Genomic DNA, 57671 nt, shown 5'->3' on the forward strand with positions numbered 1-57671 from the left:
GACCCACCTGTTACTAATGCACATTTCATTGAATTACGAATTACGAATTACGAATAATGGACCTGTACTAAAACGCTATTGGCATATTATTTTTAAGGTACGTCTGAATCTTTTGCAGGTCTTTATAGCGTGGGCTGTCTTCAATAAATTTAGGAAATATCGCCCTTACTTCCTCGTATACTTTATGAGAGAAACCTGCCAAACGATCCTGACAATTCAGGTAGTCTACTGCCTGTAACATCGTCATTACCTGTATAGCCAATACCTGGAAAGTATTTTCTATTACTTTGCTGGTCATGATAGCAGCATTACATCCCATGCTCACAATATCCTGGTTATCGTTGTTATTCGGAATACTATGCACGTACATCGGGAACGATAATGTCTGGTTCTCCGCCACTGTTGATGTAGCCGTAAACTGAACGCCCTGCATTCCAAAATTGAAGCCAAGTTTTCCCAGGTTCATAAACGGAGGGAATTTGTGATTCAATTTATCATTTAACAGGTAGTTTAATTGTCTTTCCGCAAGCATTGATAATTTGGTAATGGCAATTTTTATTTTGTCCATTTCCAGTGAGACATAATCGCCGTGGAAGTTTCCGCCGTGGAAAACATTTTCCAGGTGATGATCTACTACCGGGTTGTCGCTTACAGAATTCAATTCCTGCACCACCAGTTTTTCTGCATGTGCCAGCGTATCGTATACGGGGCCCAGGATCTGTGGTACGCAGCGCAGGGAATAATATTCCTGTACTTTATCTTTAAAAATTTCTTCTTCCAGTTCTTTATAAAGATGGTCCGGACGATGGCGCACCATTTTGCTGCCTGTCAGGATTTCGCGCATCTTTGCCGCAATCTGCTGTTGTCCTTCATGCTTTTTCACGGCATTGAGTTCTGCAGAAAGATGATCATCGAAAGCTTCTACTATTTCATTGATCATAGCAGACAATACTACTGACCATCCCAGGAGCTTCTTCGCTTCAATAAGATTCACCAGTCCAACACCAGTCATCGCGGATGTACCATTGATAATGGCCAGCCCTTCTCTCACGTGAATACCAATCGGCTTCAGATTCAGTCTGGCAAATACTTCTGCCGTAGGCTGATATTTATCTTCATACCATACTTCTCCTTCTCCAATCAACACCAGCGCCAGGTGAGCCAGCTGCACCAGGTCGCCACTGGCGCCTACCCCACCGTGTTCAAACACACATGGATATACGTTTTTATTAATCAGGTCTTTCAGCAGGTGCACTACTTCCGGATGAATACCGGAATGGGCCTGCATAAAACTGCTCAAACGGGCAATCATTAACGCCTTGGTATGCAAAGGCGACATACATTTACCGGTGCCAGAGCTATGGCTGCGGATCAGGTTAAACTGTAACTGGAAGGTATCTTCATCACTGATACGATACTGCGCCATCGGGCCAAAGCCGGTGTTGATGCCATAGATCAGTTTCTTTGCTGAAAATTTCTCGAGGAATAGAAAACTAGCTTCCACTTGCTGCAGCGCCGCTGTTTCCAATGTCAGCTCCTCGCCGCCCAAAAGAACCCTGTTCACTTCATCCAGCGACAGTGCCTTACTTCCTATTGCAACCATTTTATCTTAAATTAAATTATTTGTATATGTAAAAAAGTGCTCAAAATTAGCATAAAGCTAGATTTATCCAAATAAATAACAACGTTGCGGCACGAATTACGGGTAATTACGCATGCGGTCATTACGGTTTTTCTTTGGGGGCAKGTAGCTTTACTCGTCGTCCTGTGTTGTTGGCGGTGTAACCAGTACTTTATCTATACGATGCGCGTCCATGTCTACTATTTCAAATGTAAAGTCTCGCCAGATGAACTTTTCGCCTGTTTTGGGAATATGTTCCAGGTGATGAAGAATGAAACCGGCCAGGGTATCAAAATCCTGTTCAAACTCGGTCATCCAGTCTTCTTTATCAAATTCTTCCAGGAAATCATAAAACGGGATCTGGGCATCTACCAGCCAGGTACCATCTTCTCTCAACACCATTTCATAATCATCGCTTTCGGCAGTTTCAGGCATATCACCCACAATTGCTTCCAGGATATCATTCAGGGTAATCATCCCCAGGAACGTACCATACTCATCCACTATAAATGCTGCATGGAAATGGGTTTCCTTAAACTTTTCAAGTACCTGATAGGCGGTATTATTCTCTGGCACAAAGAGCGGCTTCCGGATAATATCTGTCAGGGGCACAGTTTTACCAGCCACTGAATACAGATCCTTGATGGTGATAACCCCCTTGATACTGTCTATTTGTCCATCGCAAACCGGGTACACCGAATGCAGGCTATCATGCACCTTCTGGTGATAGTCGCCCGTCACTTCGTTGATATCCAGCCAGGTAATATCATTGCGGTAAGTCATCAGCGACGTAATATTACGATCGCCCAGATGGAATACCCTTTCGATGATCTCCTGCTCTGTTTCTTCAATGGCGCCTGAGTTGGTGCCTTCGTTGATAATCGCCTTAATTTCTTCTTCCGTTACGTACGATTCTCCTGACTTAAGGTTGAACAGCTTTACCAGCACTGTTGTGGAGGCTGATAATAACCAGATAAAAGGAAAGGTAAGCCAGGAAAGCACCTGCATAGGCTTCGCCATGATTTTGGCGATTGCTTCCGGCTTGGCCAGCCCAATACGTTTAGGTACCAGTTCGCCCAGTACCATGGAGAAATAAGTAATGGTTACTACAATGATAGCAGTAGCTACTATGCTGCTATAAGGCTGTATAGCAGGAAAGGTATTGAGCCAGGCCATCACATCAGTTTTGATGTTTTCGCCTGAATAAATACCCGTTAAAATACCGATCAGGGTAATACCGATTTGCACGGTAGAAAGAAAGGTGTCCGGATTATTAGCCAGCTTCAGAGCGGCTTTTGCTTTTTCATCCCCCTTATTGGCCTGGTTTTCCAAACGGATCTTCCGGGCTGAGACCATTGCAATCTCGGACATCGAGAACAGGCCATTCAATAAAATAAGGATGAGGATAATGACGACTTCCATATATAAAGCCTAAAAATAAAAAATTATTCAAATATCAGGGTAAGAAATGCCAAAAGCAGTCCTAGTGCGATTGCCATCACCTTTTTCCTGCTGAGTTCATGATGTTTGGTACCACTTTCATAAAAAATAGTGGTGGAAATATGCAAAAATGCGCCTACTACCAGCGCCACCACATACAACAGGTAATGCTGTACAATTTCAAAACGACTTCCCAGCMATCCTGCCAGGATAGCCGCCAATGGCGTTACCAGGGCAAAAGCCACCAGTATCTGCCAGAGCTGCGACCGTTTTTTATTTGCGTGCATCATCACCGTAATCAGTGTTAACGCTTCTGGTATTTTATGTGCCGCCACACCCGCCATCAGTGAAGGCAGTGCAGACTGATCCTCATATTTGAAGCCCAGGGGAATTCCCTCCATGAACGCATGGATGGACAGCCCCAGCAGCAACGGAGTTACCGCAATATGATGATGATGTTGCTCTGTGGCTACATGTGTATGGCCGTGTTCCATGCCATGCGACAATTGCTGCAGAAATACCTGCAGGAAAAATCCGGCTACAATATACACACCCGCCTGATGCCCCAGCTCATGATATACTTCCGGCAGGAGGTGCATGATAATCACCCCAAACAGGAAGGCTCCCGTGAAAGCCAGCAGGTAAATAGAGAAATTGGCATGAATACGCTTTACTGTCATGGGTATAATGCCACCCACAATAGTTGCTGCCAGTATTAATATCAGATAATTCCAGTTCATGATGCGAGTTCAGGCTCCAGCCTAATGCGGCGTTGAAAGAAACTGCCGCTGAGCAGGCCGATTAACATACCGATCAACGCACCACCCAGTACGTCTAACGGATAGTGTACACCTACGTATATCTGTGCATAACCGATAATAGCGGCCCATGCAAAGAATAACCAGGCATACCGGCCAAATGCTGATTTTAAAGTTATGAAACAAAAGGTACCCAACGCAAAATGATTGGCAGCGTGGTTGGAAGTAAAGCTACCGCTCATCGGGCAGTAAACAACCAACACGCGGGCATAATGCGATACAATCGGATCACGACAGGGCCGCACTCGTCCGATCGCTTCCTTCAGAAAAAGGCTGCTTTGATCTGCTACCCCAAAACACAACAGGAAAAAAAGTATCCAGAACAATCCTTTCCAGCCATAGTTAATGGTGACAAACAAACCMAGGAACAAGTATAAAGGCGCCCACACGAAAGGCTCCCGCATAAAAGGCAGGACCACATCCAGGACGGCATTATGCCATTGGGCATTTATATGAAGAAATAACCTGAGGTCTTCTTTCAGTATTGATTCAAGCATGGCTATGATTTTGTAGCAATGAGGATCAGTCGTGGCGACCGCTGCTCATCATAACTGTTAAAGTGATAGTCGCCGAATATTTCTATTATTTCAAGCCCTTGCTTGGCAAACATCTTCTCAAAGTCTGTTCTGGTAAAGGCATTTACGCTTTCTGTATAAGTAGCGCGGCGCATTTTTTCTTTATCGAGAATACTGATTTGCTTTCTGAATTTGTAGTCGTTCAGTTCCCGGCGAATGTCAAATACCACCTGTTCCTTTTCTTTCACTTCATCATGTACCAGGTGTGCAGCTACATAATTGCTATTGAGATAATCGAGTACCAGCTTACCTCCGGGCTTCAGGGCATTAGTGAGGGTACGTAATGCGTTATCGTTATCGCGTTGAGATTCGAAGTAACCAAAGCTGGTGAAGAAATTAAACACCACATCGAAATAATTTACCCAAAACGGTAAACGCATATCGTGTTGAAAAAAGCTCAGGTGATCGTTTTCCAGCTTTTTGGCGGCATTAATACTTTCAATGGAAAGATCTATTCCGGTAGCATAATACCCCTTATCTGCCAGGTATTTGGCATGTCGTCCTCTCCCACAGGCTACGTCCAGCATTTCAGCGTCGGGAGCCGGTTGCAGGTAAGCCAGCAATTTATCGATAAAAGCAGCAGCTTCCCGATCATCGCGGTTATTGTACAACAAATGATAGTAAGGAGAATTAAACCAATCCTTAAACCAAAGCTTATCTATTTCCATAAAGCTGTTAGCAGCTAGCTTTTAGCTATTTTTTATTATTAAACATCAAATATCGGGTGCTTTCATAAAAGCCCCGTGTTAAATTATCGAGGCTTTTTGCGGTATCCGCCTGTTGAGCCTGTATATTTTTCATCGGATCTGTTTTCAGATCGTACAGTCCGGTGGCGTTAGTCGCCATGTTGATTTCATACAGGTAACGATCGCCCAGCAATGCATAATAAGGCATCTGATTGCGCAGATACGATACAAATACATATTTATCATTTACGCGGGTGCTATCGAACAGATCTCCGCCTAATGTATAGTTTTTATAAGGCATGCCCACCATTTTGGCCATAGTAGGATACACATCCAGTAAACTACCAGGCGTGATGATTTGCTGTGGCGCCAGGTGTTTAGGACTGTACATAAATGCCGTTACGTGTACGCTGCCTGTACCCAGTTCATATTCCGGCAACGGCATGAAACTGTATGGATTCAGTACGCAGTTATGATCGCCAAAGAACATAAAAACGGTGTTATCGAGATAACCGTCTTTGCGGGCCATCTCTATGAGATGTCCTACGTTATAATCTTCATACCGCAGCGCATTGAACTGATCTATTGACACAAAGCCTGATTTCCTGAACTTGTTCATATCAATCTCTTTCTGTGTCAGCGCTTTAAAGTCACCAGCTCCGCTGGTAGTGGTGTAAGGCGGGTGATTATCTGCCAGTTGCAGGAAAGCTACAAAGGGCTGTTTCTTATCGTTATCTTCTTTAAAGATGGCACTGGCCTCTGTGATCAGATCGTAGTCAGAAACGCCCCATACATCTGCTTTGGCGGCTTTATACATGCCCTCTTCATAAATACGGATACCTTCCACATTATTGGTAAATACTGCCCGGATATTGGCCCAGTTGGTGTTTCCACCCAACAGGTATAATCTATCATATCCTTTGAACTGGTCCATCACAATACGCTGATCCAGCATTTTAGGGTGACGGCTGGCGGTTTTCACCGTCGTAATATCTGGTAAACCGGTATGCACGCCAAATACGGTTTTGGCAGTACTGACGGCGGGTACATAAAAGTTCTTAAACAGAATACCGCTGTCGGCCAGTCGCTTCATATTCGGGGTGGCCTGCATCGGATTACCGTACATACTGGTCACGGCAGCGCCTGTAGATTCCAGCATCACGAGAACCACGTTGAGCTTAGGTTTGACAGCATCGCCGGCTATGGTACGCACATAGTTCAGGCTATCGGTATTGGCATTGTCTACTTTCAGGTAGTTCGCAATGGCCGGATAATATTTTTTGGTGGCTTCCAGGCTATAAGTATCGCCTTTCACAGATAAGTTGGAAGCAAAATACAGGATGGGATTGAGTCCCAGACTGGTTACGCCGTTATCGCGGGTGAACATGGCCTGACTCCAACGCAGCGGGAAATACGCAATATTGGCGTAGATACCGGCAGCGAAAAGCAGTACCAACCCAATGGTATAGCCGATAAAAGGCCAGTTGCGGAGATAAATAACCGGTTGTGCAGCAAATCTTTTCCAGGTGGCCTTCTGCAGGCGATATACGAGGAACATGAAGATGAAAATACCCAGCGCCCCTCTTACCACCGGATAACTTTGCCATACCATGCGGGCGTTATCGGCTCTTTCTCCTTTGGCGAGGAACCTTAGCACAGAAGGGTCCAGGCGCTGACCGAGGTAATCGTAATGTCCGAGGTCGAGGATATACAGCAGGGTAAGCAGCAGGTAAACCAGGAAGAAATATATAAAGTTGGTTTTGCGTATGGGCTTAGACGTAAAGAATTTGTTACGGGTAATCAGTGCCAATAGCAATATGGGGACCATCAGGTAAAGGGTAAGCCTCATATCGAAGCGTAATCCCAGGTTCCAGGCTTTCAGGATGGCAGCGTGGTCTGTGATGGTAGTTTTAAAGAAGAACAGGTAAAAAATCGCCCTGAACATTACCATCAGGAGGAAGAGGTAAAGCGTTTGAACAAACACATAACGAATATACCGGGGTATATTCTTCCACGAGTATTGCATGTAACGTATAGCTGTTTTTTTAAAAGCGTAGCTGCAAATATATCGAAAAAGCGGAAAGCAGAAAGGAGAAAGCAAAAAGCTATTGTAGCGGAGATATAAGCGATTAATAAGTAATATATTCGCTATCATCACTTATATCTCCGCTACAATAGCTTTTTGCTTTCTCCTTTCTGCTTTCTGCTCTTTCGTCATCTATTCATAATTAGGATTTCTGGAATGGATTTTTTTATATTTGCCTTCCTTAAAAACAGAATCTTGTGGCACTGATCAAATCGATATCCGGCATACGCGGAACCATAGGCGGTAAGCCCGGCGAGGGACTTTCTCCATTAGATGTGGTAAAATTCACGGCAGCTTATGGCACCTGGCTGAGCCGTGCAACAGAAAACCGTAAGGTGGTGATCGGCCGTGATGGTCGTATTTMCGGCGAAATGGTGAAAAACCTGGTGGTATCCACCCTGAACGGACTAGGATTTGATGTAGTAGACCTGGGTCTTTCTACCACTCCTACCGTAGAACTGGCGGTCACTATGGAAAATGCCGCCGGCGGTATTATTCTCACCGCCAGTCATAATCCGAAAGAATGGAATGCGCTGAAATTACTGAACAGTAAAGGCGAATTTATTTCAGGAGAGGATGGCGCAACACTGTTGGACATTGCAGAACGTGAAGACTTCAACTTCGCGGATGTAAATAAGCTGGGTACCTACACATTAGATGACTCTTATTTACAGAAACACGTAGACCTGGTGGTAAACTATCCACTGGTAGATGTTCCAGCCATTAAGGCCCGTAATTTCAAGATCGTAGTAGACGCGGTAAATTCTACCGGCGCTTTATTTGTTCCTCCTTTGTTAAAAGCATTGGGTGTGGAAGAAGTAGAGGTATTGTTTGGAGAAGTGAATGGTAAATTCAGTCACAATCCTGAACCGCTGGCAGAAAACCTGACCGCCCTCTCCAACGAAGTGAATAAATCCAACGCGGACCTGGGTATCGCGGTAGATCCGGATGTGGATCGTCTTTGCTTTGTTTGCGAAGATGGTAGCATGTTTGGAGAAGAATATACCCTGGTAGCCGTAGCAGATTACGTATTAAGTAAAAGAAAAGGAAACACCGTTTCCAATATGTCTTCCACACAGGCATTGAAGGACATTACCCTGAAACATGGCGGTCAATACACGCCTTCAGCAGTAGGTGAAGTAAATGTGGTGAAGAAGATGAAAGATACCCACGCGGTAATCGGCGGAGAAGGCAATGGAGGTATCATTGTTCCGGACCTGCACTATGGCCGCGATGCGCTGATTGGCATTGGTCTTTTCCTGAGCCATCTTGCCCACAGCAAAAAAAGCATCAAAGCATTGCGTAACAGCTATCCTGACTATTTCATCTCTAAAAATAAAATTGAGCTGGATAAAGGGGTAGATGTCAAAACTATCTTCGAAAAAATTAAGGTGAAGTACAAAAACCAACCTTTAAATACAGAAGACGGGCTGAAAATTGAGTTCGACAAAGACTGGGTACATCTCCGTACCTCCAACACAGAACCAATTATCCGCATTTACGCAGAAAGCCAGAATGAAACCACCGCGGATAATATCGCGAAAAGAATCATGCAGGATATTAAAGAATTCATGCACTAAGCTGAAAGCAAAAAGCAGAAAGCAAAAAGCTATAAAAGCGAATGACCGAAGCGTAGATTATTTTATTAATCGCTTCGGTCATTCGCTTTTATAGCTTTTTGCTTTCTGCTTTTAGCTTTCAGCCTATATCAGTTCCTTCAATTTCGCTACTACTGTATCTACTTCTTCTTTCGTATTATTCTTGCAGAAGGAGAAGCGCACTGCAATCAGGTTAGGGTTACTGTTGATGGCGCGAATAACGTGAGATCCCGCATTGGCACCGGAAGTACACGCACTGCCGCCGGAAGCGCAGATGCCGTTAATATCCAGGTTAAACAGGATCATTTCACTTTTCTCAGACTTCGGGAAACCTACGTTCAATACGGTATATAAGCTGCGACCATGCAGATCACCGTTAATAACGATACCAGGAACATGTTTTTCCAACTGTTCTGCCATGTACATACGAAGGCCATTGATATGGGCGCTGTGTGCGTCATGTTCAGCGGTAGCTATTTCCAGTGCTTTTGCAAACCCGATGATGCCATACAGGTTTTCGGTACCAGCGCGCATATTGCGTTCCTGGCTACCACCCTGGATGAACGGTGTAATTTTTACATTCTCGTTGATATAGAGGATACCCACTCCTTTAGGTCCATGAAACTTATGACCAGCGCCGGTAATAAAATGTACAGGCGTGTTACGGAGGTCAAACGGATAGTGACCTACTGTTTGCACGGTATCAGAGTGAAAAATGGCGTCAAACTCCTTGCAGAGGTTACCCACGGCATGAATATCCAGCAGGTTTCCAATTTCGTTATTGGCATGCATGAGTGTTACCAGGCATCTTTCGGTGGAGTTCTGCAACAGTTGGCGCAGATGGTCCATATCGATATGGCCGCTAGGTAATACATTCACAAAAGAAAGTGCTATACCATCATGATGGTGCAGGTATTCTACGGTGTGCAGGGTAGCATGGTGCTCAATAGGCGAAGAAATGATATGCTTACAGCCCAGATCTCTCACAGCGGCATTAATAGCCGTATTACTGGCTTCTGTACCACCGGAAGTAAAGAAGATCTCTCCGGGATGAGCATTCAATGTTTTGGCGACTGATTTACGTGCATTTTCGATACCCAGTCTTGATTCTCTACCGTAAGAATAAATAGAGGAAGGATTACCGAATTTTTCCGTCATAAACGGCAGCATTGCTTCTAGCACTGCCGGGTCCAGCGATGTGGTTGCTGCGTTGTCAAAATATATTCTTTCCAATGTTGGTGGTTTTTGATAAAAGAATAATAATTAATGGTGGTATGGTTGTATTAAAAAGAGAGCGAAGATCGGAAAAAAAGCAGAAAGCAAAAAGCTATTACGGAGAGCCGAAAGCATAAAGCGGAAAGCAAAAAGCTATTTTAGCGAATAACATAAGCGATTAATAATTAATATATCCGCTTAAATATTCGCAAAAATAGCTTTTTGCTTTCCGCTTTATGCTTTCGGCTCTTACGAATTCCGGTTAATGACATCATAAAACCGATCGCGGTAGCCGTCAGAGATCGGAATCGACTGATTCGCGATCATCACGGTATTTTTCTCTACGCAATTGATTTTATTCAGAGAAACCAGGTAAGACCGGTGTACCCGGATAAATTTATCGGCTGGTAAACGGGTTTCGAATGATTTAAGGCTCCGCAGGGTCAATACCGGCAGGTTGTGTGTATAGATTTTCGTATAATCTTTCAGTGCTTCGATGAAAAGAATATCTTCCAGGTTGATTTTAATAATCTTGTACTCTGTTTTAATGAAGATGTAGTCATTTACCCAGGTGGCATCCATGGCCACGGCATTATTTCCGGCGCTTAAACTTTTCTGCTGGCTTACCGACCAGGTTTCGCTGGCTTTAGCGGCTGCCTTCAGAAAGCGTTCAAATGGTACGGGCTTCAGGAGATAATCTACTACATCGAGATTAAAGCCATCCAGCGCGTACTCGCCGTAAGCGGTAGTAAATACCACCATAGGAGGATACTTAAGCGACTTCAGGAACTGAATGCCTGTGATATCAGGCATTTTGATATCCAGAAACACCAGGTCTACCGGCTCATCCTGGATGAATCGCAAGGCTGTCGCAGCATTTTCGAATTTGCCTGCCAGTGTCAGGAATGGAACTTTACGAATGTAATCCTCCATGATTTCCAGCGCCAGCGGCTCGTCATCCACTGCAATACACTTCATCATTTTTTCAACACGATTTTAAGATCTACAATAAATTGGTTTTCCGTTTCCCTGATATTAATCTCATGCTCGTTTTCATAGAGCAATTCCAATCGTTTCAATACATTATCCAGGCCTATTCCCCCTCTTTCCGCCACTCTTTCTTTAAAATGGCTGTTGCGGACAATTAGCCTGATCATATTTTCTGTTGTAGTAATGGCTATATCGATAAAAGAATCTTCTGTGTAACTGATACCGTGTTTGAAGGCGTTTTCCACAAAAGGCACCAGCAACATGGGTTCTATCTGCAAACGATCTGCATCGCCATCTAACTGGTAATTGATGTCAATATCTTTTGGCAACCGTAACCGTTGTATCTCTATGTAGTCGTGCAGGTATCTTAACTCCTGTGACAGTAGTACCCTCGCTTCGTTGGACTCATAAATCATGTACCGCATAATGGTTGACAACTTCAAAATCGCGTGCTCTGTTTGTGTTGACTGTTTATGTGCCAGCGAGTAAATGGTGTTTAGACAGTTAAAAAGGAAGTGAGGATTAATCTGCGACTTTAAAAATTTTAATTCCGCATTCAATTTCTCTACTTTCAACTCCTCGCGCTGCTTTTCACTCTTAAACCATTCCAGTGCGATCTTTATAAACCCGCTCATGAATAACATCAGGAGCGCAAAAAATCCGGATCTGCGTAGTACCTCCGGGAAGAAAAGGTATTCCAGGATAGTAGGTCCATCTGGTTCCATCAATGGAAGCCCCGGAAAGGCTGCAGTGGTGGTTCGCGAACTGTCGATATGTAGTTCGTTGCCACCATTGGCTGATACCGGGATAGCCATTGACCGGGCGCCTCCTTCATCAGCCATATCCAGGCGCCGGTGGTGAAACGGTGGAAAGCGGCCAGAAGTTACTTCTCCGTTGTTAAATTTTTTATCCATCCGTAACGCCATCATAGGTGGCGGGCGATGTCCATACTTTTTGAAGAAGTAATAGTTGAGAGAAGCTTGCTGCGCCGTAATAAAAACGATGAGTAAAGCGATACTGCAAAGGTATATCACGATCTTCTTCCCATTAAAAAAACGGGGAATCAGCACATAAATATTCAGATAAAAAATACCTATCAAAAAGAGGTTATCTATCAATTCCTTGATAAAAAAACCGGTATGTAAAATCTGAATCCGATAAATGAAAAACGGAAAAAATAAAAAACATGCCCATCCGAGAACGTGCAGCGAAATGAGGAAGGGACGACTTCTGATGATCCGTTTAAAATTTAGCATCCTGTAATTTGATGCGATAAACTTACACCAGATAGGGTTAGGCTTATGTTAAAAAATGTTAATCCTGTATAAGGGATTGTTAAATTTAATAATGATATTAAAATCCACTTAAAATACCGGGCACAGCAAAGCTTTACTGCAGGATTATCGTATTCTTTTCAAAATAGATCCTCCCGCAGTAAAGCTGCTGAATTAGCTGAATAAATTATTCTGCCTCGGTAATGTGCATATTGATCAATTCCTGCTGTGTCATGGCTGGAATTTTATGATGCGTTAGCTTATCTGCCACCACATTTCCCACCCGTAATGCATTTTCTTTGCTGCGAAAAACGCGGTGCCCTTCAACACCCGGCAGTACGTTCTGATAGATGTAGGTATGTCCGTCTACATTTACTTTGTAGCCCCATCCTCCATTTACTTCGAACGGCTCCACCACCACCGCCAGCATATCAGACCCATGGTCCGTTGCTTTCTTATCGCGGGTAGTTATCCAGGCAATAAACGTTAACGCCAGCACGGCAATACCGGCTATAATAAGATTACGCTTAGTCATTTTTGTTATACTCTGCTGTAGGGTCCAATTCGCGCATATCATCCAGCTGAAGGGTACCGCTCACGCCCAGTACCACAAAGCCACGATCCTTTACGGAAAAACCGGTAGAATACTGACGTGCAGCGCCTTCGAAATCTGTTTTCTGTACCCAGCGATCCGTTTCAGGAGTATATTCCCAGGTAGCAGCAGACAAACCGCCTTTGATACCTGATACCACATAGCCCTTACCTTTCATTGCAAAGGAAGCCGCGCCGCTACCTGCAAAGTTGTAGGCATCATCGAAGCTATCATCGCTGACATTGGCAATAGCATTGAGCGTTGCCCAGTTGGTACCGTCAAATGCGTAGAAGTCAGTGATGGCGGTGCTGTTGGCTGTACCCATACAAACATATGCCTTGTTGTTGATCACGAAAACAGAGGCATCCTGTCTTTTACCGCTGGGAAGGCTTAATGCCTGTGCCCAGGTATCAGTAGCCGGATCATATGCCCAGTTATCTTTTAACCAGTTACCATCATAGCCAGTGGCGATATAGCCTTTAGCTCCCAATCCGAAAGCAACCGCGCCATAACGACCGCTGCCAGGGAAAGGTTTCTTTACGGTCCATTGATTGGCAGCCGGATCGTATTGATAGAAGTCACTCATTTTGGTTAGTCCATCTGTACCTGTACCCACATAGCCTTTTCCATTGATGCTCATGCCTACTGCATTACTGCGGCCCGGACCGGTGAAAGCACTTACCTGTGTCCATTGATCCTGATCCACGTTGTAACTCCAAAAGTCTGTTAACCTGTTAAGTCCATCATAACCGGTTCCTACATAGGCTTTATTATCAATTACGAAAGAAGCAGCTGCATTTCTGGCAACACCTTCAAACTCGGACCTTTTGATCCAGTTTCCTACCAGTGTAGTGGTGTTTGAACTTTTCGAACAGGCTGCCAGGGAAGCCATCAATAATAAACTATAACCTTTTAAATATCGCATTAGCATGTTCTTTTTACTGCTGCCAAAATTATCCGCCGAAGCATTCCGGCAAACAGGAAATAGCTGTTCCCCTGATTTTAGCTGACGGATACCGTTATTTCATCTACCAGTTGGATTCTTTGGCAGGAAATGCCTGTTCCCGCGCTACTGGCGGCATAAAGGATATATTACGTTATTCATCGATAAATTTTGGCCGTTGGCATATTAAAGGAACTGAAAGTATTGATCCTGTCTAAAATTGCGCACCATGAACAATACCATGTATCATTTATTTTTTAGGCGCGTAAAAGGAAGTATATGGAGATATCTTCCGGCATTTTTATTGGTAGCGACCATCTCTTCCTGCCAGAAAACTGGGTTTACCTATAACAATATTGTAGACAATAATCAGCTAACAGACTATGTACTTTCTGATACGTTGTCTATGCAAATGAAAACCATTCTGCAGGACTCAATGCCTACCTCCGGATCGGAAGTAATGCTGGCCGGTAAAAGAACAGATCCCATATTTGGCACTTCTTCCGCCCAATCTTTTTTCCAGATTGCACAACCTGCGGCGGTTACCATCCCGCTGAATGGTTCCGGGTACGATTCTATGGTGCTCATCATGCACCCGAACAGTTACGTATCCGGCGACTCCACCCAGGTACAACACCTGCAAGTCTACCGGGTTACTTCTACCATACAAACGGCTACTAACTTCTACTACCTGTACAACTCCAGCAACTTCTCCACAGAAAGCACGCCTATCGGCAGCTTCCAGGGAGTAATACGGCCTAACCTGGATAAGGAAATCAGGGCATATATGTCCAACCAACTGGGTACCCAGTTATTCAATATGTTGCGTGATCAAAGTGGCGATATCACTACTACTCCTACCTGGCTTGACTTCTTCAAGGGCCTGAATGTAAGGGGTGCGGCGGATAGCAAAACCATCAACGGATTCCGTGCCAACGATACCAGCCTCGTCATGCGGTTGTACTATCATATCAATGAACAGATTGTTACTGCCAGATATGTGGACTTTAAAATGCAGGCCTCTAATCTGCAGTTCAATCAGGTAAAAACAGTACGCACCGGCACACCGCTGGCGCCATTCGATGGTATAGTAAAATCATTGCCAACTGCCAGCACCGGCAACCAGGGCTTTTGTCAGCCTATAGCAGGTACGGCTACACGTATTGATATTCCGTACATCAAGAATCTCGTTTACCTGGGGCAATTCTTCAAAATCATGAAAGTATATATGACCCTGAAACCGGTCAACGGCACGTATATAAACGACCGGCTGCCACCCAGAGTGGCACTTTGTGAAGTGGACAAGAACAACAATGTAACGGATACGCTTACCTATGGTCAGCTTACCGTGGATAAACAGTTTAACGTCAATACCAACTATACCTTTGACATCACCAATTATGTTATTAAAGAGCAAACCGTCGCGGACTTTTATTCCCGTGGTCTTCTGCTCACACCCAGTGCTACAGATGGCAGAACAACTATGGACAGGTTGGTGATCGGCGATCAGCAGAACACCTCCAACAAGGCTAAAATTCAGTTATACTATCTGTTGTACAAATAAAGGATACTCATGCGCATTAAAATATATAGTGGTTTTATTATACTCCTGTTGTGCAGTACAGCAGTGAAAGCACAACATGGCCTTAATTCCATCTACTCCGCCTATGGAATAGGCGACCTGGAAGCAAGGGACTACAGCCGCAATTTCGGGCTGGGAAGTACTGGTATTGGCCGTCGCCATACCGGTTACCTCAATGAGCTCAACCCCGCCTCTTACAGTGCTTTACCTACTCAGAACTTTATGTTCGATGTGTCTCTGAAAGCACAACAAATTAATTACAGTGGCGCCAACATTTCGCAAAGCGCCGGTGATATCAACTTTAAGCGACTGGCCATTGGCTTCAAAGCGGCTAAATTCTGGGGCATTAGCGCCGGTATCACGCCCTTCAGCACAGTAGACTATAAACTGGTAAACCAACAGTTCATGACAGGCACCGGTGCTCCTGTTACCGCTACCACCACTGGTACCGGCGGTTTCAACCGGGCATATATCTCCAATGGTTTCCAGTTGAGCAAAAACTTCTCTGTGGGGGTATCTACAGCGTTTCTCTTTGGTCCGCTCAACACCACACAATACATTGGTTCCGACTCCTTACAAACACAACACAACCGGTACGGATTCAAGCCTAACTTTACTGCGGGCGCACAATATACCGGCAAACTTAGCAAAGACTGGCAACTGGGACTGGGCGCCATTTATCGCTTCCAGACCAAAATGAAACTACAGGACAAGCTGAATATTGTTGATCAGAACGGCACCTCCATGTATAGTAAAGATGAAGATCCGTCCTTCTTTACTTTACCCGCTGAATATGGCGCCGGTATCTCCTTAACCAATGGCACTTTCACCTGGGTGGCAGATTATCGTCATCAGTTGTGGAATAGTTTGAATGAAAAAGGCGCTACCTTTAGCTACCAGGACGGCGACCGCTTCTCTACCGGTTTAGAATATACGCTAAAACGCCAGTACTACAACCAAACCTATGAGGGCACTGTGTTACAGGCAGGTTTCGCTTATAACAGATCTCCATTGGTAGTGAGCAGTACTCAAATCAAAGATATCTCCGGATCACTGGGCTTTTCCTTACCCAGCAAAAATGGAGCACTACGGTATTACATCGGCCTTGAAGCCGGACAACGCGGACAAAATGGGCCGGCGCTGGTGAAAGAAACGTATGTAAATGCGGTGTTTAACTTCAGCTTAAGAGATATCTGGTTCTTTAAACGGTTGGCGCAATAGCAGAAAGCTAAAAGCCGAAAGCATAAAGCTATTATAGCGAATGATCAGAGCGGATAGATAACTTAAATACCCGCTCTGATCATTCGCTATAATAGCTTTATGCTTTCGGCTTTTAGCTTTCTGCTTCTAGCAATTGCCGGAACCAATAGCCTGAATCTTTAATGGTACGTTGTTGTGTATCGAAATTGATATGTACCAGGCCAAAGCGGGCGCGATAGCCTTCGGCCCATTCAAAGTTATCGGTAAGGGTCCAGGCGAAGTAGCCATCTACGGGTATTCCTTCCCGACGGGCTTTCAATACGCCTGCCAGGTATTCCTGGAAGTAGGCAATGCGTGCGTGGTCCTCGATGCGGCCATCCGGGGAAAGCACGTCAGGAAAGGCGGCTCCGCCTTCTGTTACGATGAGTTTCTTAATATTTTTGTAGGAGGCAAATTGTTTCAATACTTCGTATAGGCCGTTGCCGTTAATCTCCCAACCTAATCCCGTTAGTGGTACATTCCGGGATTTTGCTTTTACCTCTGAAATTTTAACGATCGGCATAAAAGAATTGTATTTCACTACCAGCGGAAAATAGTTCTGTACACCTATGAAATCAAAATCAAATGCCAGCCGGTCCCAATCGCGCCAGAGGGCATAACGGCGCTCAATACGACGCAGCAGCGGAAAATCGGCCACCGGGTAACCCATACCCAGCGAAGGCTCCAGAAACAGGCGATTAAAGAGCGCATCGGCACGGCGTGCTGCCTGTTGATCCGCAGCACTGTCGGAATACGGAATAATCTGTGAACAGGATAAGGCGGTACCAATATTGGCGCCAGCCACTTCTTCGCGAATCACGCGCCCAGCCTCCGCCTGCGCCAATACCGCATGATGCACTGCCGGCAAAAACCAGGAAAGCCCGAATTTACCCGGTGCATGCACGCCCAGCATATATCCCAGGGCAGTAAACCCAAAGGGTTCATTCAACACAATCCAGTTTTTCACTTTGCTACCGTATTCCCGGGCACATATCCTCACAAATTCTTCAAAGGCAAATACTACTCCCCGATGCGCCCAGCCCCCCTTATGTTCCAGCGCCTGGGGCAAATCCCAGTGGTACAGGGTAACATAAGGCTCCAGTCCCAATTCCAGGCAGGCATCTATTACACGATGGTAATAGTCGATGCCGGCAGGATTGACGGCGCCAGTACCTTTGGGCATAATGCGCGACCAGGAAAGCGAAAAACGGAATACAGAAAATCCCAGCAACTTGGCGAGCAGGATATCCTGTGTATAGCGATTATAGAAGTCGGTTGCGGTTTGCGCGTGGCTTTTATCTTTAATTTTTCCTTTACGGCCGGAGAAAGTATCCCAAATAGAAGGTCCTTTGCCATCCATATCGAAGGCTCCTTCATTTTGAAAAGCTGAAATTGTGACGCCCCAAAGAAAGTCTTCCCCAAAATCCTTGCGTGTAAAGGGTACTGCAGTTTTTTGCATACGCGATACCAATAAAACAGGGCATAGCAGCCCGTAACTGCCTGCAGTTTACAACAGTTTTCGTGGAAAAGTAATTATATAATTGTTAAGGCTACCCTTATTCCACCACTACTTCTGATTTTCAGCAAATTCCGGCGAAAGCAATTTTTTAAATATTATTTTTGAAAAACGATTAAAAAAACGGCCTGACTACAATATGTTGAAGATAAATCTGGTGCTTGGACTGGCACTATTAAGCGCCTGTGCGGGCAACACCGGCAAACAGGGTACTGCCAGCAAAGAGAAAGATACGTTGAACAAAATGGTGCTGATACCTGCAGGCTCGTTCCTGATGGGCGCAGACGACAGCACCGGGATGGCAGATGAATACCCCAAGCACCGCGTAGACATCGCCAGTTTCTGGATGGATGAACATGAAGTGACCAAAGCGGAATTCGCCCGTTTTGTGGAAGCTACCGGCTATGTTACCACTGCGGAGCAGCCTATCAGCAAAGCAGAGCTCATGGCCAGTTTACCTCCGGGCACGCCGGAGCCCGACAGTGCCACACTGGCTACCATGACGGCACCGGGTGCACTGGTATTTACCCCACCGGATCATGCAGTGCCATTTAATGATATTTCCCAGTGGTGGTCATTTGTACAAGGCACCAGCTGGAAACATCCGGAAGGACCTGCCAGCAATATCGCTAACAGGGGCCAGGAGCCGGTTACACAGGTCTCCTGGCTGGATGCACAGGCTTATGCCAAATGGGCCGGCAAACGGCTACCTACGGAAGCAGAATGGGAATATGCCGCCCGTGGCGCCCTCTCCGGCAGTTTATATCCCTGGGGCAATGAACCGCTGACCACCGGTAAAGCCAAAGCCAATACCTGGAATGGCAATTTTCCCTATAAGAACACTAAAACAGATGGTTACTATGGTACCGCACCTGTAAAATCGTATAGCCCTAACGGTTATCAGCTGTATGATATGGCGGGGAATGTATGGGAATGGTGTGAAGACTGGTACGATGCCAACTACTATATACAGGGAGAAAAAGGGGTAAAGAATCCGGCAGGCCCGGCGGAAGGATTAGATCCTGATGACCCGGGACAGGCCAAGAGAGTGATCCGTGGCGGGTCCTATATGTGCAGTGATGAATATTGCCGGGGATACCGGGTATCTGCCCGGATGAAAAGCACGCCGGAATCCGGTTTATCTAACCTAGGCTTCCGTTGTGCACGTTCCGTTAGTCAGCCATAATTATTCTTCCAAAAAGGAGGATAACACGCGATAATCGCCGTTATATCGTTTGCCATTAAGATAAAACGTAGGCGTGCCATTTACACCGCTACGTACACCGCTTTCGAAATCGGCTTCTACCCTGCTTAATAGCTTAGGGGAGTCCATATCATCGGCAAATTGCTGCAAGTCTATTTCCATATCGGCTGCCAGTCTTAGCAATAGTGCTTCATTGAGTTCAGGCTGACGGTTGTAAATAGCGTCGTGCATATCCCAGAAGCGATTTTGCCTGGCGGCTGCTTCTGCCGCCAATGCCGCATCCATGGCGTATTCATGCGACTCCGACAAGGGGAAATTGCGAAAAACGAAGCGTAGCCGGTCGGCAAAACGCTCCTGTAATTGTTTTACCACAAAGAAAGCTTCCCGGCAGTAGGGACATTGAAAGTCGCCGTATTCAACCAGTTCTATGGTAGCATTTTGCACACCGAGGATATGATCCAATGCATTCACGGGGGGAATGAGGGTAGGCATCTACGTTAGTTTTTAATATTTTCCAATGCAGCCAGGATACCATCTGCGCCTGGATTCTGGCCAATAGGTGATAAATAACTCCATTGAATAATACCTTGTGTATCTATTACAAAAAGAGCCCGTTGACTCACCCCATTTTCATACACGCCAAACAAACCGGATACGGCGCCTTTGGGTTCAAAATCGGCCAACAAATCGAAGTGTAGTTGCCGCGCTTTGGCAAAAGCGGCGTGGCACCAGGCGCCATCTACGGAGATCCCCAGCAGTACAGCATTATACTTTTCAAAGTATTTCAACATTTCATTGTACAAGACCATCTGATCGCTGCATACCGGGCTCCAGTCGGCCGGATAAAATGCCAGGATTACATTTTTCCCTTTCAGTGCTGATAGGGTAACTGTTTTTTCAGGTGTAGAGCTCAGTGTGAAGTCTGGAGCAGTGTCGCCTTTTTGCAGCATAAGCAGGTGTATTAATCACCTATATAAACAGCTGTGAATGGATAATGTTGTATATAAACAAAAATGCCACGGTGGCGGACCGTGGCTTTTGCTATTGAAATGGTATAATTACTTTACAATAACAGTGTCAATTTTGATAGTTACCTCTCCTGTTCCCCCACTGATAACCATTGGCTTGGTGGTGATGGTGATGGTTTGTGGCTGACTAGTGGTGAAGGTTGAATTGCCTGATATCGTTTTAGTTTTTATGTCATAAGTCTGCGCAGGCTTCATTTCTTGTGTGTTAACTTTAACACCATTTACTATTACCTGAACATCAGCCGTTCCGCCTGTAATAGTGGACGTTTGCTGCGACAGCTGATCACCGGAGATGGTAACGAAAACAACGGCAGTACTATCATTTGATTTAGCGGTAGCGCATCCGCCGCAATTTTCCGGCGCCTTGTCAGTAGCCTTTCCGTTTACAATGTAGAAAGCCTTGCCTGTAGAGTCTTTCCCGGAAATAACAACACTTGAAGAAATAATGGTGGCGTTGGGCGAGGTGGAGATCACTACTGGCACCGAATCAGCTGTAACTGATGATCGTACAGGTAATACAGGAGCTGCTGCCTGTTTAAGGCCATGTGATATGGGCGACTTCCCTTTATTCCCATGCATGACTTCTGCAGCCCGGGTATAATTCAACGACAGCACAGTTCCCCCTACCAGCAAACCCAATACCATATAGCGTATTACCTGATAGCGGGATGATTTTTTGCTGTTCATCATCATAATTCTTTTTTTTAGGTGTGATAAATTGAAATTGTTTGCGATGGCCGTCGCATAAGGGATCCCACTAACTTTCACCAGGTTGTACTGGTAACTGATTTTATCTACGCCCTGCTGCAGCAGGTGACGATCTGTAATGAATTCCAGGTTTTCCCGGATGGCGGTTTTCATGAGCCAGGCGCCGGGATTAAACCAATAAAAAATATTATTCAATTCTCCCAGCAGCGTGTCGGCTGTATGCCATTGCTGCACATGTACTTTTTCATGGTGCAGTATAGCCGGCAATTCTTCCGGCTGATGCAGGGAAGGATTAATGTAGATGTGACGGAAAAAAGAAAAAGGATTCACCGGTTGTTGTAACAATTGTACAGTGATATCATAGAGCGTTCCCGGTTGCGATTTCCGGTGAATACGCCACAGGGAAAAAAGTTGCACCAAAAAGCGTATAGCCATTACCGATACCCCTATCCAGAAGATGTATACCAATACATTCCATACCGTAAATACGGGTGCAGGCGCCTGCCAGGCTTGCCAATTGGGAACATAAACCATTACGCTGCCTGCAATTGTTTTATGTCTGTTCACAAAGGTGTCCACTGATATAAGGGGGAACAAGGATGAAAAAGCAATGCCTGCCAATAGGAATATTCTGTTCAGCGTATAGAACGTGAGCTTACGCAAACCGAAGCGATAAGCAAGAAAAAACAGTGTCAACGCAATATTCGCTTTCAGAAGATATATCAGCATAGCAGGCACCATAGCAGCTTTCTGGATTTTATCAGTGATTTAAATAATTATTTTACCGTGGTGGAATCGTTCACACGTATCTGTATATTCTGGATTCCTGTAGCGGCAGCTCCTTCTTTAGTTTTAATCAGAATTACACCGTTAACAGCCGCAGCGCCGTAAAGAGCTTTAGCCGCGCCATCTTTGAGAATTTCTACGGAAGAGATTTTGTCGGTTGGAATATCGTCGATGGACTTGCCTTTAGGCAATGCCTCATTGTCTACAAGTATCAGCGGATCTCCTCCTGTTGCCTGGCCTGTTGCACTCCCCCCGCGAATGGAAATACCAATTGCTTTTGGCTTTTTTAACGTAACAAAAATGACCCCATTACCAGCGCCTTCTCCATATTTTCCTACCAGGTCTTCTTGTTGTGCTCCTGTGGGTGCTTTCACTACATTGACTGACTCAATAGTATTGGGATTTATAGCCTCCATGGCCGATTTACTTAAAATTTCGCCATCTACCACGTACACCGGATCTTGGCCATTTGTCTTTCTCAATGTGATCACATTGGGACTTTTAGCGGCTTTTGAAGCAGGGGCACCTTTGATCGTTTGGGCGCCGGGCTGAGTCACTTTAGGAGCTACTGTTACTTTTTTAGCCGCAGGTACGGAATCCACTGTAATGTGGATGAAATTTAGTGCAGCAGAAGCTTTTGTATAATTCAATGATAAAACCAACCCTCCTACTAATACCCCTAATACCATATAGCGTATCAATTGGTAGCGGGACGACTTTTTACTGTTCATCATAATAATTCGTTTTTTTAGATGTGAGAAATTGAAATTGTTTGCGATGGCCGTCGCATAAGGGATCCCACTAACTTTAATAAGATTATACTGATAACTGGTTTTATCTACGCCCTGCTGTAGCAGGTATCTGTCTGTAATGAATTCCAGGTTTTCGCGGATGGCTGTTTTCATGAGCCAGGCGCCGGGATTGAACCAGTAGAATACCTGATTGATTTCTCCCAGCAATGCATCGGCGGTGTGCCATTGCTGTACATGCACTTTTTCATGGTGCAGAATAGCCGGTAGTTCTTCCGGCTGATGCAGGGAGGGGTTGATATAGATATGCTTGAAGAACGAAAAAGGATTAACCGGTTGCTGCAATAGCTGCACGGTGATATCATCGATTTGGCCCTGTTGTGATTGACGGTGAATTTTCCACAGCGATATCAGCTGTATAAAAAGGCGTATAGTCATGACTGATACACCTGTCCAGAAGATGTATACCAAAATCGTCCATACGGTAAATACGGGCTCCGGCGACTGCCACGCGGAAAGATCAGGTACATACGTCATGACGCTGCCAGCGATGGCCTCATGCTTATTGACAAATGCATTGATGGGGATGAAGGGAAACAAGGAAGAAAATGCGATGCCCGTCAGTAGAAATAGCCTGTTTAAGGTGTAAAAGGTGAGTCTGCGCAAACCGAAGCGGTAAGCGAGAAAGAACATGGTCAGTGCAATGTTCGCCTTTAGCAGATATATTAATATAGCAGGTACCATCGTCAGCAGTTTAGTGTTTGCCTTTTTCTATCATGTTGATAATTTCTTTCAACTCGTCCGGACTGATTTTCTTTTCTTTCGCAAAGAAGGATACCAGTTCTTTATAGGAGTTTTCGAAATAGTCTTTTACGAAGCCGTTCATGAATTTTTGCTTATAGGCTGCTTCTTCTATAGCAGGCGTATATTCGTATACGTTACCAATTTTCCGGCTTTCCAGAAACCCTTTTTTCTCCAGGTTCTTAATAGTGGAGGCGAGGGTTGTATACGGAGGCGCGGGCGCAGGATGCGCTTCCAGGAAGTCTTTTACCAAACCTTTCCCTACTTTCCAGATAGCCAGCATGGCTGTTTCTTCTTGCTGGGTCAGTTTTTCCATGATATTATTTTATATTCAATTACGATTCTTTCGTAAATCTACGAAACTATCGTAGATAATACAAAATTTATTTTCCGACTAGAAAAGAAAAGGGGTGATATCGTTGGATATCACCCCTTTATCATTTATTATCAGGTAGTTTATTACTTCAGTATTTCTCCCAGTTTGGAAGCCAGTTCTTCACCACGCAGGTTTTTAGCGACGATTTTTCCATTAGGATCAATCAGTACGTTCTGCGGGATAGCGCGTACACCGTAGAGATCTGCTGCCGCATTTTTCCAGCCTTTGAGGTCGGAAACATGTGACCAGGTTAGTTTATCAGCATCAATAGCTGCCAACCATTTGTCCTTTTTATCATCCAGGGAAACGCCGAGGATTTCGAAGCCTTTGGATTTGAATTGATCGTAAGCTTTTACTACGTTCGGGTTTTCTGCACGGCAGGGACCGCACCAGCTAGCCCAGAAGTCAACCAGTACGTATTTTCCACGGAAAGAAGATAAGCTGATACTTTTACCATTGGCATCTGCCTGTGCGAAATCGATAGCGGGTTGGCCGATAGCAGTTTTGCGGGCTGATTCCAGGCGTTTGGAAAACTCTTTACCAGAAGGGGAGTTTCTTGCTTCTTTGCTTAATTTCTTAAACAGCGGTGTTACTTCAGCGGGTTTAATATCATATCCTGCTACCTGGTTCAATAAGAACATAGAGATAGGAGAATTGGTATTTTTAGACAGAAAATCGTTCTCTATTTTCTTTTCTTCTGCATCTAATGCGTCGTAGTCTGCTTCCAGCTTTTTAATGCCTTCCTCGTCTTTCTGCTGTGCCAGTTCACGGTACTTTTTCTGTAATGCAGCGCCTCTTTCGTTCACGTCTTTTAATAAGTCGTTCAGCTTCTTATAATCGTCGTTCGCTTTGGAGCCTGTTACTGCTGCTTTGCTGATAGAGTCGGTAGTGGTAACATTCACAACACCTTTATCCAGGAATACTGCGAGCATATCGCGACCCATAGATACTGGCTTTTCGGCGCCTTTCTGTACCAGCATCAGGCTGGCCATAGCTGGTTCTTCCAGGGTGCCGTTAAATGTGAATTTACCMTCTTTGATCTGAGCGCTATCCATAAAGCTTTCTCCGCCTTTCCGCATTCTCAGGTAAACAGTAGCGGGGTTCTGCTGTTGAGAAACAGTTCCCTGTATAGTATAAGGTTTACCTGCTGCGCCTTTTTTATCCTGGGCAAACATTACTGCCGGTACGAAAAGGGCGATCCCTACAATCGTTTTTTTCATTGGTTTTTGTTTTACGAACAACAAATTTGTAAAATCGGCTGATTAATCACAACCTGATTTTGATAAACGGCTATTTCAGTACTTCCTGTAATTTGGCTTCCAGTTCCTCTCCACGCAGATTACGGGCGATGATCTTCCCATCGGGGCTTACCAGGAAATTGGAAGGAATAGACTGAATACCGTATTGTACAGCCACTTCGTTACCCCATCCACGTAAGTCGGATACCTGCGTCCAGTGGAGATCGTCCTGGCTGATAGCCCGTAACCACCGATCACGGTTATCATCCAGCGAAACGCCCAGGATGGTAAAGTTTTTATCCTTGTACTTGTTATAGGCTTTTACTACGTTCGGATTTTCCTGGCGGCAAGGACCGCACCAGCTGGCCCAAAAGTCCACCAGCACATATTTTCCTCTGAAAGAAGATAGCTTTACCGGCTGTCCCTTAGCATCTGTCTGAGAAAAGTCATCCGCTTCAATGTTCACTGCGCTGACTTTCAAACTTTTTATATAGGCGGTTACGCTTTGTCCGTATTGTCCATTTTTAACGGAGGGATCAAGCGAATTGAACAGTCGTTGAAACTCTTCTCCGTCGAGCCGTGTCCGTAATTCATTCATCAGCAACCATATACTGGCAATGCTGGTTGGATGTCCTTTGATAAATTCGGTACCGGTTTTTATAACGTCCTGGCTGAACTCATCTGCTTTTTTACGGAAAGAATTCTTAGCCGGCTCGTCTTCCGGGTTAACATTTTTCGCAATCAGGTTTAAGTCCTGCGCCCGCTTAATCAATGGCTCAAATGCTTTCTGGTACTGCTGCATAGCCTGCGTATTCTCATTTCCCTTCACCGCAGCTGCAATGGGAAAAGTAGCGATTGACGTAGTAAAATGCACGGGTTCATTACCGCCTGTTACGAACAACATCGGGTAACTCACATCTCTCAAAATCAATGCATATACAGATGGCTCTTTACCACTTTTTACCTTGAAACTAAACTGGTCATTCTTGATGACTACAGAGTCATCGGGATTATTATCCTGGTCGTCAAAAAGGTATATGGTTTTGCCGCTCCCGTTCTTCACAATGCCTGACACCTGCTGGGCGTACACTCCTGTGGAAATCAGCCCTACAGCGGCTAACAGGAAAAATTGTTTCATTACAAATTATTTTAATTAGTTAGTGGGGTGTAATATACGAAGAGATTTTTAAGGGGGGACGGCGGTCATTTACCGCTGATCATATTTTGGGAAAGCGTGACAAATGTTTCAGATAATGATGATGAATTAATTGCTATCTGTTACGGGATGAATAATAATTATTAAGCCCGATGATAACCGCATCATCATTATCTGAAAACGTTATTAACCAGGAAGATCCGGTTATTTGTTGTGGCGTTGTTTTAACACCGATATAACATCTGATAACTGGAATCCTTTTGCCTGCAAAAGGATCAGGTAATGAAACAGGAGATCGGCAGACTCGTTCAGAAACAGGTCGTCGTTATTATCTTTTGCTTCGATCACTACTTCAACAGCTTCCTCTCCTACTTTCTGTGCAATCTTATTAATGCCGCGTGCAAAAAGACTGGCGGTATAAGACTTATCGGTAGGATTATTTTTTCTGTCGGCGATAATACCTTCCAATGTGGCGAGGAAGTCGTTGCTGATATTTTGCTCATCCCAGCACGTATCCGCGCCGGTATGGCATACCGGGCCTACCGGACTGGCTTTGATCAGAATGGTGTCCTGGTCGCAATCTACTTTCAGGTCTTTTACAATCAGGAAGTTACCGCTTTCTTCTCCTTTCGTCCACAGCCGTTTTTTGGAGCGACTGAAAAAAGTCACCTTACTATCTGCCATGGTTTTTTCCAATGCTTCGCGGTTCATGTATCCCAGCATCAGTACTTTGCAAGTCACGGCATCCTGTATAATAGCTGGCACCAGGCCATCGGACGACTTTTGAAAATCTATCTGCATGTTAACTTATTTCAGGTATCTCTAAAATCTTACGTTCACCCCTTTGTTGTAAAGAAAGGTTTTGAGCGCAGGTATTTCTATTTCTTTATAATGGAAGATGCTGGCGGCAAGCGCAGCATCGGCCTGCGCGTTTTGGAATACATCTACAAAATGCTCCATATTACCAGCGCCTCCGGAGGCAATTACCGGCACGTTGAGGTGCTGCGACATTTGTCCGGTGATATCCAGGGCAAATCCCTTTTTAGTACCGTCGTTGTTCATGGAAGTGAGGAGTATTTCACCTGCGCCACGGTTCACCGCTTCTTTGGCCCAGTCAAATGCTTTCACGTCTGTTTTCACGCGGCCACCATTCAGGTATACGTACCAGTCGCCGTCCTCAAAACGGGTATCAATGGCCAGTACAATACACTGGTTACCGAATTCACGTGCCAGGCGGTCTACCAGCTCCGGATCTTTGAATGCAGAAGTATTTACGGAAATTTTATCGGCCCCGGATTGCAGCAATACGTTCACGTCTTCCACAGAGGAAATACCACCACCTACGGTAAATGGAATATTCACATGGCGCGCAATACGTGTCACGAGCTCAGACAGTGTTTTTCTTCGTTCATTCGTAGCTGTTATATCCAGGAATACCAGTTCATCAGCGCCCTGTGCAGCGTATAAAGCGCCCAGTTCTATTGGATCACCGGCATCGCGGATATTCTCGAAGTTGATACCTTTAACAGTACGCCCGTCTTTGATATCCAGGCATGGTATGATACGTTTGGTCAACATGTGCTAATAGTTTACAGGAATGTTTTTAATTCATCCATGGAGATGTTACCCTCGTAGATCGCTTTACCAATAATAGCGCCGCTACAGCCAATTTCCTGCAAGGCTGCTACATCGCCGATATTACTCACGCCGCCACTGGCCACAAAGTTAATAGCCGCAAAACGTGCAATGATTTTTTTGTACAACTCCGTAGACGGGCCCTGTAACAAGCCATCTTTAGCGATATCCGTACAAAAGATATTAGTAACGCCCTGCGCGATATTGCTCTCCAGGAAATCGAATACAGACAGCTCGGTTGTTTCCAGCCAGCCACCTACCGCGATTTTCTCTTCTTTCACATCTGCCCCCAAAAATATTTTATCTGCGCCGTACTGTTTTACCCAGCTGAAAAATAATTCCGGTTGCTTCACTGCCACACTACCGATGGTAGCCAGGGCAGCACCGCATTCAAATACAATATCAATGTCTTTAGCCGTTTTGATACCGCCGCCAAAATCCGTTACCAGACTGGTTTTGCCCACAATACTTTCCAGCACTTTCCAATTCACCACCTGTCCTTTTTTAGCGCCATCAAGGTCTACCAGGTGCAGCCGTTTTACGCCGATGGCTTCAAATTCTTTTGCCACCTCCAACGGATGTTCGTTGTATACTTTCTGCTGGCTATAATCGCCCTGAGTGAGCCTTACACATTTGCCATCAATGATATCGATGGCGGGAATAATTTCGAAACGTTTAGCTGTCATGTTATGCAGGTCCAGCGGCAATTCCATTCTTACAAAGGAAATTCCGCCCTTTATGAAATAATCGCCTTTTTTAGTATAGCCCAGCTTATCATAAAAGCTAACAGCTGTATCGCGGGCGTTGCACCAGAGTAATTTGATTCCCTCTTTTTTGCAGATACTCACCAGATGTGCGAGGATCGCTTTTCCATAGCCCTTTCCCTGTGCGGCCGGCAAGGTAGCCAGCTTCCGGAACTGTGCGCTGTCGCGCTCCAGGAATAAGGAAACCACGGTCACCATTTGTCCGTGATCAAACACACCAAAGTGTAAGCCATCAGCATCATGATCTACTTTTACGGCAGACAATGATTCATTGGGATACAATACATCCCTGCGGAGTTGCAAGGTATCATCAGCGCTTATCGGGCGAATGTTCATCTTAGAGGTTCAAAAAGTTTTCGATAATACGGCCACCGGCTTCAGCGGATTTCTCCGGGTGAAACTGTACTGCGTAGAAATTATCTTTCTGCAGGGCAGCGCTGTAGTTAATCACATAGTTGGCAATAGCTACGGTGTCTGTACCTAATGCCGCATAATAGCTGTGCACAAAGTACATGTAGGCATTTTCAGGAACATGTTCAAACATCACGCTGTGTAAGCCAGTAATATTGTTCCAGCCAATCTGTGGTATTTTAAGCAGGTTTTCTACCGGCGATTGAAAACGTTTCACGGCCGTATCAAAAATGCCAATGCAGTCGGTGTCATTTTCTTCCGAATGTTTACACAGCAGTTGCATCCCCAGGCAGATGCCTAATACCGGCTGTTGCAGGTTAGCGATCACCTGATCGAGCTTTCTTTCTTTCAGGTACCGCATGGCCGTACTGGCTTCTCCCACACCGGGGAAAATCACCTTGTCAGCCGACATGATCTCTTCGTGATCATCTGTAACAGTACCGTTAACGCCTAAACGCTCCAATGCAAATTGCACAGAGCGAATATTACCGGCGTTGTATTTTATGATAACCGTTTTCATGTTATTACTGAATTATTCCCGAGATAAACGTTTTCACCGTTTCGTCAATATTCTGGCTATGTTCAATGGCTTTGATAAAAGCAGTTCCGATAATAGCGCCATTAGCATGAGCCGAAGCCGCCTCAAAAGTAGCTTTATCTTTTATACCAAACCCAATTAATACGGGATTGCTGAGCTGCAAATTTTTCAATCGCTCGAAATAGGCCTGCTGATCTTTCATGTCCTTATCTTTTCCAGTGGTGGAAGAAGAAGACACCGCATAAATAAATCCTTTGCTCAGACTATCTATTTTGCGGATTCTGGCTTCACTGGTTTCCGGTGTAACCAGGAAGATGAGGTGCAGGTTATGCTTTTCAAACAGCGGGCGATATTCATTTTCATATTCCGCCATTGGCAGGTCTGGTACAATGATACCATCTACGCCTACTTCTGCACATTTAGCGCAAAAAGCCTCTACGCCGTAAGTGAGTACGGGGTTGAAATATCCCATGAGAATAACAGGTACCTGTATCGTTTTCCGGAAGCCGGACAGCTGCTCAAATAATACATGCAGGCTCATACCGTTTTGCAGGGCTTTGGTGCTGCTATCCTGGATGACCGGGCCGTCGGCCAGTGGATCGGAGAAAGGCATGCCCAGTTCAATGAGGTCTGCACCATGTTGTTGTAATGCGGTCATTACCGGCAGGGTATCATTTAACTCAGGAAAACCTGCGGTGCAATATATATTTAAAACGCCGTGTTGCTTTTTAGCGAACAGTTGGTCAATACGATTTTGCATAATCCATTTTATTTTTTCATGTGACGGATATAGGTATCCAGGTCTTTATCACCACGGCCGGAAAGGCATACCACCACTACATCTTCTTCCTTCAGCGGCAGGTCTTTTAATTTCGCCAGCGCATGAGAGGATTCCATAGCAGGTATAATTCCTTCCAGCAGGCTCAGTTCATAAGCTGCCGCCAATGCTTCTTCATCGGTAGCAGACAGGAACTGCGCACGGCCGGACTCATACAGATGTGCGTGCATGGGTCCAATGCCTGGATAATCCAGTCCGGCAGAAATTGAGTACGGCTCTGTGATTTGTCCGTCGCTGGTTTGCATCAGCAGGGTTTTGCTGGCGTGAATAATACCAATGGTACCCAGCTGGGTGGTGGCAGCGGAATGACCGCTATGTACGCCGTGCCCTGCGGCTTCTACGGCTACCAGTTTCACATTTTCCCGGTCCAGGTAATGGAAGTAAGCGCCGGCAGCATTGCTACCGCCACCAATACATGCTAATACATAATTAGGATCTTCGCTACCGGTTTTAGCTTTCAGCTGTTTTTTAATTTCCTCGCTGATCACGGATTGAAAACGGGCCACCATATCAGGATATGGATGTGGACCTGCTGCGGTACCGAGGATGTAATGCGTATCTACCGGGTTGTTGATCCAATCGCGGATCGCTTCGTTGGTAGCGTCTTTGAGCGTTTTGCTGCCGCTGGTAGCTGGTACCACGGTGGCGCCGAGCATTTTCATACGGGCAACATTGGGCGCCTGTCTTTCGATATCGATGCTACCCATGTACACCACGCATTCCAGGCCCATGAGCGCACATACGGTAGCCGTGGCTACACCGTGTTGTCCGGCACCGGTTTCCGCGATGATACGGGTTTTGCCCAAACGCTTTGCCAGCAGGATTTGCCCGATAGTATTATTTACTTTATGTGCGCCGGTATGATTGAGGTCTTCCCGTTTGAGATAAATTTTTGCTTTATATTTTTCTGACAAACGTTTCGCGAAATATAGCGGAGAAGGCCGGCCTACGTAGTCTGTTAACAGTGCTTCAAATTCCTGTTGGAAAGTAGGATCACTCAGTATAGCCAGATATTGGGATTGCAACGCTTCCACATTGGGGAATAACATTTCGGGAATGTATGCCCCACCAAACCTGCCATAATAGCCGTTCTTATCTACCTGATACCTGGAGTTGCCGGTGTTAATTGCAATATCCATGACCGATTAGTTTATGATTGATGAATGAATTTGTTTTACAAAATGTTCCACCAGTGCGATGTTTTTCACACCGGGGCTGTCTTCGAATTTGCTGTTCACATCTACTGCAAACAGTGCAGGCAACTGCATTTCACTGATTTCTGCGGCCTGATCCGGCGTGATGCCTCCACTTAAAAAGAAGGGATGCTCAAAAGGACAGGTGGCCAGCAGTTCCCAGTTGAACCGTTCGCCGGTGCCGCCGTAGCCTTTTACAGAGGCGGTATCGAAAAGGAAATAATCCGTTACGGGAACAAAGGGCGCCACATCTGTTTCCCAGTTAACGTTGTCACCTATACGAAAAGCTTTGATTACGGGAACCGACTCGCGGATAGTGGCACAATACGCAGGTGTTTCGTCGCCGTGCAATTGTACCAGGTCCAGGGCATAGTCGGAGATGGTGCGCTGTACCTGCTCCAGTGAAGCATTTACAAACACGCCCACCTTCTTGATACCGGTGGTTTCCCGTACCGTTCTTGCGTCTATTTTATTGCCGGCAAAACGGGGTGATTTCTCATAAAAAATAAATCCTGCATAATCCACGCTGTTAGCTACCAGCGCCTGCAAATCATTTATTCTTGTAATGCCGCAAACTTTAATACGCATGGGTGATTATTTATTTTCCAGGTCATGAAGTGTTTGAACAAAATTTTCGAAAGCGCGGGCAGGATCTTCCTGTTTCATGAAATGTTCTCCGATAAGGAAGCCCTCGAAACCAGCGGCTTTCAGCGTTACAATCGCAGCCGGATCATTGATGCCACTTTCTGCTACTTTCACTTTATCTGCCGGAATTTTAGGCGCCAGCTCACAGGAGCGGTTGAAGTCGACCTGAAAGGTAATCAGGTCGCGGTTGTTCACGCCCACCAGGTGCGTGTGTGCCGTTACTTTCTCCAATTGTGCTTCGCTGTGTACTTCCAGCAATACTTCCAATCCCAGGTTGTGCGCAAAGGTAGCTAAACGGGCTACTTCTGCAGCTTCCAGGCATTCTGCGATCAGCAGGATCACATCGGCGCCAATAGCTCTGGCTTCGAGGATCTGGTATTCATCTATCACAAAGTCTTTACGCAGAATAGGAATCTGGTTAAAGCTGCGGGCTTGTTGCAGGTCATCAGAGGAGCCACCGAAATACTTTTCATCGGTGAGTACGGAGAGGCCGGAAGCGCCGTAGCGTGTATACGCAGTAGTTACCTGCTGCACCGTTACCTCGCCATTGATCAGTCCTTTGGAAGGAGAGCGCCGTTTGAACTCGGCAATGATACCGGTTTTACCGGGTTGTTGCAGGAAGTTCCGCAACGATAATGTTTCGCGGGCAAATCCGGGCGACTGTTCCAGGTCGGCGGCGCTACGCTGCAGTTTGCGGGCAGCTACTTCAATATGTTTATGTGCAACTATTTCTGCTAAGATATTCTTCATAAAAATATACCTACGACTGCAACGCAATCAGATTTTTAAATGCAGTATGTGCTTTGCCTGATTCCAGTGATTCTACTGCAGCGGCGAAGCAATCCTCATACGAATTATATTTTCCGAGGCTGTACAGTCCCATTGCCGCATTAGCGAATACAACGGAGTTCTGCGCCCAGGTACCTTCTCCTTTCAGGATCTTCACAAAGATCTTAGCGGCTTCCTCTGTGCTGTTTCCGCCGTAGATATCTTCCGGATGTACTTTACGTTTACCCAGTTGTTCCGGCGTCCAGTCCTGTTCACCTTTGTTGGTAATCACTTTGGTATCAGCGGTCAGTGATATTTCATCGTATCCATCCAGGCTGTGTACAATCACAAACTGTTTATCTGTTTGCTGGAACAGGTAGTTATATACCCTGGCCATTTCCAGGCTATATACGCCTATCAGCTGATGTTTGGCAAAAGCCGGATTTACCAGTGGTCCGAGCATATTGAAAAACGTGCGGATACCCAGCTGACGGCGGATACCGGCTACATTTTTCAGGGCCGGATGAAACAGCGGCGCATGGAGGAAACAGATACCGGATGCATCCAGTTCTTCTCTCAGTTTTGCATCGTCATTCTTGAATTTATATCCTACCAATTCCATGACATTGGAAGCGCCACTTACGGAAGACACGCCATAGTTACCGTGTTTGGCCACTTTAGCGCCAGCCCCTGCCACCACAAAGCACGACAAGGTAGAAATATTAAAGGTATTTTTTGCATCTCCGCCGGTGCCCACGATGTCGAGTACATCATAACCGTTGAGGTTTACAGGAACACAGAGTTCCAGCAGGGCATCGCGGAAGCCCAGCAGTTCATCGATAGTGATGCTGCGCATGAGAAATACGGTCATGAAAGCAGCCAGTTCACTTTCATTATACATTCCTTTGGAAATACTGATCAGAATGTCTTTAGCACCTTCGCGGCTAAAGGTTTTATGTTCAAAGAGGTAATTAAGAATCTTTTTCATGATTGCTGTTGTTGGAAGCTTTTAGTTAGATGTTTTGTTGAAATTGGTTAAGGCAGATGCGTGTTATTACAAGCTTAACCAGTTTCTCAATATCGTTTCTCCCTGCGGGGTGATTACACTTTCCGGGTGGAATTGTACGCCGCTTACATCGTATTTATTATGCTGCAAAGCCATGATAAAACCTTCCTCATCTTTTGCGGTGATGGTTAATTCAGCGGGCAGCGTAGATTCGTCTACTACCCACGAGTGATAGCGACCTGCCATTATTTGTTTAGGTAAATGATTAAACAGGCGTCCATCTTCCTTAATGATATTTATTTTGGTAGCTACGCCATGGTACACTTCTGTCAGGTTAGTGAGTGAAGCGCCAAAAGCCTGTCCGATGGCCTGTTGCCCGAGGCAAACACCAAAAATAGATTTGGTGGGTGCATATTCTTTGATGAGCGACAGTAATAAGCCGGCTTCTTCCGGAATACCAGGACCTGGTGATAAAATAATTTTATCGTAGTCGTTTACTTTCTCCAATGGAATTTCATCATTGCGTACCACGGTTACTTTACCGTTGATGATTTTTTCCACGAGGTGAACGAGGTTATATGTAAAAGAGTCGTAGTTATCGAAAACGAGGATGTTCATGACTAGATTTTTTGTGCCAGCAGGATGGCTTGTTTTAACGCATTGAGTTTGTTGTTTACTTCTTCGAGTTCTGAAGAAGCCACTGATTTGGCTACTACACCAGCACCGGCCTGATAATACAGCGTGTTCATTTTACTGAGCATAGACCGGATCATGATGGCGTGGTTAAAGTTGCCATTGAAGCCTACCATACCGATGCAGCCTCCATAGAAGCCACGGGCCGTAGGTTCGTACTGGTCAATGATTTCCATTGCGCGGTATTTAGGTGCGCCGGACAGCGTACCTGCCGGGAAAGACGAAGCCAGCAGCGTAAAAGGATTCATTTTCGGATCTACCTTTCCGGTTACTTCGCTCACCAGGTGAATGACGTGAGAATAGAAGTGTACCTGTCTGTAAGAAGCGACTGCTACTTCGGTAGCGTTTCTGCTCAAGTCGTTGCGGGCAAGGTCTACCAGCATCACATGCTCTGCATTTTCTTTGGGATCTTCCAGCAGTTTATCGGCGAGTATTCTATCCTGCACCTCATCTCCTGTGCGGCGGAAAGTGCCTGCAATAGGGTGAATGGTGGCTTTGCCGTTATTGATTACAATTTGTGCTTCCGGTGAGGAGCCCATTAATTTGTAATCGCCGTAATCGAAGAAGAAAAGATAAGGAGAGGGGTTGATGGAGCGGAGGGCGCGGTATACGTTGAATTCATCGCCGGTGAAAGATTGCTGGAAAGCTCTGGAGAGTACTACCTGGAACACATCGCCCCGGAAGCAGTGTTGTTTGCCTTTCTCTACCATTTGCATATATTCCGCGTCCGTCAAGTTGCTTTCTTCTGCTCCGGTAGTGGCAAATGGATACCCGGGGGAATCTTTATGCCGGATGAGCGATTCTACCAGTTCAAACTCACTGTCGACGCCCTCTATCTGGTTCTCAATCAAAAAGAGTTCATCTTTAAAGTGATTGATCGCAATTACATATTGGTAATAGCGGTAACGCATCAACGGAATGGTGTTACCGGGTTGTTGTTTCTTTTTATTGAATTCAATGGTTTCGAAGAACTGAACAGCATCAAAGGTAGTATAGCCGAAGAGGCCCTGTGCTGTTGGTACCGGGTTAGTACCCGAGAAAGAAAAGTTAGCGAGAAACTTCCCCATTTCATCCAGCACCTGTTCTTTATTCTTTAGTTCTTTTCTTTCTACCGGCAGGTTAGGATATTTAAATTCGAAGTGTGACGTAGAGGTAACTTCAATACCTCCGATGGGTTTCACACAGATATACGAATAGCTGTTATCACTGGCCCTGTAGTCGGTGCTTTCGAGGAGGATAGAACCGGGAAACTTATCGCGCAACCGCAGATATATTCCCACTGGCGTGTAGATGTCTGCCAGCATTTGTTTGGATCTCGTTTTTACTTGGATGGTACGCATGATGTATTGGGTGAAGTGTTTTTTATTTTAAAAACGGGAAGGGCTGAAAAAGCGGAAGGCCCGCTGTGTAACAGCGGGCCTTCCAAATATATTTCTAAACGAAACATGGCACTGTAACACAGATCAGGAATTGATTCCGTGCCACCACCAATGTTTGTTTATAGTAATCATATTTTGCATAGCGGGACAAAAATGAAACTTTTTTTTGGAAGATGCAAATATTTTTTTGAGCAAAAAGCATAAAGCGGAAAGCAAAAAGCTATTTAAGCGATTTACAGGCGGGGATAAGCAATTAAAATACTCGCTTCGAGCATTCGCTTAAATAGCTTTTTGCTTTCCGCTTTATGCTTTCAGCTCCTATAATACCCCTTTTGTAGAAGGCAATTGCATATTATATGGATTGCGCTTCACGGCCATTTTAATGGCTTTTGCAAACGATTTGAAGATGGCTTCTATCTTATGGTGCTCATTTTCTCCCTCTGCCTTAATGTTCAGGTTGGCTTTGGCACCATCTGAGAAGGATTTGAAGAAATGGTAGAACATTTCGGTAGGCATCTCCCCTATCTTCTCCCTTTTAAAGGTAGCATCCCATACCAGCCAGTTACGGCCGCCAAAGTCAATGCCCACCTGCGCCAGGCAATCATCCATTGGTAAATAGAAACCGTATCTTTCAATACCGCGTTTATCTGCCAATGCTTTGGCCATGGCTTCACCCAGGGCAATGCCGGTATCTTCTATGGTATGATGTTCATCGATATGCAGATCGCCTTTGGCGGTAATGGTCAGGTCCATTGCACCATGACGGGCAATCTGGTCGAGCATATGATCAAAGAAACCAAGCCCCGTATGGATGCTGGCTTTACCGGTGCCGTCCAGGTTCAGTTCAATACTGATATCTGTTTCATTTGTTTTGCGTACATGTGTTACCGTTCTTAAACCCAATTTCAGGAATTCATAGATCCGGTTCCAGTCGGTCGATTCCAGCGCAATCACGGATTGCAGCGCTGCGATATCATCACTGATTTCTGCATTTCCCAAACCAGCGCCCTCATTCATCCAGATGGCTTTAGCCCCCAGGTTTTTGGCGAGTTGTACATCCGTAATCCGATCGCCGATCACGAAGGAATTAGCCAGGTCGTAGCTGCCATCCAGGTATTTGGTGAGCATACCCGTGCGTGGCTTGCGGGAGGGCGCATTATCTGCCGGGAAAGAGCGGTCAATGAATACCTCATCAAACTTCACTCCTTCGTTTTCAAATGCCTTGATGATCATTTGTTGTGCAGGCCAGAAGGTATCTTCCGGGAAAGCAGCTGTTCCGAGTCCATCCTGGTTGGTAACCATGGCCAGCTCATAATCCAGCTCAGCGGCTATCCGCGCCATGTTCACAAATACTTTCGGATAAAATTCCACTTTGTCCAGGCTATCGATCTGGTAGGTAGGTGGCACTTCTTTGATCAGGGTACCATCACGGTCTATAAAGAGTACGCGTTTCATGCGGATACAGGTGTTTCTTTTTTCAGGTTAAAAGATTTCAATACCTCCAGCAGGTGCAGGTTTTCAGCTGGTGTGCCGATGGTGATACGCAAACAGCCCATGCAGAGCTCTACTTTGGAACGGTCGCGCACCACAATCCCCTGTTCAATCAGATGATTGTAAATGCCTTTTGCATCCGTGGTTTTCACCAGGATAAAGCTGGCATCGCTGGGATAAATTTCCAGTACTTCCGGCAGCTGTATCAGTGCAGCAGAGAGCAGATCACGTTCTATCACAATTTCCCTGATCCATTCATTTACCTGTCCTACGTTATCGAGCGCCTGTAACGCCAGTTCACCCGTAGCCTGACTGATATTATACGGCGGTTTTACTTTGTTGAAAGTATTGATAATATCCTCGCTGGCAAAAGCCATCCCGATACGGAGTCCTGCCAATCCCCATGCTTTGGACATGGTTTGCAGCACTACGAGATTAGGATATTCGGTGAGCTCCTGTATAAATGTTTTCTGACGGGAGAAGTTAATGTAAGCCTCATCTATCACTACAATTCCCTCGAAGTTATTCAACAGCAGTTCTATGTCTGTCCGGTAAATGGAGTTACCGGTGGGATTGTTGGGAGAACAGATGAAAATGAGCTTTGTATTTTCATCGATCGCCTGTTGCAGTGCGGGGATGTCCAGCTGAAAATCCGGTGTGAGGCTTACTTTGCGGATTACTGCATCGTTGATGTGCGCACTTACTTCGTACATGCCGTAGGTAGGTGGGCAGAGCACCACGTTATCCACGCCGGGATTTACGAAGCAGCGGTAAAGCACGTCTATGGCTTCATCGCTACCATGGCCGATAAAAATATTCTGTGGTGGCACGCCTTTTACGTCGGCCAGTTTATACTTCAGCTTCCACTGCAACGGATCGGGGTAACGGTTGTAATTCACCGGCAGCGGTGATCCGAAGTTGTTTTCATTTGCATCCAGGAAGATAGTAGCCTCTCCTTTAAACTCATCTCTGGCAGTAGAATAAGGTACCAGTCTTTTTATGTTTGCCCTTACGAGGGTATCGAGATTAAACATATCAGTGATATTATCTTGTTATTAAGCGCCGGCATTTTCCAGCTGTTGCAATCTTACTGTAACGGCATTTTTATGCGCTTCCAGTCCTTCCGCTGCTGCCATGGCCTCAATAGTAGCGCCAATATTTTGCAGCCCTTCGGGGGATATTTGCTGGAACGTAATTTTCTTCACGAAACTATCCAGCGATACACCGCTATACGCCCGTGCATAGCCGTTTGTAGGCAGTGTATGGTTAGTACCGGAAGCATAATCGCCTGCACTTTCGGGTGTATAATTTCCCATGAAGACAGATCCCGCATCAGTGACTTTATCTGCGATATTTTCGGCGCCTTCGCAGGCCAGTATCAGGTGTTCCGGCGCATATGCGTTGAGCATATCCATGGCAGTATCCATGTCTTTCACCAGGATCATTTTACTGTTTTCCAGTGCCGCCGTAGCAATGCCTTTGCGGGGCAGTTGTTCCAGCTGTGCATTCAGCGCATTGGTGACATCAGTCAGTACTTTTTCGCTGGTGGTGACTAATACCACCTGACTATCGGGTCCATGCTCCGCCTGTGATAACAGATCGGCGGCCACAAAATCAGGTACGCAGCTCTCATCCGCCAGCACAGCCACTTCTGAAGGGCCTGCCGGCATATCAATGGCTACGCCGCTTTTGTTCACCAGCTGCTTGGCGCAAGTGACATATTGGTTACCGGGACCGAATATTTTATACACCTGAGGCACTGTTTCCGTACCGTAGGCCATCGCACCGATAGCTTGTACGCCACCAATAGTAAATACTTTTTCAATACCTACCAGTTGTGCGGTATATAAAATAGCGGGGTGCAGTGAAGGCGTACAGAGTACAATTTCTTTACAACCAGCTATCATAGCGGGTATACCGAGCATCAGGATAGTAGAAAACAGTGGTGCAGAACCACCGGGAATATATAATCCTACTTTTTGAATCGCTACGGGTTTGCGCCAGCATTGTACACCGGGCATCGTTTCAATCATCTGCACTTTTTCCTGTTGTGCGCGATGGAAGGTAGCGATGTTTTTTGCGGCCTGCTGAATAGCGGCTTTCAGTGCGGGTTCCAGCGTAGCTTCTGCCTGTGCAAAAGCGGTTGCCGGCACCTGTATATTTTCCAGCGTGACTTTATCAAATTCCGCCGCAAATTTTCTGATGGCCTGGTCGCCGTTGGTGCGTACTTCCTGGAGGATATCATTCACTTTTTTCTCCAGTGCAGAAGTATCCATCACAGGACGTTGCAACAAACTGCTCCAGGTGCTTTTATCGGGATATCTGGTTGTTTGCATCAGATCACCATTTTTTCGATGGGCACTACCAGGATACCTTGTGCACCGGCAGCTTTGAGGCTTTCGATGATATCCCAGAATTCATTTTCATTCAGCACAGAGTGAACGGAACTCCAGCCAGCTTCCGCCAATGGCAATACTGTTGGACTTTTCATGCCAGGCAGCAGGCTAATGATTTCAGTCAGTTTATCATTAGGCGCGTTGAGCAGCACATATTTATTATTCTTCGCTTTTCTCACTGCCTGAATGCGGAATAATAATTTGTCGAGCAGCTGTTGTTGTTCCGGTTTCAGGTCGTGACAAGCGGCCAGTACAGCTTCTGATTTCAACACGGTTTCTACTTCTTTCAATCCATTCATGAACAGGGTAGATCCGCTGCTGACGAGGTCACAGATAGCATCTGCCAATCCGATACCAGGGGCAATTTCCACTGATCCGCTGATTTCGTGAATTTCTGCGGTGATGCCATTGCGTTGCAGGAATTCTTCCACTATCACTGGATAGCTGGTAGCAATTCTTTTGTTTTGCAGGTCTTTCACGCCGGAATAATCCACAGATTTTTCTACGGCCATAGAGAGGCGACATTTTCCGAAGCCGAGCTTCTGCACGATATTCACCTGCTTTTGTTTTTCCAGCACTACATTTTCTCCTACAATTCCTATATCTGCTACGCCGTCTTCAATGTATTGAGGAATATCATCATCGCGCAGGAAGAATACTTCCAGCGGAAAGTTGGTGGCTTCAGTTTTCAGCTTATTCACACCGTTGTTGATGTCGATGCCGCATTCCTTCAACAGTTTGATGGAATCATCGTGCAGGCGGCCGGATTTCTGGATTGCAATTTTCAATTTCATCCTGGATAATAAATAAAAAAGGGGCTTACCTCTCCGGTAAGCCCCTGTTGATGATTTAATATAGTGATATACACATTATCATCCCAGCCTACCGCGTTGGTAAGAAATGATGGTGATGATGGATATGTATGTTTGTCTTCATAATTCGAGTGCAAAAATAGGAAGTAAAACGAGAAATCAAAGGTTTTTTTTGGATTAGTGCAGAAATTTAAATATAAGCACTTATACATAAGGACTGATATAAAATCGTTGAGCAGCAAGCATATGAACACAGGCTGGCAATCTTTACTACTATTTTTCACATCTGTTGGATGGCGCCGAACCTATTATGAAATTCTGCCTAAAAGCATCTTCAAAAAAATTCTCACTGCGACCTTTTTAGCACTCATCTCCCCTACCTCACTGATCTGCTGCAACTTAGTTCCCTACGCATTTTCACCACTTGCAAACGATCTGTTAATTGATTTTAAAAACTAATAAATTTAGCTTTATTTTGCTAATAATATTAGTATTCACAAAAACGATAGTTATATGGAAGCATTGAAATTGAGCGGATTGAATATAACCCTGCCCTTCTTTAACACCAGCATCCCCGCAGGGTTCCCCGCCCCCGCCCTGGATTACCAGGAAGAAGAAATTGATCTTTCCCGTATTCTGCAACCCAACCCCGCTACCTCCTTTATTATACGGGTAAAAGGAGATAGTATGGCCGAAGCCAATATCCCTGATGGTTGTATGGCCATAGTAGACCGCTCCATCCGGCCCGGTACCGGCGACATTGTAGTGGCAGCGCTGAATGGAGAGTATACCGTGAAGCGATTGGTGAAAGCTGGTCGTAACTGGGTATTACATCCTGAAAATCCATTTTATAAGCCGATCATCATCACCGAAGATGCAGATTTCCAGGTATGGGGCGTAGTGACCTCCGTGATTGTAGACATGCGTAAATAAAATTGATCGTTATGCACAATCCTTTGGCATTATTATCCCGGGAGTTGGTCACTGCCCTGCTGGAAAATGGGTTTACGTTGTTTGTCCGCCAAAGCTACGCCGCCGGCAGAACAAATACAGATATGCACATCCGGGAAGTATTCCTGATTACACCCTATAAAGATATCGGCGAAGCCAATATGCACTTTCAGCATATCCGGTTTGACAGCCGGAAATATATCTACCAGGCGCATCATCCGGAAGAAATAGCAAAGTTATACAAAGCGGCATCACAGCCGCCCGGCTATAAAGTATATGCATCACTGTTACAGCAGAAAGTATGGCAGCCGCCATTGTATATGGACCCGGTAGTCAGAAAATATATCTCCCGCAAAACCACCTGGAAGCCAGATCGGGAAGAAGCGGTGCAGGCCGAGCTATTCCTGCATTATGGCGAATTGTATTTTACCCTGAAGTATGGAGATGAGGAAATAAAAGTACCTTTATCGGAGATAGACTACGACTAAATCATTATGTGTTACGATATCGCGTTTACTGCCAACATAGAAAGCATTTACAAATATTTGCCACAACTGCAGGCCGCCGGGAACCTGGACATCGACTTCGGTTCCACCTGGCATAAAATCGGGATGTCGTACCCACAATGGCCGGTGATCACACAACACAACGGACTAAAGCTGGAGAAGTATACCTGGGGCCCTATCCMCAAAATGCTGGATACCGTTGACAAGGTAAAAAGACAGCGGCAATTATTCCTGAATGCCCGCAGTGAAAAGGTATTGGAAAATGGAACGATGTGGAATGCCATCCGGCACCAACGTTGCCTGGTACCTGCTACCGGCTTCTTTGAATACCGGCAAATCAGCGGCTGGAAGAATAAAGTAGCCTATTATATCAAGTCGAAAGAGCAGGACGTTTTTTTCATTGCCGGATTATGGGCGCTGTCCAATTCCTGGGATGTGGATAAACCCGCCCGTATCCCTACTTTCACGCTGCTAACGCGAAATGCCAATCCACTGATGGCGCAAATCCATAATGGTGGCGACAATGCAGGCAGAATGCCGATGATGCTGACCAATGAGCTGGCACAGGAATGGATTAAACCATCTCTCACGGATACCGATATACGTGACATCTTACAATATGAATTACCTGCCCGGGAACTGGATTGCTGGCCGGTAAACTCTGTGCGCAAAGTGAAACCCGACGATGCATCTGTTATTGCCCCTGCGGTATATGAAGGGCTGCCCGCCCTCCAGGCATATTAACCCCGTGCACTACTAACCCTGCTACTAAAACAACTCCGGCTGGCAACGGCCTGATCCACCGGATAAATGTTTACATCCCGGAAATGTCGATATTTTAAAAGTATTTCCGCCCACCCTTCACCCTTTATGCATAGTGCGTTGTCTAGTAATAAACGCGCACAAATATGATCAAAATAGGGAATAGCGCCTGTTGCTTACTGCTGCTGCTTTTACTGCGACTGCCAGGTCTTGCACAAGGCTTCGAAATAAAAGGGGCTGTCAGGGATGTCAAATATGGCAAAGCACAACTAATAGCGTTAGAAGACGATAAAGTAGTGTTGGGAGAAGCTGTTATCAAAGGCCACCAGTTTATTATGAAAGGGAAAGTGGATTATCCGCAACCTGCGAAGCTCGTTATCAACGGAATGTCTACGTTTGTATTCCTTCAGAACGCCCGCTATCAAATAGCAACAGATTATTTTGGTTTGAATGGCAAACATTTAAAAGGTAGCCAGCTGAATGATCAATACCAGTACTATCTACAGGATATGACCAACCCCTCCAATCCTGATCGTACCCTGGAATTTGTGAATAAATATCCTGATTCCGAAGTAAGCGCCTTCCTGGCCAATTACTGGGGAAAATATCCCTATTCCCGTGTAAAATCCATGCTGGATGCGATGGGCGCCCATGCCCGGAACTCCTGGTATGGCAAACTGGTAGCACAACGGGAAGATGTGATGTCTAAATCACAGCCGGGCCGTGTGGTGCCGGATTTTAAAGCACTCGCGGTAACTACCGGTGATACCGTGAACTACAATCGCTACCGTGGTAAAGTACTCATGCTAGACTTCTGGGCATCCTGGTGTCATCCCTGCCGCATGGAAATACCTCACCTCAAAAAAGTATACGAAGCTTACCATGCAAAAGGTGTGGAAATCCTCAGCATTTCTGTAGATGCGGTAGATGCAGCCTGGAAAAAAGCGTTGGCACAGGAACAGATGCCCTGGACCCAGGCACGCGACCCCAAAGGATTTGAGGAAGATGGTTTCCGTAAAGTATTTGGATTCGGCGGTGTTCCTTTTGGTGTAATCATCAACGCCGATGGCACTGTATACAGTGTATGGGATCGTACCGGAAAATCACTGGAAGAATTGCTGGACGAAGCATTGGCAAAAACCAAATAAAAAGAGATTCATGAAATATACTTTCCTGTTAGGGCTGTTTGGGTGCTGGAGTATTTCCGCCACTGCGCAGCAGGTACAACAACGTAAAAGCTTACCCGATCAGCTGAAAGCGATCCAGAAAATAGTGGCCGATGGTGCTAAAGACAGCGCCACCGCCAGCAAAGCGGCGATTCAGCTGTTACCACAACTGGACCTGGATAATCCGGCGCTGGCTTTATTGGGCAATGGCAACGCAACTCCAACCCGCGATGGCGCTTCACAGTTACGCAGCCTCCCTGCAAAAACGAATGACAACGCGATTAACAACTATATCGATGGCGTCTTTGAAATACGTCGCCTCGCAGGAGTAGCCAACAACTTCGATGAAAACAATCTGACGCGCCTGAAATATGTATTGTATAACGTGCAGAACGACCAGGTGAGATGGGCCTTTTACAAACGCGTAGCCGCTGAACAAACCGGCCTGAATGACGAGGATGGCACCTTAAATGCGCTGCATAGAGATCTCAAAGATGTAGTCCCCACCCGTCAACAACATAAATACGATTCCCTGTTAAAGCTCTGGCGCAATGTCCGCCAGGGGGAACAGGTACCGGTGTTTACTTTGTACGATGACCAAGGTGGCCAACTCATCACCAACGCCTCCAGCGAAAAAGAGTGGATCATCCAGCTATATACACCATCAGATACCGCCAGCATGCGTGCTTACCAAAACTTCTGCTCTCTTGCACAGCAATTTGCCAATGATACCAACTTTACCTTTATGGCCATTAATCTGCAGCCAGCCACGCGGACTACTGGTACATTACCGCAATATCATTTGAAAGAGAAAGATATGGCTGAATTCCGCCGCCTGTTTGCTATACATGGCAATACCCGACGTATGGCGATACGTAACGGATATTTTCAGATGCCTAATATTCCTGATGATGTTCCGGAAAATATGCTCACTATGCTCATAAAGTATAATTCAAACCTACACTATCCGGTAACGAAACACGAAGAATAACTTCCGCCTTCTATAAACAAAAGAGGGGTGGTATCTATTACAGATACCATCCCCTTTTTTTTGCTGTTATTTAACACGCCATTTTTAGCGGGTAAGGTATTGGGAGAAAAGGTTTTGTTGATATCCACAAAGCCATGGCCACCTGTGATAATTTATGCTGAGTTATTATGGCAACATGGGTTATAAAGCCATTGCACAGGAAATGGGCATCTCTGTAAAAACAGTGGGAAAGCATATGAGCAAAGCATTACAGGTATTGCCCAAAGAACTCAGAACCGCGCACCCACTTGGGGGTAGTGTTAATGGCGATGTCGGTTTATGCAGGTAGCTGATGCTACTTTCTGGCACAACAGCTGTAAAAAAAGCCGTTTATTTGCAGTAAATAGCCATGAATGAAACGTTTATTTTGTTGCTGTATCCTGTTAATCCCTTTTTTGTCGCACGCACAGGAATTAGTGAATTACAGAGATACGTTGCACAATTTTGCGGTAGGAGTACCCAGTGGATGGGATATCTGGAAAAGCACCCAATCGCCTGCCATCAAGTTTATTGCGCAACGGGTACTGGCAGATAGTACAAAAGCACCCGAGAGTTTTAATGTGAGTGTTCTATCGGAACCCGCTTCCAGCCCGGATAAGATTGTAAAAAAATTGCTGAACTATACGGGTCACAATCCTTTCTTCCGGCTGATTGACTCAGGAAGTATTATCAGCAATGGTAAACGCACCATATGGCTCGATGAAATACACCTGGAGCCGAATCGCCCTGATACCTTCTTTACCAGTATCTTCCTGTCTTATACAGATAATAAAGTATACCTGTTAAGCGCTACCACGCTATTGCCCTTCTCCGGCGTTTACGCGCCCTTATTTCACAAGATCGGGGAGTCATTCCAAACGGGTAAGGCCATGCGAAAAGAACGGCTTAAAATAGCGTTTCCAGAAACAGATAAATGGAAGATGGTAGCTGATACGGAAGTAGATCATTTTGTGACCCGTCAATACCTCCCGGATAATGAAACACCGGAAAACTGGAGCCAGATGATTTATGCCATGACCATGGAAAATGTAAAGGTACCTAACATTGACCAGGCCATTAAAAGCTTTACCGATGCGGCGATGGGAAAATCGCCCGGGGCAAAGGTGACGGTGTTGCGTAAGGAAAACCTGCCGGGTCGCCGCGAAGCCTTGTTCAAGATAGAACCACCGGCGGTAACGGGAACGCCTGCTCCTGAATCACAACTTTATTACATCCTGCAAGGTGCCCGTTCTTTTCACGCAGTTTTTATTGCTAAAAAGGCAGCGGTGTTATCTCCGGACTATATTAAAACCTGGGGAAACATTTTCCGCCAAAGCCGGTTGATCAACGAGTAATCACCTTTACGCCCCGGCAAGCGCTTTGCTTGCCTTTTCAGCCGAAGGAACAGACCATTGTATGCCAATAGCAGAAATAATGGTCAGTATAATAGCGGAGATATGTGGCATAGCCGTCATTACATTGCCATGTGTAGCCTGCAACACCAGCGTCATATCTACTATTGGAATAAAAATACCGGAGAGCAATACTATCAGCAAGGCTTTCCGCATATTTAATACTGCCAATAAGGCAATCACTGCGCCGGAAAATAAATCGCGGATTCCTTTGATGTAGTGAAAGGAATAATCTCCTCCTGTATTAACATCAATGCCGAAAGCATGTTCTGCTACTTCCGGCTGTAACAGAAATCTGCAGCCAATAAAAACAAGTGTTAAACCAGATACGATAGTGAGGTACTTAAAGAAATTGTAGCGTGTCATATGTTTTGATTTTATAACACAAATTTCTTCCTTCGCGCACTCAATTTCGTTCACCTGGGTTAACTAATTTCCTTTAGCCATCCGTGCCCGTATTCTGCTGAGTGATTGTGGCTTTACACCTATGTAAGAGGCAATCATGTATTGAGGTATGCGATGCTGTAACCGGCTGAATTTCTCAAAAAATTCGCGGTAACGCTCTTCCGGTGTGGCCGTGTATAAAGAAGCTACCTGTTTCAGGGATTCTACAAATACACTTTCTATAATTAACCGCCCCAGGCGATCTCCCTGCTTCAGCGTATCGTACATAACCTGCAGGTTTTCCCTGGATATCACCCATAGTACGCTGGGCTCCAGTGCCATAATACTTACGTTGGCCGGCTGCCTCGACAGGAAACTTTCATGATTGCCCAGCCATTCATTTTCACAGGAGAAATAAGTATGCAGTTCTTCTCCATCGCGGGTCATGACATATCGCATCAACCCTTTTTCTATGAATGCCACCTGGTTGGCCACTTTTCCTTCCTGCAGGAAATATTCATTTTTCTTCAGTGCTACCCGGTTAAATAAAGTGGGTATGAATGTTTCCTCTTCTTCCGATAAATGGATCAGGTATTTAACAGACTGGATTAATTGCTGGCTCATAGCGCATAAAAATAAATCTTTTATGGCAGCTACGAACGCAAAAAAGAGCGCTGCAAAATTATGCGTATACCCTTTTCGGTTATATATTCACCAGATATTCAGTCAGCCTTACCATCTGCTCATTGGATAAAAGCCGGGCTTCTGATACAGGTAGCTTTGGTACAATAAATTATTGTATCATGAAAAAAACAGCCTATTTATGCTTACTCCTTATCCTGCCCCTCCTGCTGCGGGCGCAGGATAAATCCGGGTACTTTGCACTAAAGCCCGGCGACTGGTTTGACATGCAAGCTACCGAGGGTACGGAAAATGGCCCCTATAGTGATCAGGAACCTACTATGCTATTTACCAGCCGATATGTATTGCGATACCATTTGCAAAAGCTACTGCCCAACGGCCATCAACAATATCTGATCACGCTGGAAAGAATTGTCCGGTATCTTCCTCAACGGGATAGTGATTATGGATGGGCTGGATACGACAGCTATTATCCTTCTTATAAACAAGGGCTGGATAAAAAACCCGATCACGGTTCTTTTCACCTGGAAATTACTTCTACCGGACAAATAGTGACCCTTGCTGCAGACAAGGATCAACCTCCACCTCCGCTGACGCTTGTCACTTATAGCCCTAAAAAAAGTGTAGCCGCTGACGTTATCTACAGCTACCCTGCAATGCTGATAGCAGAATTACGCTTCATGGTGGAGCAGTTACTCGCACATCGCCGTTCTGAAAAAACGGTTCCCGTTCGTATTACAGGGCAAACAAAAGGCTATTCGCAACTGCTCCTTGCCGCTTCCTTTCCACTGACAGGTAATGCCTTACTGAAAGGCATAGCACCATCGCCGTCAGAAAAAAAAATGAAGATCATCCTGCCCGATCGTACTATCTATACACCCGTGAATAGCAAGGGAGAATTCTCCTGCCTGCTGCAGCTTTCAGGACCTACCCAGGGCACCTTTTCCGGAGGCGGAACCGGAGGTGATTTTTTCATGACGCCGGGAGACACCCTTATTGTTAATGCCGGAAACCCCGCCGTGCCAGCTGTCTATGCTGGCAATGCAGCCACCAATACACAGCTGTGTCTTGCTCTCAGCCACCTCCTTTACGGCGATAACATCGTAAATATTAACAATGCCACAAGCATCTCCAGTGTTCTGGCCATGCAAAACACTGCCACCAACGAATTCAATACGATGGTACAAAATTATGAAGGCAAAGCATCACCGGTAGCCCTGGATTATTACAAAACTGCCTGGCGGTATCATATCGCCAGCGACTGGCTACTATATCTCTACAGTCATAATTACCAGGCTGATAGCGCCGCTCCTCCCTTTCAACGACTGCCCGAAGTGGTGGCCAGCGGCATCGATTACATGCCCGTATTGCTGAACCCTTACAAAGAGAACTACTTCTACCGCTATTACCTGCGCTGGGCGCTCCTTTTCCAGCAGTCACGCATCAGTATGTCGGCAGGAGGAAGTACAGAAGGCTTTTCATTTTATCGTGACTACTTCACGCTGCTTTCTTCATTGAAAGGATATCCATTGTATTTTATGCTGTCAGAAGGCATCCGCAAGGAATTGAAACAAAAAAGCTGGCAGGATAATCAACGGCTGAAACCCTATATGGAAGACTTTGTCCACAATTGCGGAGATAGTAGTATGACCCTCCCCATCATCAACGACTGGCAGTTAATGAATCGTTGGGCGCCGGGCAACGCGCTGCCCATCACACAACTCTCTCTTACAAAGGGTAAAACCTACCCCCTCCAAACAACCGCAGGTAAAACCACCTGCCTGATATTAAGCGGTGGCAGTTCTATTAGTGACAGCGTACTGGTGAATACCATTAAGCGTCATCCGAATGTGACTTTTATATACGCCGCGATCAACGAATCCTTTCCGGTGTCAAAAATCCCGATGCTCAGCCCATATCCCAATGTTACTGGTATGGAACTGGAAAATAAAGACAAAGATAACTATGCAGCCTATGGCTTGTCGGGATTTGGGGAGAAAAACATAGTAGTACTCGATCAATGGGGAAAAATTGTAGCAGACCATATTCAAACAACAGATAATGACTGGAGTACAGTGGATGACGCAATAGAGGCCGCAGCTAAAGCTCCCCGTGTTTCCTTCCTCCAAAAATCAAATATCCTGAACATTGCAGGATGGAGCTTCGGCTCCATCCTGTTTACCGCATTAATTGGCCTCTGGATATACCGGGTACGCATACGTCGCATCCGCGCTGCTGCAGCTATTCAAACCACCATCCGGGAACTGGAAATAAAAGCCATCCGGTCACAGATGAACCCCCATTTTATTTTTAATGCCCTCAACTCTATCCAGTCGCTCATCAACACCGCTCAATACAAAGCCGCCAACACCTACCTGGTGAAGTTTTCGATGCTATTGAGATACGTGCTGCAACATGCAGAAAAAAATACGCTGCCACTGGAAGATGAATTAAACACCATCCGCTTGTACTGCGAACTGGAACAACTGCGCTTCGATTTTACTTTTAAAATAGATATTGCAGAAGAAATAGTTCCTACCCTCGTGGAGATACCCGGGATGATACTACAACCACTGGTGGAAAACGCCATCCTGCATGGTTTGGCCGCCAAAGGCAAAGCAGGCATGCTACACGTTACCGCTACGCAAACCGAAACCACCCTGCTGATTTCCGTACACGACAATGGCAGCGGATATCATCCCAGCCCGGCTACCAATGGCCAGCATAACGGCGTGGGATTGAAGCTCGTCAGAGAAAGATTGCAACTATTCAAAGTACCCGGACAACCCGCTCAACTGGATATTACTAACCATCACGGCACTACGGCATTACTCACTATTCCAATTGAAACAGTATGAAAATAAAAAGTATCCTGGTAGATGATGAACACAAAAGCCGCGATAACCTGCGCGTGCTACTGGCAGAATACTGCCCCGCTATAGAAATTGTGGGAGAAGCCGATTCCGCCGCCACTGCGCTTAAGCTCATCAAACAGCTGGAACCTGACCTGCTTTTCCTCGACATTGAAATGCCCGGTGGATCAGGGTTTCAGCTACTAAAATCACTGCCCGCCAACCGGAACTTCGAAGTCATTTTTGTGACGGCCTATGATCAATACGGCATTGCCGCCGTAAAAGCCTGTGCTATTGACTATGTACTAAAACCTATTGACGTGCTGGAACTATCTTCCGCTGTGGAGAAAGCGATGGCACAAATTATTCCCCAACGGGAAAACCATCGGCTGCGTGAACTCATTGCCAACATCAACAAACCCGCGGCAGAAGCCCGTATTGCGTTTCCGCTGGCAGATAAAATTGTTTTTGCCGCGCCGGAAGACATTATACGTCTCGAAGCCGCCGGGAATTACACGCATGTATACATCTCCGGACAAAAAAAATTAATTGTCTGCAAAACGCTCAAAGAATACCATGACCTGCTGGCCGACAACCATTTTATTCGTACGCATCAGTCTCACCTGATTAACCGCCATAAAATCACTGCCCTGATAAAAACAGAGGGAGGCGCCATCGCAATGGAAGATGGCAGCCAGGTACCTATTTCCCGGCAAAGGAAAGAGGAGATACTAAAACTACTGATGAGATAACGTTAACGGGTATCCGCATTGTTGCTACAATCACTTTCGGGCTGATGCACTTTTTTGAAATCTTTCTCGTGATCATCATCTACAAAAACCACCGTTTCTTCCGGAGAAGAAGGAGAATATTGAATGGTCCATTCTGCAGTGCCCTTCTGCTGGTCCAGCCACTTAAACGTATACACTGATTCCTTTCCTTTCAGCCGATAACCACCATTTACGTGGGTAGTGCTTACGATATGGCTGTCGTTCACCTCCATTGGCAACACTTCATGAATAACTGAATCTGTTACTTTCATTTTTCGCAGGTCCAATGCGCAGGGAATGTATATCACGTAGGCGTTGTTAACACGGGTTACCTGGGTCCAATTACCTTCATAGGGCTGAGGTTGACGCTTGCTGGTACAGGCAGGTAACAATAAATACAACAGGGTTAGGACAAATAACAATTTGGTCATGGGATAGTAGGGTATTTATATTTAAAAAGGCCCTTCAAAAATATCATTTTTCACGACATTCTATATTATCATTTCACGCAAAGACGCAAAGCAGGTATTCTCTCTGCGCCTTTGCGTGAAACCAGCTTACTTTTTATAAATAGCAATTTCAATTTTTCCATCTTTGGTAACAGCGCCTCTGTACATGCCTTCCGTATTAAAAGACATGGTCATGTTGCCCTGCTTATCCAATGCAATCAGGCCACCATCGCCGCCCATATCGCCTACTTTTTTGATCACGGTATTGCCGGCCTGCTGTACGGTGAGTCCTTTATATTCCATGAGCGCAGAGAGATCATAGGCTACCACATTGCGAATATAATACTCACCCCAACCCGTACACGAAATAGCAGCTGTTTGATTGTTGGCATAAGTACCGGCGCCAATAATGGGCGAATCACCAATGCGGCCATATTTTTTGTCTGTCATACCACCGGTAGAAGTAGCTGCAGCAAGGTTTCCCTGTTTATCCAGCGCCACCGCACCCACGGTACCAAATTTATAATCCTTGTTTTTGATACCCAGCTTTTCAGGGTTCGTATAGGCGTTTGATTTAGCCGCCGCAATAGAATCTTCGTGCAATGCCCGTTGGAGGTCTCTCCAGCGCGACTCCGTTCTGAAATAAGAAGGGTCTACTATTTCCAGGCCGGCTTCTTTCGCAAATTTCTCTGCACCAGGGCCTACCATCATGACGTGTTCTGACTTCTCCATCACCGCCCTGGCAGCGCTTACCGGGTTGCGTACCGTAGTAACGCCCGCCACTGCGCCCGCTGCTTTGGTTTTCCCATTCATGATAGCAGCATCCAGTTCATTACGGCCCTCATGAGTAAAAACAGCGCCTTTGCCTGCATTAAAAAGTGAATCATCTTCCAGTACTCTAACCGTAGCCTCTACCGCATCTAAACTGCTACCGCCACCTTTCAGCACGCCATAGCCTGTTTCCAGCGCATGCTTCAGAGAAGCTTTGTAGGCCGCTTCCTTTTCCGGTGTCATATTTTTTTGCAGAATAGTGCCTGCTCCGCCGTGAATCACTAATACATAGGAAGATTTCTGCTGTGCCACCGCTGGTGTAAAAGCGGAAATACTCAGCATTCCCATAAACAAATAACCAAACCAACCTTTCATGTCAACATTTTATTAAGAAGTGATCAAATTGCTTTTTTCTTCAGTTGTCCGTTTTCTACCCACCACCAATACCAGGCGCCACCACTGGCTTTTGCCGGGTCAAAGTCGGCCACCGAAAAAGCGCCGTTGCCGGTAGCGCTGGCGGCTATTTCATATACTTTCAGTGCCTGGCCGCCGGCATTCCATTGCAGGGGTTGGCCCTTTTCGCAAAGTTCCGGTTTTTTCAAACTATCTGTTAAGATAAAACAGGCTTTGCTTACCCCATACACTTTGGCCATGCCGTGTTCATCGATACATACCGCGGTCTTTTCATCTGGTGCAATGCCTCTTGGAAAGATACCATGATCTTTGATGATGCGGCTCATGAAGGTAACATGCCTGCCTTCGCGTCCCCGCTTCAGGTAATGCTGATCGCTGATCACGGATTGCAGGTAGGGCGCATGGAGAAAATCGTTGTAGTACAAGGTGACTAAAGGATCATATGGATTGGCCAGCACGGAGTCTGACACGGCGCTGCCGCCTTCTCCGCTGTAGTACAAACCACTCAGGATAGCACAACCCGCGCTGGTACCTCCTACCGGCACTTTCTTTTCATTTAACAGGTAGTTGATAGCAGCATTTACTTTGGTATTTCTCCACTGGTTCATGTAACGCGACTGGTCTCCACCGGCGATGAAAAGCATTTCTGCGCCACGGATAATATTGGCTACGGTGTCATTATTGGCCAGTTCACGGCTGGTGATGTTAAGGGTTTCCACCGAATTCACTTTTCCAAGTGAGTCGATATCGTGGTTATAGCTGCCGTTGCCGGACGCGGTGAGTACCACTACATCACCGCCRCCACTGCGGGAAATCATCCATTGGAAAGCACCGTCTACATTGCCGCCGCCGCCAATCAATGCCACGCCGCCCTGCACGGGCGTGGTGACATCAGCAGTATCGCCGATAATGCCGATAGACGCCGGGCGACCGGGAATAGTGGGTAACTTTGGCGCTCGTTGAAAACAGGCGGTAAAACAGATAGCCGTTACCGTTATCACCGGCAATAAGAAAATATTTTTTTTCATCTGATCATCATTACAAGCTGCCGGCCATAGCCGGCATAGGTTATCAAATCGGGCTATTTATATTCCGGGTTTTGTTGCATGTTTTTGTTTGCCTTTGTTTCCTCATCCGGGATAGGGAATACATATCCGCGTTGGCCGGGCTTCAGCAGTACCGCACCCAGCGCGTTGATGGCATCTGCCGGTTCGCGTGTAACGTTCAATCCTCTTCTTCTCAGGTCAAATAAACGTTGTCCTTCAAAGGCCAGTTCTTTAAACCGCTCGGTGTAAATAGCGGTGATCAGCGCATCTTTATTGGCAAATGTTTCCGCTGTATAGCCACTGATACGTGCTGTACGTAAGGTGTTCAGGTCACCGGCGCCATCGCTTACCCGATTCTTCTCTGCCAATGCTTCTGCACGGATCAGGTACATTTCGCCGGTTCTGAATAGCTTGATATCCGTCAGGCCGATGTTGCCATCAGGGCCATAGTATTTGTTAACGATGTATTTAGATGTACCATCGCCGCGGGTGTCATCATAGAGAATATAAGCGGGATAGCGTACATCTTTGTCTTTATCAAACAGGTTAATTAATTCAAAAGACGGGGCATAGTATACCACGTCTCCATCGTAGTAAACAGCACCGATAGGATCATTTACAGTGGCTACCTGCTTCAGTTTCCAGATCACCTCTGATTGTTTGGTATCTTTCCAGATACCCGGAAAATCGGCTGCACTGGCTAATGGGGAGGCATCAATGGCAGCAGAGGCGTAGGTGATGGCGTCGTCCCATTTTTTGGCATACAGGGCAGCTCTGGCGCGGATAGCGGCTACTGCTGCCAGGGTAATGCGACTGTTATCATCTGCAGCTGCAGGAATGAGGGTGCTGGCCAGTTGCAGGTCTTTTTCAATAGCTGTCATTACATTCCCGAATGTATTGCGGGCAGGAAAACTCATGATGGAGGTATCCATGAATGGCACGCCCATCGCGGATGGTTCGTAGGCTTCCGCATAACTCTGCAACAGCTGGAAATGGCAATAAGCGCGAAGCGCCAGGGCTTCACCGCGGTACCTGTCTTTCAAAGCTATATCATCTCCCTTGGCAGGCACCCGGTTCATGGCGCCCAGTACGCGGTTCACGCGGTCAATAGTGATGTAGTACTCTCCGAAAGAACCAGTAATGGTAGTGCTACCCGGATCTATCTGCCAGCGATAGGAAGCCACGCCTCTACCGAGATTGTTTTCACTTGGTAACGTACATTCATCTGAGAGCAGTGAAACGCTGTAAATGGTGTTGTAGGTTAATTCGGCGTAAGCACCTATCAGACCGCCGTTCAGGTCGGCCACATTACGGAAAGTTCTTTCCGGATCAATAATACTATCAGTCGGTTCCAGGTCCAGTTGCTTGTTACAGGAAAACAAAGCAAAAGGCAGCAGTAATAGCAGGTATTTTATATAACGGATCGTCATGAGTTGCTTGTTTTAGAAATTAACATTCAGGCCAAAAGTGTAAGTCCGCGCACTGGGATAGTCGAACATCCCGGTTCCGTTATTATTTTCCGGATCAAAGCTTTTCCATTTGGTCCAGGTATACAGGTTTTGCGCCTGTGCAAATACCTGCACGCCCTGTACAAATTTGAGATGCGTGGCCACAAATGCTTTCGGAACATTATAGCCGATGCTCAGGTTTCTTAAACGCAGGTAGGAGGCGTCCTGGATATCTTTGGAAGAATAATTCCGGGGCGAAGTGATACCCGGCAGAATAGCGTTGTCACCTGGCTTTTTCCAACGATCGTACAACATACGTTTCGACTGATTACTGCTGGCGAAAGAAGGATTTTCGTTGTAGTAGTCTTCATTCATATAACGCATGGCCTTATCCGCAAAGGCAAAGAGGGCGTTTAGGTAGAACCCTTTCCAGGTCAATGAAGTATTAAATCCACCGGTCAATGGCGGAATATAGGTACCAAATTCTGCGACGCTTAACGCGGTTTCGTTGTAGTTACTGGTTTTATTACCGGCGCGATCATAGTACAATGGTTTACCATTGGCAGGATCTACGCCCGCCCATTTAGGTGCATAGTGCGAGCCATAAGGCAGCCCTACTCTTACAATCTGCGACAGGCCTTGTGTAAACTCGGTGGCTGCTCCCAAATCTGTGATCAGGTTTTTATTATAGGCGAAGTTGACGCCGACTGTCCAGGTGAAATCTTTACGGCGGATCACATCTCCCTGTACATCCATTTCTATTCCTCTGTTACGCATAGCGCCGGAGTTAAGCAACTTATAATGAAACCCGGAAGTAATGGACTGAGGCTGATTTACAAACAGGTTGTCGGTAATTTTATTATATATATCTGTCACTACGCGGATGCGGTTATCCCATATACCAAGGTCAAAACCAATATTCAGCTCTTTCGCATATTCCCAGTTATAGGCGGGGTTTCCCGGCTGCAAAGGATAAATACCCGGATTGCCACCATACTGGATGGTGCCAAAGGTTCGGAAGTAGGCGAAAGGACCGTTACCAGTAAACGGATTAGCAGAAGTACCATAGCTGGCCCTGAAACGGAGATTATTTACAAAATCTACGTCTTTCAGGAAATTCTCCCGCTTCACTTCCCAGCCAACACCCAGGGAATAGAATCCATGCCAGCGGTTATTAACAGGCACAGTAGAAGCGCCATCCCGGCGATAGCTGGCGTTCAGCGTATATTTTTCATTGTAGGTATAACGTCCAACTGCAATGTAAGAAGCCAATGCACTCTTAGCTCTGCTGCCGCCTAACAAAGGCGTGAATGGCGAACCCGGTGTGATAGCTGCCGGAGTGGCCGGCAAACGGCCATCCAGATCGTATCCGGTATAGTTGAAAGAGCGATAGTTGTTGCTCACATATTCATAATAGCCAGATACTTCAAAATCATGTTTATCCACAATTTTGCCATAGGTTAAACCGGAAGTACTTACCAGTGTGAAGTTTCGCGTAGTACCTTCACCGAAGCTACCTTTGGCGCCGTTGTCTACTTTATAACCGGAATAAGAATCGGGGTTGATATATTGTTCAGAAGTAGTTTCCCGGAAATCCAGTCCCAGTCTTGTTTTAGCTACCAACCCTTTTGCCAGCTGATAATTCAGTGAAGTACCGATGATACTTTTCAGCTGGTTTTCTTTGGCAGAAGTATTCAACATCGCTTCCAGGGCCTTGCTGCCTTCGCGGGGGTCGAGGGTGGGGTATTGATCACGGTTATAACGGGTCATCAGTGTACCATCAGCGGCGTAAGGATATTCGTATGGCATGGCGTAGTACACTGCTGCCAGCGTATTTTCGCCACTGCTGGAAGCTTCATTGCGGATAAAAGACGACTCCGTATAGCCGAGACCGAGATTAATATTTGCTGTTAATCTTCCGGCGTTGAAATCCACGTTGTTCTTCAGGCTGTAACGTTTTAAGTCGGAACGTCTGGCAATACCCTGTTGATTAAAATAGTTGACTGAGCTATAAAATCTCACATTATCATTTCCGCCACTGGCGCTCAGTTGCTGTTCCTGGAATTTCCCGGTTTGCAGGAAAAATTTCTTCCAGTTGGTATTCATGCCACGTAAGCTATCGAGGATATGATCTGCCTCTTTTTGCTCTGCTGGTGTTTTGGTAGCGTAGTCTGGATTTTTGGGAGAATAATCCCAACCGGGTCCATTACTTTCACCGGTTTCCAATCCCACTTCTTCCTGGAATTGCAGCACTTCTTTCGAGTTCATCATCTCATACTTCGGCGTGGTCATATTGGAG

Annotated in this window: 55 protein-coding genes (2 of these 55 only partly in view); 13 read left to right on the top strand and 42 right to left on the bottom strand. The window is 45.8% G+C overall.

The annotated features are described in order from the left end of the window. From flxB to AC1DFM_RS04755, 7 genes are all read right to left on the bottom strand, one after another. Positions 1–29, bottom strand: the start of a protein-coding gene (gene flxB, locus AC1DFM_RS04725) for a flexirubin biosynthesis SDR family reductase FlxB (protein ID WP_477075576.1). Its footprint begins 700 nt before the window's first position; only the first 29 of its 729 coding nucleotides appear in the window; the start codon lies at positions 27–29; its stop codon lies off the left edge, out of view. 38 nt (positions 30–67) lie between these two features. Beyond that, a complete protein-coding gene (flxA, locus tag AC1DFM_RS04730; RefSeq protein ID WP_477075577.1) occupies positions 68–1603 on the bottom strand; it encodes a flexirubin biosynthesis tyrosine ammonia-lyase FlxA in 1536 nt (511 codons plus the stop codon). A 150-nt stretch (positions 1604–1753) separates the two neighbouring features. Next, complete coding sequence (locus AC1DFM_RS04735) at positions 1754–3043, bottom strand: hemolysin family protein (protein ID WP_477075578.1); 1290 nt, start codon at positions 3041–3043, stop codon at positions 1754–1756. Between the two features lie 23 nt (positions 3044–3066). Then, positions 3067–3801, bottom strand: coding sequence for a ZIP family metal transporter (locus tag AC1DFM_RS04740; protein ID WP_477075579.1), 735 nt, complete (start codon positions 3799–3801; stop codon positions 3067–3069). Further along, positions 3798–4376, bottom strand: coding sequence for a phosphatase PAP2 family protein (locus AC1DFM_RS04745; protein WP_477075580.1), 579 nt, complete (start codon positions 4374–4376; stop codon positions 3798–3800). Before AC1DFM_RS04745 ends, AC1DFM_RS04740 begins: the two co-directional genes overlap by 4 nt. A gap of 2 nt (positions 4377–4378) precedes the next feature. Beyond that, positions 4379–5122, bottom strand: a complete 744-nt coding sequence (locus AC1DFM_RS04750) for a class I SAM-dependent methyltransferase (RefSeq protein ID WP_477075581.1) — start codon at positions 5120–5122, stop codon at positions 4379–4381. A gap of 25 nt (positions 5123–5147) precedes the next feature. Continuing rightward, positions 5148–7166 carry an LTA synthase family protein gene (locus AC1DFM_RS04755; protein ID WP_477075582.1) on the bottom strand — a complete coding sequence of 673 codons (2019 nt, stop codon included), beginning with the start codon at positions 7164–7166 and terminating at the stop codon, positions 5148–5150. Positions 7167–7423: 257 nt separating this feature from the next. Here AC1DFM_RS04755 and glmM point away from each other — a divergent pair, with 257 nt between their 5' ends. Then, positions 7424–8806, top strand: a complete 1383-nt coding sequence (gene glmM, locus AC1DFM_RS04760; RefSeq protein ID WP_477075583.1) for a phosphoglucosamine mutase — start codon at positions 7424–7426, stop codon at positions 8804–8806. A gap of 123 nt (positions 8807–8929) precedes the next feature. Here the strand turns inward: glmM and AC1DFM_RS04765 are convergent, their stop codons facing one another. The 5 genes from AC1DFM_RS04765 to AC1DFM_RS04785 all read right to left on the bottom strand — a co-directional run bounded on the left by AC1DFM_RS04765 (position 8930) and on the right by AC1DFM_RS04785 (position 13820). Next, a complete protein-coding gene (locus tag AC1DFM_RS04765; protein WP_477075584.1) occupies positions 8930–10057 on the bottom strand; it encodes a cysteine desulfurase family protein in 1128 nt (375 codons plus the stop codon). Between the two features lie 231 nt (positions 10058–10288). Beyond that, a complete protein-coding gene (locus tag AC1DFM_RS04770) occupies positions 10289–11020 on the bottom strand; it encodes a LytR/AlgR family response regulator transcription factor (RefSeq protein ID WP_477075585.1) in 732 nt (243 codons plus the stop codon). Then, positions 11017–12129, bottom strand: a complete 1113-nt coding sequence (locus AC1DFM_RS04775) for a sensor histidine kinase (RefSeq protein WP_477075586.1) — start codon at positions 12127–12129, stop codon at positions 11017–11019. Before AC1DFM_RS04775 ends, AC1DFM_RS04770 begins: the two co-directional genes overlap by 4 nt. A 361-nt stretch (positions 12130–12490) precedes the next feature. Beyond that, positions 12491–12838 (bottom strand): DUF4907 domain-containing protein, encoded by a 348-nt coding sequence (locus tag AC1DFM_RS04780; protein WP_477075587.1) that lies wholly within the window; start codon positions 12836–12838, stop codon positions 12491–12493. After that, on the bottom strand, positions 12831–13820 hold the full coding sequence (locus AC1DFM_RS04785) for a Kelch repeat-containing protein (RefSeq protein WP_477075588.1): 990 nt from the start codon (positions 13818–13820) through the stop codon (positions 12831–12833). Before AC1DFM_RS04785 ends, AC1DFM_RS04780 begins: the two co-directional genes overlap by 8 nt. Before the next feature lie 247 nt (positions 13821–14067). Between AC1DFM_RS04785 and AC1DFM_RS04790 the strand changes: the two genes are divergently transcribed. Continuing rightward, positions 14068–15402 (top strand): DUF4270 family protein, encoded by a 1335-nt coding sequence (locus tag AC1DFM_RS04790; RefSeq protein WP_477075589.1) that lies wholly within the window; start codon positions 14068–14070, stop codon positions 15400–15402. A gap of 9 nt (positions 15403–15411) precedes the next feature. Beyond that, complete coding sequence (gene bamG / locus AC1DFM_RS04795; RefSeq protein ID WP_477075590.1) at positions 15412–16641, top strand: BamG family beta-barrel-assembly machinery protein; 1230 nt, start codon at positions 15412–15414, stop codon at positions 16639–16641. A gap of 112 nt (positions 16642–16753) precedes the next feature. Here bamG and AC1DFM_RS04800 read toward each other — a convergent pair whose 3' ends face one another. Continuing rightward, positions 16754–18118: a GH1 family beta-glucosidase gene (locus AC1DFM_RS04800; protein WP_477075591.1), complete on the bottom strand. Its 1365-nt coding sequence runs from the start codon at positions 18116–18118 to the stop codon at positions 16754–16756. A 196-nt stretch (positions 18119–18314) separates the two neighbouring features. On the opposite strand from AC1DFM_RS04800, the gene AC1DFM_RS04805 reads away from it, so the two are divergent. Further along, positions 18315–19361 (top strand): formylglycine-generating enzyme family protein, encoded by a 1047-nt coding sequence (locus tag AC1DFM_RS04805; RefSeq protein WP_477075592.1) that lies wholly within the window; start codon positions 18315–18317, stop codon positions 19359–19361. Here AC1DFM_RS04805 and AC1DFM_RS04810 read toward each other — a convergent pair whose 3' ends face one another. The 22 genes from AC1DFM_RS04810 to hisG form a co-directional block, all read right to left on the bottom strand. Continuing rightward, on the bottom strand, positions 19362–19871 hold the full coding sequence (locus tag AC1DFM_RS04810; RefSeq protein WP_477075593.1) for a DsbA family protein: 510 nt from the start codon (positions 19869–19871) through the stop codon (positions 19362–19364). A gap of 5 nt (positions 19872–19876) precedes the next feature. After that, positions 19877–20329 carry a redoxin domain-containing protein gene (locus AC1DFM_RS04815; protein WP_477075594.1) on the bottom strand — a complete coding sequence of 151 codons (453 nt, stop codon included), beginning with the start codon at positions 20327–20329 and terminating at the stop codon, positions 19877–19879. A gap of 108 nt (positions 20330–20437) precedes the next feature. After that, a complete protein-coding gene (locus AC1DFM_RS04820; RefSeq protein WP_477075595.1) occupies positions 20438–21844 on the bottom strand; it encodes a M56 family metallopeptidase in 1407 nt (468 codons plus the stop codon). Between the two features lie 47 nt (positions 21845–21891). Continuing rightward, positions 21892–23394 carry a M56 family metallopeptidase gene (locus AC1DFM_RS04825; protein ID WP_477075596.1) on the bottom strand — a complete coding sequence of 501 codons (1503 nt, stop codon included), beginning with the start codon at positions 23392–23394 and terminating at the stop codon, positions 21892–21894. A 10-nt stretch (positions 23395–23404) separates the two neighbouring features. After that, entirely contained in the window at positions 23405–23767 is a 363-nt protein-coding gene (locus AC1DFM_RS04830) for a BlaI/MecI/CopY family transcriptional regulator (RefSeq protein ID WP_477075597.1), read from the bottom strand. Positions 23768–23910: 143 nt separating this feature from the next. Next, positions 23911–25047: a redoxin domain-containing protein gene (locus AC1DFM_RS04835; protein ID WP_477075598.1), complete on the bottom strand. Its 1137-nt coding sequence runs from the start codon at positions 25045–25047 to the stop codon at positions 23911–23913. A 70-nt stretch (positions 25048–25117) separates the two neighbouring features. Next, positions 25118–26203 (bottom strand): redoxin domain-containing protein, encoded by a 1086-nt coding sequence (locus tag AC1DFM_RS04840; RefSeq protein ID WP_477075599.1) that lies wholly within the window; start codon positions 26201–26203, stop codon positions 25118–25120. A gap of 222 nt (positions 26204–26425) precedes the next feature. Beyond that, entirely contained in the window at positions 26426–27022 is a 597-nt protein-coding gene (hisIE, locus tag AC1DFM_RS04845; RefSeq protein WP_477075600.1) for a bifunctional phosphoribosyl-AMP cyclohydrolase/phosphoribosyl-ATP diphosphatase HisIE, read from the bottom strand. 21 nt (positions 27023–27043) lie between these two features. Beyond that, positions 27044–27799 carry an imidazole glycerol phosphate synthase subunit HisF gene (gene hisF / locus AC1DFM_RS04850; protein ID WP_477075601.1) on the bottom strand — a complete coding sequence of 252 codons (756 nt, stop codon included), beginning with the start codon at positions 27797–27799 and terminating at the stop codon, positions 27044–27046. A gap of 11 nt (positions 27800–27810) precedes the next feature. Next, a complete protein-coding gene (hisA, locus tag AC1DFM_RS04855; RefSeq protein WP_477075602.1) occupies positions 27811–28956 on the bottom strand; it encodes a 1-(5-phosphoribosyl)-5-[(5-phosphoribosylamino)methylideneamino]imidazole-4-carboxamide isomerase in 1146 nt (381 codons plus the stop codon). Position 28957: 1 nt separating this feature from the next. Then, complete coding sequence (hisH, locus tag AC1DFM_RS04860; RefSeq protein WP_477075603.1) at positions 28958–29551, bottom strand: imidazole glycerol phosphate synthase subunit HisH; 594 nt, start codon at positions 29549–29551, stop codon at positions 28958–28960. A gap of 4 nt (positions 29552–29555) precedes the next feature. Further along, complete coding sequence (gene trpA, locus AC1DFM_RS04865; RefSeq protein ID WP_477075604.1) at positions 29556–30329, bottom strand: tryptophan synthase subunit alpha; 774 nt, start codon at positions 30327–30329, stop codon at positions 29556–29558. 8 nt (positions 30330–30337) lie between these two features. Further along, positions 30338–31546, bottom strand: coding sequence for a tryptophan synthase subunit beta (gene trpB, locus AC1DFM_RS04870; RefSeq protein WP_477075605.1), 1209 nt, complete (start codon positions 31544–31546; stop codon positions 30338–30340). Between the two features lie 6 nt (positions 31547–31552). After that, positions 31553–32188, bottom strand: a complete 636-nt coding sequence (locus AC1DFM_RS04875) for a phosphoribosylanthranilate isomerase (RefSeq protein WP_477075606.1) — start codon at positions 32186–32188, stop codon at positions 31553–31555. 6 nt (positions 32189–32194) lie between these two features. Continuing rightward, positions 32195–32995, bottom strand: a complete 801-nt coding sequence (trpC, locus tag AC1DFM_RS04880; protein ID WP_477075607.1) for an indole-3-glycerol phosphate synthase TrpC — start codon at positions 32993–32995, stop codon at positions 32195–32197. A 10-nt stretch (positions 32996–33005) separates the two neighbouring features. Further along, the gene (trpD, locus tag AC1DFM_RS04885; RefSeq protein ID WP_477075608.1) at positions 33006–34001 is read right to left on the bottom strand and encodes an anthranilate phosphoribosyltransferase; all 996 of its coding nucleotides are present in this window, start codon (positions 33999–34001) and stop codon (positions 33006–33008) included. A gap of 66 nt (positions 34002–34067) precedes the next feature. Continuing rightward, positions 34068–34637 (bottom strand): anthranilate synthase component II, encoded by a 570-nt coding sequence (locus tag AC1DFM_RS04890; RefSeq protein ID WP_477075609.1) that lies wholly within the window; start codon positions 34635–34637, stop codon positions 34068–34070. Positions 34638–34639: 2 nt separating this feature from the next. Continuing rightward, the gene (locus AC1DFM_RS04895; protein WP_477075610.1) at positions 34640–36052 is read right to left on the bottom strand and encodes an anthranilate synthase component I family protein; all 1413 of its coding nucleotides are present in this window, start codon (positions 36050–36052) and stop codon (positions 34640–34642) included. A 357-nt stretch (positions 36053–36409) separates the two neighbouring features. Next, on the bottom strand, positions 36410–37546 hold the full coding sequence (hisB, locus tag AC1DFM_RS04900; RefSeq protein ID WP_477075611.1) for a bifunctional histidinol-phosphatase/imidazoleglycerol-phosphate dehydratase HisB: 1137 nt from the start codon (positions 37544–37546) through the stop codon (positions 36410–36412). Further along, entirely contained in the window at positions 37543–38616 is a 1074-nt protein-coding gene (gene hisC / locus AC1DFM_RS04905) for a histidinol-phosphate transaminase (protein WP_477075612.1), read from the bottom strand. Before hisC ends, hisB begins: the two co-directional genes overlap by 4 nt. 21 nt (positions 38617–38637) lie before the next feature. Continuing rightward, a complete protein-coding gene (gene hisD / locus AC1DFM_RS04910; RefSeq protein ID WP_477075613.1) occupies positions 38638–39918 on the bottom strand; it encodes a histidinol dehydrogenase in 1281 nt (426 codons plus the stop codon). Continuing rightward, complete coding sequence (gene hisG, locus AC1DFM_RS04915) at positions 39918–40772, bottom strand: ATP phosphoribosyltransferase (protein WP_477075614.1); 855 nt, start codon at positions 40770–40772, stop codon at positions 39918–39920. The genes hisD and hisG overlap by 1 nt, the downstream gene beginning before the upstream one ends. 531 nt (positions 40773–41303) lie before the next feature. Here hisG and AC1DFM_RS04920 point away from each other — a divergent pair. The 7 genes from AC1DFM_RS04920 to AC1DFM_RS04950 all read left to right on the top strand — a co-directional run bounded on the left by AC1DFM_RS04920 (position 41304) and on the right by AC1DFM_RS04950 (position 46539). Beyond that, entirely contained in the window at positions 41304–41723 is a 420-nt protein-coding gene (locus AC1DFM_RS04920) for a LexA family protein (protein ID WP_477075615.1), read from the top strand. An 11-nt stretch (positions 41724–41734) separates the two neighbouring features. After that, on the top strand, positions 41735–42229 hold the full coding sequence (locus AC1DFM_RS04925) for a hypothetical protein (protein WP_477075616.1): 495 nt from the start codon (positions 41735–41737) through the stop codon (positions 42227–42229). A 6-nt stretch (positions 42230–42235) separates the two neighbouring features. Beyond that, positions 42236–42991, top strand: a complete 756-nt coding sequence (locus AC1DFM_RS04930) for an SOS response-associated peptidase (protein ID WP_477075617.1) — start codon at positions 42236–42238, stop codon at positions 42989–42991. 164 nt (positions 42992–43155) lie between these two features. Further along, the gene (locus AC1DFM_RS04935; protein WP_477075618.1) at positions 43156–44157 is read left to right on the top strand and encodes a redoxin domain-containing protein; all 1002 of its coding nucleotides are present in this window, start codon (positions 43156–43158) and stop codon (positions 44155–44157) included. 10 nt (positions 44158–44167) lie between these two features. After that, complete coding sequence (locus tag AC1DFM_RS04940; protein ID WP_477075619.1) at positions 44168–45166, top strand: hypothetical protein; 999 nt, start codon at positions 44168–44170, stop codon at positions 45164–45166. Between the two features lie 154 nt (positions 45167–45320). Beyond that, complete coding sequence (locus tag AC1DFM_RS04945) at positions 45321–45494, top strand: sigma factor-like helix-turn-helix DNA-binding protein (protein ID WP_477075620.1); 174 nt, start codon at positions 45321–45323, stop codon at positions 45492–45494. A 64-nt stretch (positions 45495–45558) separates the two neighbouring features. Then, positions 45559–46539 (top strand): hypothetical protein, encoded by a 981-nt coding sequence (locus AC1DFM_RS04950; protein WP_477075621.1) that lies wholly within the window; start codon positions 45559–45561, stop codon positions 46537–46539. A 6-nt stretch (positions 46540–46545) separates the two neighbouring features. Here AC1DFM_RS04950 and AC1DFM_RS04955 read toward each other — a convergent pair whose 3' ends face one another. After that, entirely contained in the window at positions 46546–46962 is a 417-nt protein-coding gene (locus tag AC1DFM_RS04955; RefSeq protein ID WP_477075622.1) for a DUF4267 domain-containing protein, read from the bottom strand. A gap of 63 nt (positions 46963–47025) precedes the next feature. Next, on the bottom strand, positions 47026–47604 hold the full coding sequence (locus AC1DFM_RS04960) for a Crp/Fnr family transcriptional regulator (protein WP_477075623.1): 579 nt from the start codon (positions 47602–47604) through the stop codon (positions 47026–47028). A gap of 179 nt (positions 47605–47783) precedes the next feature. On the opposite strand from AC1DFM_RS04960, the gene AC1DFM_RS04965 reads away from it, so the two are divergent. Both AC1DFM_RS04965 and AC1DFM_RS04970 read left to right on the top strand, forming a co-directional pair. After that, entirely contained in the window at positions 47784–50480 is a 2697-nt protein-coding gene (locus tag AC1DFM_RS04965) for a sensor histidine kinase (protein WP_477075624.1), read from the top strand. Further along, the gene (locus AC1DFM_RS04970) at positions 50477–51226 is read left to right on the top strand and encodes a LytR/AlgR family response regulator transcription factor (RefSeq protein ID WP_477075625.1); all 750 of its coding nucleotides are present in this window, start codon (positions 50477–50479) and stop codon (positions 51224–51226) included. Before AC1DFM_RS04965 ends, AC1DFM_RS04970 begins: the two co-directional genes overlap by 4 nt. 2 nt (positions 51227–51228) lie before the next feature. On the opposite strand, the gene AC1DFM_RS04975 is transcribed toward AC1DFM_RS04970, so the two are convergent. The 5 genes from AC1DFM_RS04975 to AC1DFM_RS04995 all read right to left on the bottom strand — a co-directional run. Further along, positions 51229–51675, bottom strand: coding sequence for a hypothetical protein (locus AC1DFM_RS04975; RefSeq protein ID WP_477075626.1), 447 nt, complete (start codon positions 51673–51675; stop codon positions 51229–51231). A gap of 126 nt (positions 51676–51801) precedes the next feature. Further along, positions 51802–52839: an isoaspartyl peptidase/L-asparaginase family protein gene (locus AC1DFM_RS04980; protein ID WP_477075627.1), complete on the bottom strand. Its 1038-nt coding sequence runs from the start codon at positions 52837–52839 to the stop codon at positions 51802–51804. A 23-nt stretch (positions 52840–52862) separates the two neighbouring features. Next, positions 52863–53906 carry a cyanophycinase gene (locus tag AC1DFM_RS04985; RefSeq protein WP_477075628.1) on the bottom strand — a complete coding sequence of 348 codons (1044 nt, stop codon included), beginning with the start codon at positions 53904–53906 and terminating at the stop codon, positions 52863–52865. A 53-nt stretch (positions 53907–53959) separates the two neighbouring features. Further along, entirely contained in the window at positions 53960–55354 is a 1395-nt protein-coding gene (locus AC1DFM_RS04990) for a RagB/SusD family nutrient uptake outer membrane protein (RefSeq protein ID WP_477075629.1), read from the bottom strand. A 12-nt stretch (positions 55355–55366) separates the two neighbouring features. Beyond that, positions 55367–57671, bottom strand: the 3' portion of a protein-coding gene (locus AC1DFM_RS04995) for a TonB-dependent receptor (protein ID WP_477075630.1). 1055 nt of this gene lie beyond the right edge of the window; only the last 2305 of its 3360 coding nucleotides appear in the window; its start codon lies beyond the right edge, outside the window; its stop codon occupies positions 55367–55369.

This window comes from Chitinophaga sp. 05T412, assembly GCF_056396465.1.

Coding starts and splice junctions, on each gene's coding strand:
- flxA (WP_477075577.1), bottom strand. CDS start 1,603: ATGGTTGCAATAGGAAGTAAGGCACTGTCGCTGGATGAAGTGAACAGG.
- AC1DFM_RS04735 (WP_477075578.1), bottom strand. CDS start 3,043: ATGGAAGTCGTCATTATCCTCATCCTTATTTTATTGAATGGCCTGTTC.
- AC1DFM_RS04750 (WP_477075581.1), bottom strand. CDS start 5,122: ATGGAAATAGATAAGCTTTGGTTTAAGGATTGGTTTAATTCTCCTTAC.
- AC1DFM_RS04755 (WP_477075582.1), bottom strand. CDS start 7,166: ATGCAATACTCGTGGAAGAATATACCCCGGTATATTCGTTATGTGTTT.
- AC1DFM_RS04770 (WP_477075585.1), bottom strand. CDS start 11,020: ATGATGAAGTGTATTGCAGTGGATGACGAGCCGCTGGCGCTGGAAATC.
- AC1DFM_RS04780 (WP_477075587.1), bottom strand. CDS start 12,838: ATGACTAAGCGTAATCTTATTATAGCCGGTATTGCCGTGCTGGCGTTA.
- AC1DFM_RS04785 (WP_477075588.1), bottom strand. CDS start 13,820: ATGCGATATTTAAAAGGTTATAGTTTATTATTGATGGCTTCCCTGGCA.
- AC1DFM_RS04790 (WP_477075589.1), top strand. CDS start 14,068: ATGAACAATACCATGTATCATTTATTTTTTAGGCGCGTAAAAGGAAGT.
- bamG (WP_477075590.1), top strand. CDS start 15,412: ATGCGCATTAAAATATATAGTGGTTTTATTATACTCCTGTTGTGCAGT.
- AC1DFM_RS04800 (WP_477075591.1), bottom strand. CDS start 18,118: ATGCAAAAAACTGCAGTACCCTTTACACGCAAGGATTTTGGGGAAGAC.
- AC1DFM_RS04805 (WP_477075592.1), top strand. CDS start 18,315: ATGTTGAAGATAAATCTGGTGCTTGGACTGGCACTATTAAGCGCCTGT.
- AC1DFM_RS04810 (WP_477075593.1), bottom strand. CDS start 19,871: ATGCCTACCCTCATTCCCCCCGTGAATGCATTGGATCATATCCTCGGT.
- AC1DFM_RS04815 (WP_477075594.1), bottom strand. CDS start 20,329: ATGCTGCAAAAAGGCGACACTGCTCCAGACTTCACACTGAGCTCTACA.
- AC1DFM_RS04820 (WP_477075595.1), bottom strand. CDS start 21,844: ATGCTGATATATCTTCTGAAAGCGAATATTGCGTTGACACTGTTTTTT.
- AC1DFM_RS04825 (WP_477075596.1), bottom strand. CDS start 23,394: ATGGTACCTGCTATATTAATATATCTGCTAAAGGCGAACATTGCACTG.
- AC1DFM_RS04830 (WP_477075597.1), bottom strand. CDS start 23,767: ATGGAAAAACTGACCCAGCAAGAAGAAACAGCCATGCTGGCTATCTGG.
- AC1DFM_RS04840 (WP_477075599.1), bottom strand. CDS start 26,203: ATGAAACAATTTTTCCTGTTAGCCGCTGTAGGGCTGATTTCCACAGGA.
- hisIE (WP_477075600.1), bottom strand. CDS start 27,022: ATGCAGATAGATTTTCAAAAGTCGTCCGATGGCCTGGTGCCAGCTATT.
- hisF (WP_477075601.1), bottom strand. CDS start 27,799: ATGTTGACCAAACGTATCATACCATGCCTGGATATCAAAGACGGGCGT.
- hisA (WP_477075602.1), bottom strand. CDS start 28,956: ATGAACATTCGCCCGATAAGCGCTGATGATACCTTGCAACTCCGCAGG.
- hisH (WP_477075603.1), bottom strand. CDS start 29,551: ATGAAAACGGTTATCATAAAATACAACGCCGGTAATATTCGCTCTGTG.
- trpA (WP_477075604.1), bottom strand. CDS start 30,329: ATGCAAAATCGTATTGACCAACTGTTCGCTAAAAAGCAACACGGCGTT.
- trpB (WP_477075605.1), bottom strand. CDS start 31,546: ATGGATATTGCAATTAACACCGGCAACTCCAGGTATCAGGTAGATAAG.
- AC1DFM_RS04875 (WP_477075606.1), bottom strand. CDS start 32,188: ATGCGTATTAAAGTTTGCGGCATTACAAGAATAAATGATTTGCAGGCG.
- trpC (WP_477075607.1), bottom strand. CDS start 32,995: ATGAAGAATATCTTAGCAGAAATAGTTGCACATAAACATATTGAAGTA.
- trpD (WP_477075608.1), bottom strand. CDS start 34,001: ATGAAAAAGATTCTTAATTACCTCTTTGAACATAAAACCTTTAGCCGC.
- AC1DFM_RS04890 (WP_477075609.1), bottom strand. CDS start 34,637: ATGAACATCCTCGTTTTCGATAACTACGACTCTTTTACATATAACCTC.
- AC1DFM_RS04895 (WP_477075610.1), bottom strand. CDS start 36,052: ATGCGTACCATCCAAGTAAAAACGAGATCCAAACAAATGCTGGCAGAC.
- hisB (WP_477075611.1), bottom strand. CDS start 37,546: ATGAAACGCGTACTCTTTATAGACCGTGATGGTACCCTGATCAAAGAA.
- hisC (WP_477075612.1), bottom strand. CDS start 38,616: ATGTTTAATCTCGATACCCTCGTAAGGGCAAACATAAAAAGACTGGTA.
- hisD (WP_477075613.1), bottom strand. CDS start 39,918: ATGCAAACAACCAGATATCCCGATAAAAGCACCTGGAGCAGTTTGTTG.
- hisG (WP_477075614.1), bottom strand. CDS start 40,772: ATGAAATTGAAAATTGCAATCCAGAAATCCGGCCGCCTGCACGATGAT.
- AC1DFM_RS04920 (WP_477075615.1), top strand. CDS start 41,304: ATGGAAGCATTGAAATTGAGCGGATTGAATATAACCCTGCCCTTCTTT.
- AC1DFM_RS04925 (WP_477075616.1), top strand. CDS start 41,735: ATGCACAATCCTTTGGCATTATTATCCCGGGAGTTGGTCACTGCCCTG.
- AC1DFM_RS04935 (WP_477075618.1), top strand. CDS start 43,156: ATGATCAAAATAGGGAATAGCGCCTGTTGCTTACTGCTGCTGCTTTTA.
- AC1DFM_RS04940 (WP_477075619.1), top strand. CDS start 44,168: ATGAAATATACTTTCCTGTTAGGGCTGTTTGGGTGCTGGAGTATTTCC.
- AC1DFM_RS04945 (WP_477075620.1), top strand. CDS start 45,321: ATGCTGAGTTATTATGGCAACATGGGTTATAAAGCCATTGCACAGGAA.
- AC1DFM_RS04950 (WP_477075621.1), top strand. CDS start 45,559: ATGAAACGTTTATTTTGTTGCTGTATCCTGTTAATCCCTTTTTTGTCG.
- AC1DFM_RS04955 (WP_477075622.1), bottom strand. CDS start 46,962: ATGACACGCTACAATTTCTTTAAGTACCTCACTATCGTATCTGGTTTA.
- AC1DFM_RS04960 (WP_477075623.1), bottom strand. CDS start 47,604: ATGAGCCAGCAATTAATCCAGTCTGTTAAATACCTGATCCATTTATCG.
- AC1DFM_RS04965 (WP_477075624.1), top strand. CDS start 47,784: ATGAAAAAAACAGCCTATTTATGCTTACTCCTTATCCTGCCCCTCCTG.
- AC1DFM_RS04970 (WP_477075625.1), top strand. CDS start 50,477: ATGAAAATAAAAAGTATCCTGGTAGATGATGAACACAAAAGCCGCGAT.
- AC1DFM_RS04975 (WP_477075626.1), bottom strand. CDS start 51,675: ATGACCAAATTGTTATTTGTCCTAACCCTGTTGTATTTATTGTTACCT.
- AC1DFM_RS04980 (WP_477075627.1), bottom strand. CDS start 52,839: ATGAAAGGTTGGTTTGGTTATTTGTTTATGGGAATGCTGAGTATTTCC.
- AC1DFM_RS04990 (WP_477075629.1), bottom strand. CDS start 55,354: ATGACGATCCGTTATATAAAATACCTGCTATTACTGCTGCCTTTTGCT.